Here is a 57,671-nt window from a genome sequence, read left to right as displayed (position 1 = left end):
ATGGAGAATACGGCGATTAAGCCAATCCCGCTGCCAGCCCATCTAAGCGCTGCCTTAATCCCTTGATTCTCCACCTTAAGATATTGAACCAGAGCATAAAGCACGGCGATGCCCATAAATACGCCGCTAAACAGGACTTCTCTGCTCAGCCAGGAACTTCCCACATTGAGAAGAGAATTCAAGGCAGCCAGTGGTTTCCCTAAGTGAGCCAGGGAAGCAATCACGCCGATGATGCTTAAACCGGCGGCCAGATAGGCCGCTTTCTTGAACTCTTGATCAGCGTGGAGGATCTTGCCAAGGGTCATAAAAAGCATAATGCCGATGGAGGCCTGCATGAAAAAGGAAAATACCAGTAAAGCGCTTTCACCCATACTTAAACCTCCTTATACCTGAAGTCTTTTTGTGCCGCAATTCTTTTCGCCTTGATCACCAGGGACGGCTTCGTCCGGGACGCTTCAGGCAGAATTGCCAATTCACTGGTGGTGTCACCATGTTTGGCCTTCAGTTCATCCGTATCTCCCCACTCCAGAGCCCGCATCGGGCAGGCATCCACACAGACGGGGTTTTTGCCTTCATCACGCAAGTCCTTGCAGCCGTCGCATTTTCCTACTTTCCCCAAATCTTTGATGAATTGGGGTACACCATAGGGGCAGGCCCAGGTACAGTACCTGCAGCCAATGCATTTGGCTCTGTCATGCTGAACTGTGCCGTCTTCTGCTACATGCATGGCCCCGGTAGGACATCCTTCCACACATTTAGGTTGGGCACAATGGTTGCAGCTTCCTGAATAGTGATAGGCCCCGGGTGCCGGATAGACCCCTACTTCGTAGGTTCTGGCCTGCCTAAAGATAGTGCCTACTTTCAAATCATTTTTATCTTTACAGGCAATCTGACATGTTCTGCAGCCAATACAGGCCGTCATATCAAAATAGAATCCCAAATAACCCATTTACTGCACACTCCCTTCTAAAAAATGATCCGTTGGGGTTTTTCTACATCTGGGATTAATGAAGCTCCAGCATATTTCTCAAGCTGAACGATACAGGTATTCCAGCCGGAAGCACCTTGTCCCGTAGATACCGGACCGCAGAGAATGTTGTCTGCTCCGCCCTTATCAATACCGGTTTTCTCGTCCATGTCCACCCAAGAACCATGAGGCAGGCCGATGACACCCGGCATAAAGCGCTCGGTAACCAAAGCAGTGCGCAGGACCTTGCCATGTTGGCTGGTTAACAAGACGGTATCTCCATCCATAATTCCTTTAGCTTTGGCATCCTGAGCATTGATGAAGACAGGATTAGGCCAGGTTTCTCTGAGCCACTGGACATTATCAAAGACGGAGTGGGAGCGGCGCAGATAGTGAGGATTAATCACTTGGAAAGGATAGTCTCCTTTGGCCTTGCTCTTCCAATCACTGAAAGTGGCCTGATAGCCTTCAACCGGTGGAATATAGGTGGGAATCGGCTCGATCTTGCTATATCCCATATTGTTGATTCTCTGGGCAAGAGCACGGGAATAAATCTCCATCTTGCCGCTTTCGGTGCCCAGCGGATTGGCTGCCGGATCATCTCTGAATTTCTTATAAGCAATGAAGCCGTAGTTATCTCCCGGTTTTCTTTCGACTTGATAGAGGCCTTGCTCTTTAAATTCTTTAAGAGTAATTTGACCTTCCTGGGGCTCACCTTCCACTCCCCATTCGGCAATATCGGCGGCCGTGATGGTGACCAGGGGGGCTTTTGTCTTGCCATCGGGTAAGGTCACTTTGCTTCCCGCAATCATATTAAAGAATTGCTGTTTTTCGTCAAAGGGGAAGGCTTTGCTGACATCTACCCCTAAACGTTTTCCCAACTCCTTGGCAATCCATTGGTCGCTTTCACATTCGTACATTTTCTCGGTAATTTGGGAATACATAATCAAAATTTCCCGGTTGCCGGTGACAAACCCGCCAAGTTTTTCCCATTCTGTAGTCAGAGGCAGCACGAAGTCTGAATATTTAGCGTTGGTGGTTAAGAATTGAGCATGGCTTACCACCAGCTCCACCTTACGGTGGGCTTCGATCCCTTTGGTCATACCGTCGGCAGTTTGCAGACGGGCACTGGTATCGTGGTAAATAGCGCGGATGTCAATGTCGCGCATTTCTCCCTTTTTCCACTTCATTTGACCTGTAAAATTATATTTGCCGTCGACGATGGCCCGCCACATTTCCGTATGATTGAGGCTGTCGTCCACAGGGTTCTCCACGGAAGGCAGTCCATCTTTACCTGCGGTCACCAAGCCCGGTCCGCCATTGCTGGAGCCTGTGTGGCAGCTTACTCCGCACATATGCCCGGATTTTCCCATATGCCCGGTCATGGCTCCGATGGTCATCACCAGTTGGGGAAGGCTATCGGCATTCTGAGTTCTTGCTGACGCCCAGCCAAAGATAATGGCTACTTTCTTGTTTTTACTCATGGCTCTGGCCAGGTAACGAATGCGTTGGGGTTCCACTCCACAGATTTCAGAGGCCCATTCAGCATTTTTAGGTATGCCATCATAGGTTCCCAGGACATAATCTTTGAAATTATCCTTAGGATCGGCGCCTTCCGGCATGCTGTCGGCATCAAAGCCGATGGTATTATTCTTCAGGTACTCCCAGTCAATCAGGGGATTGGTAGCAGGATCATCTTCCACAATCAGAGTATGGGCAACTCCCAGAAGCAGGGCGGTATCTTCCGAAGGGCGTGAGGGAATCCAATCCGCTTCCAGTAAAGCATAGGTATCATTGTAGTATGGGTCTACGGCAATGAACTCCGCACCGGCCTTTTTAACCTGCATGAAATTGTAGGCTGGGTTGCCCGCCGAGCTCCAAGCCGGATTCATGCTGAACATGATCACGGTTTCGCAGTTTCTCATATCAATCCGGTCATTGATCCCTTCAACAGCGGAAGGTCCAATACCCACAGGGCCATTGGTTCCATGCCAGGTTCCCCGGGATGTGGTGCCCCAATTGCTTACATAGCCGCCATACAAGGCCAGCACTTTGGAAGCATCTCCGCCATCGGCAAAGATAGCACGATTGCCATGCTCTTCTTTAATCCTTTTCAGCTCACCGGCAATCGCCTCAAAGGCTTCCTCCCAAGAAATTCTTACCCATTCATCTTGACCACGGAGTTCTTTTTGCCCGCCTCCTGGTGCCCAATTCTTCCTGCGCATTGGGTATTTCAAACGATCGGCGCCAAATACCTGTTGTCTTTGGGAACGCCCACGGAGGCAAGCTCTTTGCTGGGGAAAATCAGGACTGTCCGGATGAGTGTCGTCTGTTTTTTGGCGGACAACCACACCGTCAACGACCAAAGCCTTATTTAAACATCGGCTGCCACAGTTATGCCAACAGGCCGCTGTTCTCCACTCACCTTCCCCATTGGCCATCTGATCAGGGCTGGCCGTGGTCAAGGTGTTCGCGCAGCCTCCCAAAGAAAGGGCGGCAGCGGCGGCGGTGCTGGCTTTAAGAAAGCTTCTGCGGCTTAGATTCAATTCATTAATCTTATCTAATAAATTTACCATTCCTTTTCTTAACCTCCTTGACTTCGTACATCGATAGTATTAGTGCCTAGATTTCTGGGGAACCCATCACCCCCTTAAGCATAGCTTAAGCATAGCTTGACCATTAGATTACACCCATTATTTCCTGTATAACAACCTTATCCACTTGCAATATCTTCTCGGTCAGGGCAGCTAACTGGGGATAAAAGTAATGTGTCTTAGAATTTTGGATCTCCCGGGAAAAGTCCTTAATCCAGACCAATAAATGTTCCTCCAGGAACTTCTTTTGACTGGATAATATCTTTTGAGTATCTTCATGTCTTTCTTCCTCGAATCGCTCCAGGGCCAGCTTACTCAAATGAACCATAAAGTCCAGCTCCATCGCTAAATGATCATCCGCCTCATGAGGATAATTTGACGGTAGAAACCCATATTCCAGATAAGCTCGACGTACTCTTAGTGTACTTTCTTGAAAAATCATTCTTTCCTCACTGCGGTAAACAGATTCCCAGGGAGGAGCAGGCAGCCTATTAGGACCAATAAATAAAAAGGTGTATTCACTTTTTAAATGCTCCAGTGTCTTTTCCCTATCATTATTCAAGGCCATTTTCACTTCGTTCAACAAGGAAAGATAGGCACTTGGATCACTATCCTCATTAAGCCATAATTGCAGGGCATCCTGGGTGTGTTCACCGGTAACGGCTTCAAACAATTGGCTACTAGGCTCATTTCCAAAAGTGTGTTGTAGTAGTCCATAAAGGTAATGACGATTGGCAAGTAGTATCGCAATAGTATCATTTTGGGTAGTTTCCATCATGAGACACCTCATCCATTGCTTTTGTGTAGTTTATCACAAAAATATTAATTCTCAATGTGTAAATATTAACAAAAGATTAACGTAATATTATTTTTCACAAACTTTTCTAAACCAATATTTACAAAGGCGATTAAGCACTTAACAAAACACCAACTTGTATGATAAACTTTTGTAGACCGTAGTTTTTTATGGTCGTAATTATTTTTTCTTATAATCAAGATAGTTTTCACAAGAATATGAACTATAAAAGGGGGTTGAGTTATGAGCGGCATCAAGAAAAAAATCAGGACTCCCGATAACTTAACCTTCAGCTTTATGCTGGCTACTGTGATTGTAATTATTATGGTTATGGGTGCCAAATATTTTTGGGATTATCATCAAGAGATGAAGCAGGCTGAACGAGAGATGCTTGAAAAGGCCCAGATTATCACCCAACAGCAAAAAGCCCTTTGGGAATTCATGGCTATTAACCAACGTAAAATCAATTATGATCTCGAAGGTAATTTAGAATATAAATTTCTCAGTTGCTCGACAGTGGCTATGGGGGTAGGTGCCATGCTGGCTGCCGAAACAGATTATAAATTGAAACCTACAAATATTAGCTATCGAAATATACTGAATGCGCCGGATGAATTTGAGATTCTGGGAGTCATCCATCTTAAAAAACTTCCTACGACCACTGAATATTGGGCTATAGAAGATATGGATGGCAAGCCTGTTTTCCGTTATATGACTCCCCTGGTCATTGATAAGTTCTGTTTGGATTGTCATGGAGAGCCGAAAGGTGAAATCGATATCTCCGGCTATGCTAAAGAAGGTTTGAAAATCGGAGATTTTGCGGGAGCACTGAGTTTGACCATGCCCATGGATATTTATCTGGAGAATATGCATGGTAGTCAAAGGAGCAATGCTTTCTTTTCCTTGGTGCTTATTTTGGTGTGCATTACCTGTATTTATTTATTAGTGACTAAAATGGTTACAAGCTCCCTTGGGGAATTAGAGCAGGCTGTTTCCAAAGTGGGGGCAGGCCAATGGGATGTTAATCTAAAAGACCTAAAGGCCAGAGGTGAAATCCGCAGGCTGACCAATCATTTTCAGAATATGACGGAACAGCTGAAGGATCTCTACAGCAACCTGGAATTAAAAGTTGAGCAACGGACGGATGAATTAGAAAAGGCTAACTCCATCTTAAAGAAACACCAGTACGAACTGGAGCAAATGAACCTACGCCTTAACGAGACCAATATCTATAAATCTGAGTTTTTGGCCGTGATGAGTCACGAGTTGCGAACTCCCCTCACCTCTATTGTTGCCTTTACCGAACTTATGTTAGTGGATTTGCCGCCCCAAGATGAGAATAATCTTCATATCCTTGAGGAGATACAGACCAATAGTCAAATCCTGCTCCGACTGATCAATAATATCTTGGATCTGGCAAAAATCGAAGCCGGCAAGGCACAATTGAATCTTGAAATCGTCGATATGCAGGATATTATCGCTTTAGTAGAAAGTGTCATTACTCCCTTAGCTAAAAGCAAAGGCATTGATTTAAGTGTTCATGTGGATCCCCATGTTCCTTTAACCAAAGCGGATCCTGAAAAAATTCGCAGAATTATCGAGAATCTCGCCGGTAATGCGGTTAAATTCACTGACTCGGGAGGAAGAATTGAGATTCTTGTTGAATATAATTCTCTCACAAATGAAATCATTCTCAGGGTCAATGATAATGGCATTGGGATAAAAGAGGAGGATCAGAAATACATCTTTGAAAAGTTTACCCAAGCAGATAGCTCCGCTTCTCGAAAATATGGAGGCACCGGATTAGGACTCTCTCTTGCCAAAGAATTGGTTGAACTGCATCAGGGTTGGATTAAGGTAGATAGCCAATTCGGCGGTGGAAGCAGCTTTATCGTGGGTATTCCTATTCAAAATTTAGAATAAGAGAAGAGGGGAAACTATGGAAAAGCAGCTCAAAGTAATGTTAGTGGACGATGAGGATAGCATTCGCAAAGTCGTTGCCCATCTCGCTCAAAAGGAAGGCTATGACTTTTGCTACGCTTCCGACGGGGAAAAGGCTTTACAAATGTTTGCCCAAGAGAATCCTGATCTGATCATTCTGGATGTTATGCTACCGGAACTGGATGGGTTTGAAGTGTGCCGTAGAATTCGTCAAGAAAGTGCCGTCCCCATTATCCTCCTTTCCGCCAAAGGGGATATTGTTGATAAAAGTGTAGGATTCAATATGGGGGCCGACGATTATATGACTAAGCCCTTTAGCCCCATTGAGCTGGCCTTGCGTATGAAAGCCATGTTCCGCAGAGCCTTTAGACTTTCCACTGAGAGTTTGGCAGAGGATAAAGATCGTTTGATCTTTAAAGATTTAGAAATTAATAATAAAACCTTTGAAGTTATCGTCCGTGGCAAAAAGGTGGACCTCACTTCAAAAGAGTTCGAACTTCTATCCTTTATGGCCAATCACCCTGGTCAGGTTTTTACTCGTCAGCAGCTTTTCGATAATCTGTGGGGAGAAAAATATTTAGGGGATTCTGGTACCATCACTGTGTTTATCCGCAAAGTCAGGGAGAAAATCGAGCTGGACCCCGGCCGTCCGGAATATATCCTAACCGTCTGGGGTGTGGGGTATAAATTTGCGGGTTAAAAAGACCCGCCTTCCAAAGAAAGCAGGCCTAGAGGAGGTTGCGTATTCAGAGCTCTTCAAAATGAATCATACGTGTACAGACTTTTTCAGCGAGGGCGCGATTATGGGTGACGGTTAACAGACCCATGTTGCGCTCTTTTGTGATCTTTAACAACACATGCCAAATCTGGGCCTGAGTAATAACATCCAGCATAGTGCTTATCTCATCGGCAAGCAGAAAGCGCGTAGGTTGACCCAGCACCCGGGCAATACAGAAGCGCTGCAACTCCCCTCCCGAGAGTTCATTGGGATAGCGCTTTAACCATTCGCTCTCAATTCCCAATTCCTCGAGTGTCTTTTCATCAGGCTCCCAGCCTTCCGCTAAGGATGCTTCCAGCTTCCAGCGGGGATTGAGAGCTTTTTCAGGATGTTGATAAATTAATTGAACCGGACAATAGCCCCTTGACTGTAAAGGCTTACCATCAAGCAATACCTCCCCTCGGGTTGGCTTAAGGTAACCGGAGAGAATTTTGGAAAGGGTACTTTTGCCACATCCTGAAGGCCCAATCAGCCCTACCCTCTCCCCTTCTTCTATTTGAAGATTGACGTCCTGAATAATCCAAGGCTCTTTGCCATAGCGGAAGTAAATATTTCTCGCCTCAAGAAGCATGAACACACCTCACTTCGCAGTCTCCTACTCTACGCATAGGCACTTCCCCTGCACATTCCCCGCTGATCCACTCACAGCGTGGGGCGAACCGACATCCTGTGTGAATGCTTCCTGCATAGGGTTGGGAACCGGAAATAGGATTAAAACCATTTTGAGGGAGAGCATGCCACAAAGCCCGGCTATAGGGATGACGCAGTGCATCTCCACCCTGCAGAAAATTCTCTACCGGTGTGACTTCTACTGTGGTTCCCGCATAGAAGACAGCAATCCGATCAGCGTATTTTAAAGCCAAATCAATATCATGGGTGATGAGCATCACACCACAGCCTTGGTCTGCCAGTTCACGAAAAATCCGCATGGTCTCCTCGGCAATTTCCGGATTGAGTCCAGGAGTAGGCTCATCGGCTATGATGAGCTTGGCATCACTGAGCACTGCGGTGGCAACCAAGACTCGACGAGCCATACCACCGGAAAGCTGGAAGGGAAATTTTTGACCGGCCTCCTCTTTGAGGGCAAAGCGTTCAAAAACTTTGCGCTGCTGTTCCTGGGTTCCTTTCTCACCACGAACCTGTTTATCAACCCGCATGAGAGGATCAAGATAAGATACGGATTGAGGAACCAACGCGATCTCATGACCGCGCAATTTCTTCTGACGTTTTGGTGTCAAAGGCTCTTCATCATAGTTTAAGGTACCTGCCATCGTCGCATTGGCAGGGAGAATTCCTAATATAGCATGAGCCAGCAGGCTCTTGCCAGAACCGCTGGAGCCGACGACTGCCAAAATCTCTCCTTTATGGATGGTGACATCCAAATGGGAAATGACCTCCAGCTCCCGTTGCTTGAGGCCTTTTTCATACATTCGAAATCTAACGGATAGATTATTCACTACCAGAAGAGGGGATCCTTTTTTTTCTACAGTATCCGGCTTCCCCTGCGCTTTATTTACTGGGTTTGATTCTTTAACGGATAGTTTCTCCAGGATAAGGCTCATACCCATCCCCTCCTATTCTTGAGCACTATAGGGATCGATCAGTCGTCTTAGGCTTTCTCCGATAGCTTCAAACATCATGACAATGATCAAAAGCATCACGCCTGGGAAGAATGCTAACCACCACATCCCTGTGGCTAAGTGTTTCATAGCTTCCGAAAGAATGATCCCGACAGCGGGCATATCCAGAGGTAGGCCGTAACCTAAAAAGGTGATCGCCGCTTCATGAAGAATAGCATGGGGAAAAAGCAAAATCAGCCCGATCACAAATTGAGGAAAAACATGGGGAACAATGTGAGTTTTGGCAATAGTCCAGTTGCTTTTACCTAATTTTTTTGCCGCTTGCACATAGTGTGCATTGCGGATCTGGAGGACTTCAGCCCGCACCACCCGTGTTAAAGAAGGCCAGTGAGTTACAGCTACGGCGATGATGACTCCCTGGAGCCCCCTCCCCAGCATAAAGGATATCAACATCAGTAATACGATATGGGGAATTCCCATGCACAAATCCACGAGCCAGCTGACGAATTGATCCACCTTGCCACCCGCCGTTGCTGCCACAATACCCAGAATCAGGGCAATTACCGCACTGACCGTAGCCGCTAAAAGACCAACCAGAATACTGGTGGACAAACCTTTAATCGTCCGGGCAAACATATCCCGTCCCAGATAATCGGTACCAAACCAATGATCTACTGAGGGAGCCAGCTTCTTAGCCCCGTAGTCCGGCGCATAGGCTTCCGGACTCATAGTCAATCCCATGACCGTAATGGCAATCAAAATTGCTGCGCAAATCCCTAACATAAAAAAGGTCTTCGTCCTTCGATTCAATCCCCCATCCCGTATAAGTTCAGCCGTCATTGTGTAGTTATCCATGGGGATTCGCCTCCTTTATGTGGGGATCGACGATGCCATAAATCAGGTTGGCAATGAAATTCCCTGCGAAGACGAAGACTGCACTGAACAAAGCAATCCCCAAAAATAGAGGCACATCTCCACGAAGCCCTGCTTGAGTCACCGCATTGCCCAAGCCCGGATAGGTAAAGACTTGTTCAGCTAAGACAGAACCCCCAAACAATTCACTGAAAGAGGCAAATTGCAGGGTAATAGCCGGAAGCATAATATTGCGAATTCCATGTCGTTTAACAATACTATAGGTAGATTCTCCCCTTGCTTTGGCAAAGAGCACATACTCTGACTCGAGAACGTCGATCATTTTCTGACGGGTATGAAGAGCGATATTCGCCACTCCTATAATACTTAGTGTAAAAGCAGGTAAAATCAGATGATGTATGCGTTCCCAAAGGGTTACCTCTGAGGCAAGCCTGCCGATGGGAGCCGCCAGGCCAATAGGAAACCACTGCAGATTCACGGCGAAAACCATCAGTATCAACAGCCCAATCCAAAATGTCGGAGCTGAGGATAAGGCCAGACAAAAGGTTTTTATGAAGCGGTCCATCAGCTTCCCCCGGTTCACTCCGGCCAGGATACCAAGGACAAAGCCCAATATCCCGGAGAGAACCCAAGCTACTCCCATTAAGGCTAAGGATGCTTTCACCCGTTCCCCTATCACTTGGGTGACAGGCAATCGATAGGTGGTGGAAATTCCCATATCCCCCTTGAGTACATTGCCTGCCCAAGTTAAAAAGCGCTCCACCGGGGGCTTATCCAGCCCCCAGTAACGAGCCACATTGTCCCTTTGTTCCTGTGAGACATTGGACTCTGAGCCCACAAATGCATCAATGGGATCAACAGGTGAAGCCATAACCAAGGCAAAAGCAATGACACTCATAGCAATGAGCAAAGTGATCATGCGCAGGAAGGATGGCCATATTAGTTTCTGTAAGACCTTGTTTCTCTCTCTCATCTATGCTTCCTCAAGTCTCTTCATTTTTTCACTCATGGAGTTCCATCTTAAGCTGCATCATCGATAAATGAAGCTCGTTGCTCGGGTCGTGTAGCTTTACGTACAATCCGCTCACTCATTAGCTCCAGGGCTGGTCAACTTGCTTTCTTAACAGTCGAGCCAAACCCCAGGGTACTACCTGATGTGAACCGGTGGCTCGCCTTTGTTAAGAAAGCTTCGTTAACACAGCCGCCCTTCCGCTAAAATCGTTCTCTCCTGTACGCAAAGCTACGCTTATAGGGCATTAGAGCCATCATTTTTAATGTTACTCCTTAGGCGGGCTTTTTATCAATTGTGCTCAAAGGTCCACTCATTCATATTGGCGATAACCGGCACTCCATGTCCATGGGGATGAATCCGTTGTTCCCCAAGGCTTAACCCATCCCGTACAAAATAAGTATGGTCGATATTGACAATCCATAAGAAGGGATAATCGACGCTGGTTCCTGTCTCGCCATCCCATTGCGAGAGTTTCCAATACTCTATGGCTTCTTCCATGCTGGTAGCTGCCAAAGCTTTTTCAATATATTCATCCACTTTAGGATTGGAATAGGAAGCAGGATTGCTGGTCCCGACGCCAATCATTTTGGAATAATGAGCATTGTAAAGGTCGATAGGATTATAGTCACCGCTTCCCCAGCAGGTGGGTATATTGCGGGTCAAAGCTTTACAGTCGGCCCAGGCCACGGCTTCAGCCATAAGATTAATTCCCAGTTTCTTAGCATCTTCGCTTAAAGCCACGGCCAAATTATAGCGCTGCAAATCATCTGTTCTTCCCGTGATTTTAAACTCAGCCTTGATTCCATCCTTCTCCCGTATTCCATCTCCATCGGTGTCGATCCAGCCTGCTTCTTCCAACAGGGCCTTTGCTTCTTCCACCCGGCCATCCTCAAATTCTGGAGTGTTGTTCCAGGGTAAAGCATCCACTCGGCCATAGGCGGGAAACCCTATACCATTAAGAGCGTTCTGGATGATGGTCTTCCGATTAATACCAATGTTTAGAGCTTTGCGTATGGCATAATCGCTGGTTACGTTATTTCCGATCACATTGCCATTGGCATCCGACCTTTCCGGTATGGTGGGTAAATTAAATCCCCGATTATCCACAGTCTTAATGCTTTCCATAGTCATACCGGAAACCTCTTCGTAAGCATACTCAGGATTAACCATGACTACGTCTAAGTTTCCTGATTTTGCTGCCGCTAAGGCGGCTTCCTCATCCAAGTTCAGAATAGTGATCTTCTTAAAGCTAGGCTTGGTACCGTAATAATAATCATTGGGGACGACGATAAGCTGTTGTTCTTTATCCAATTGGGCTACTTTGAAGGGGCCCGTCCCTATCGGATTGTCCCCATACCCCTGTCCATAAGCATGCTTGGGGACAATTCCCAGCAGGGCGGTGGTAGAGACAAATGCTGACCATTTTTTATTCAAGGTAAAGACGACGGTCGTATTATCTTTGGCTTCCGCCTTTTCCAGCATGGTCAAATCCACACTGGATCCACTTGCTTTGGCGGTCATATAGGTAAAGGCTACATCGTCAGCGGTTAAAGACTGGCCATCAGAGAATTTCACATCGTCGCGAAGAGTGTATGTATAAGTCAAGCCATCGTCACTAATTGTATAATTGACAGCCAGATCCGGTTCCACTTCAATTTTGGCATTGAATTTCAATAAGGCACTATGGAAGATTCCGTCTCCATAGATTCCATAACCGGTGCAGGGATCATAACCGCCACTGGTCATCCCATACCCAATATAAATAACCAGTTCATCTTTGGCAGTCTTTCCCCCAGTAGTTACCGGATTGCTTCCTCCACAACCCGCCAGAAGGAGCGCTATACACATGATAAGTACACCTGAAATCATCCACTTCCCATTTTTGCTTTTCATCTTAATCATCCTCCACTTCTTTGCCATAGCCCTCGAAGAAAGACATTTAGATTTTTAACACTTACTTACAATTTCCTTAATTAAAAAGTTCTTATACTCTATGACTCAAAAATAAAAACACCATGAAGGTACGTTTTTAACGACCTCCATGGTGTTAAGGCAGGTTCATCCTGCTTATATTGTGTATTTGATTATTGAGATTAAATAATGGTTTAAGAACGTAAACATTGGTCAACAACAATCAATTCAGTACTTAATGAAAGGATATACTATAGACCCACTTATTGTCAAGATAATTCAATCGAGATTTCTAACAAGTCCGAATAATCAATATAGTTATTTTACTATTTTAAAATTTAAATATATTAGTACGCTCAATTAGTATATTATTATTCCATTCAGATTAAAAAAGGATCAAATCAGTAATTTACACCTCCTTTTAAAGTCCCAATTTTAATTATATCCATATTCTCCTTGTTCGGTACTTTCTGCCAAGGCCCTCGCATATTTCTCACTCATATGAAGAGTAGAATAGAAGTATCGGATGTTGTTTCCTGTAAGAAGTTCTTTTATGTCTTTGTATCTTTCATCCTCTCTCAACTTATTTAAAGCTATCTCTATTTCCTCATCGTTATAAGAATACGGCGTTTTACCAAAATAGTAGATAGGTGTGGGACAAGGATAAGTCTTACAATTCCACCTTACCATTTCAACTATCGTTTTTGATAAATCCTTCTCCTCAACTAACATAGCAATCATGGCATAGTTATCGCTCATATATTGATTTGAATAATAATATACATCCTCATTACCTTTTATAGACACTATGTCTTGAGTATCTTCCTCACCTCCCATTTTTTCTATGGTTTCTTCCACTGTTTCATCCTCTTCAACTAAGGATTTTTGGCTTGTGAGCATGGAACCAATACTTCTTTCTCTAATAAAGTCTGCCAAAAGTATATACTTTGATCCACCTACTTGCTCACCTTGTTCCTCCATATCCTGGGATTCCGCGTCAACTAAATCTTCTTCATCAAGCAGATCCATTAAATCTATCTTCATTCTTAATTCTTCTTCTGCTCTGTCCGCATTAATTTCATTGGATTCATTTCCAAATTCTTTTTTGTTAATCTCTACGGCAAATCCTGGTTTTCTTCTTCTAAACATCTTTATGTCTCCTTAATTCTAGGCTGGCAGCAGCCCTCTCTTTTCCAGATCATCTGCCATATAACCAAGGCTTAGTCTCTCCAGGGTTTTCCTAGTAGGTATTCCTGTTTCCTTATCCCAGCCCATCTCCTCATAGAACATATCTCGTGCAATTTCCATATCATCTCGATCTAATTTGTCTGTTCCTTCTTCAAAGGCTTTAAAGTCAGGATCCTTATCAAATACCCATTTAGTAATTTCATCATGATCTTTTCTTAAGTTCTTACTTCCTAAATGAATATTATAGGATAGAGCTGTTATTACCCTTAGCATGTTGCTAACTCTCTCACTGGCTAAATCCACATCTGCTCTTGTCCATTTTTCACCTGTAACAGCTGTCATATATTTGGCATCCAGTTCTAAATCCCCTTTATATCCTCTTGCTTTAACCGGAGACAAAGTCATGGGATACATCCAGTTGCAAAGGGTTGCCATATCATGCCATTGCTTACCAATAAAAGCCCATTTGGCAAATTTCGCTTTGCTTCTATTCATAGGTGTATAGTGTTTAGGCGGATCTATTACACCCTCACCAAACTCTTCTTCAAGTATTCCCTTATATAGTTCATAGGGTGATCCGGAGGATGTGATGCAGGTAACATGATGCACCATACAGTCCCTATTGTACATCAGATTATAAAGCATCGCTGCTTGCCCTGCTTCACTAGGTCCATGGTGGTTAGGATAGCCATTGTAACAAAGATTGCCTTGGCCTTGATCATCAAAATATTCTTTTCCTAATCCCCATTTTTCTACCATGAGATAGGTTCCCATACCTATTGTTGCTATTTCACCCTTATTCGATGCTACTCTCTTGACTATTTCCCATATCCATCTCGGATCACCAGATTCCAACAGTTCCCATGGTATGGAATCATATTCCTCTTTCGGGAGCTTTTCCTTTAGTATTCCTTTTTTATAGCAATATGCAAAGTCCTTTTGGATATTTCCATAGTTATCCCAAAGACCATATTCATCTACAGCTCTCGCACCCGTAACATTGTTTACAAAACTGCCATCATTTTCATCCACATGTTTCATTTTTCCGATATTTCCCGCATACCAATTCCCTACTGAAATAATAGGCATACAAGTATTAGAAACCTTTGTCGGTAAATCAAAATCAGCCAATGGATCGACATCATATTCGGCATAGCATCTGATTGGGCAAGATGAACATCCTCCGACTTTAACCATATATTTATCGGCAAGATCTCCGTGGTCAAAATGTCCTTTATGTGCTCTAAAGCCTATCTTATTTAGATCTCCCGGCGGCTGCTCACCCATGTCAACAAATCCGCCTGGTGCTTTATGCCATCCTAGTCCCGAAGCCCCTGACCATCTGTTTTTTCCGGAAGGCGCTGAGTACTCCGCCCAAGATTGTGGAGTTGCCGGTACATTATGGTTATTGTTCCCTCCAATCAACTCTTTTAACATATAATTACTTTGTTCTCTTAAGTCCTTCACATTGGCAATTTTTATATTTCCAGTACCTCTTACCGCAATACCCTTTACCTTCTTAGAGCCAAAAATAGCTCCACATCCTGCTCCACCTGAATTCCCAAACGAAGTAATCAGGTTTGACATATTTACTAAGTTTTCTCCTGCCGCACCTATAACTGCGGCGCAAAAATTCTCTCCATTTTCTTTTACTAACATTCTATTGGCTTCGAAGGTACCTTTTCCCCATAAATGGCTGGCATCTTCGATGGAGACCTTATCATCATCTATCTTTAAATACACGGGTTTAGCTGATTTTCCCTCAAATATTATCGCATCATAACCAGCATACTTTAAAGCATGTGCAAAATGTCCACCCATATGTCCATCTACTATTGAAAATCCTTTTGACCATGAGGATAAGCAAGTAATATTCATTCTTCCTGAACAAGGAACTCCTGTAGCAGTTAACGGGCCTGTGGCCATGACGATTTTGGAAGCTTCATCATGAGCATGGGTTTCCAGTGGAACTTCGTCATAAATAACTTTATAACCTATTCCCATTCCGCCGACATAGTCTTTATATTTACTAGTATCTTCAGTATTTATATTGCCTGTGGTAAAATTGACTCTTAAGATCTTTCCCGCCCATCCATATACGCTCATTATTTTATCCCCCTATTATTTTCTAGTTTTCTGCAAAGCTGCAGTTACACTATCCCAGTCTACAACGCTTAATGCACCTGTAGGGCATCCTGTTGCACAAGAACCACATAGAATGCACTTGGACGACTTTCTAGTTTCTGGATTAACCGTTGGCATTTCCCATGGACATTGCGCACTACATGTACCACAGCCTACACATTTAGACTGATCGACTTTTTTTACTCCCCTATCATCTGAGGATATTGCTTGTACTGGACATGCATTTCCACACGAAGGGTCTTCGCATTGACGACATGTATCCGGGAAATATACCCAGTTATCTGTTAATAACCCATTACCCAAATGGCTTAACATTAAGTTTCTGCTAACCTTAGCTCTGGAAACATAAGAAGATACATACCCATCATTCACTTGAGTACAGTTGATTTCACAGCGTTGACAACCAGTACATTTTGCCTCATTCACTACAAGCAGTCCTTGGGGCGTACTCCATAATGTTACTTTCCCACTGGTTACTTGTTCCTGTGTACATCCTATTAGAGACAGAAATGATGCTGAGATGGCTACACCCACGATACTTTTTCCTGAGACCTTCATGAATTTTCTTCTTGTCATTTCGCTGTTCAATGTTCGGTCTAAAAAATTCTCGCTTTTTGATACTGTCATCCTTGTTTTCCTCCTTTTTATTTTTGTTACTTATAAACTAAAAATAGTTTATAAAACAGAGATATTGTGCATCATTTAACAACCTTGGATATCAGTAACAATCAGTAACAATTGTCAAAAATTTGTGTCAAAAATTGATGACACGCAATTCAGATTATAAAGTATTTGTTGAATATTCGGAAAATTAATTATATAAATTAATTGTTGAAAATTGCGAAAATTCCTGTTATACTGTTAGTAGTAATTATAAATTAAATAGATCATGGTTATGTTTGTTTATTTATGCTCATATTTTCACTTGAGTGTATTTTGTGAATATTCTATCATCCCTTTTGAAATCGGTCAATAGCGCTTTTAATTTTTATAAGATTAACGGAAAGAGAAATACCTCCATTGAATCAGTCAGAATTCAATGGAGGTGTTTTTATGCAAGAGCCGTCAAAAAGGATAACTGCTCAACTGTCAGCTCAAGTAGAGAATGCAAAAACCCTCATGATCAAAAAAGGATATAACCCCAAATCTGTTAAGCCACGTCAGCTGGAAGCCCTCTTATTCAGCCGATTGGCTAAGGAAATACCAAGACCAATGATGCTTTCACTATGTAACATGGGCTCTATTGAAGGATCAAAGAGGATTGTGGCATTGGCCTTCACCTCTTCGTCCCCTTCCCAAATGACCACACACACAGGGATTTCTGGAAAGGCTTGAAACATCACCGATGAATCACCCATATTAGCGGGTTGCCCACCTAAAGAGGCTGCCAAGGTTCCCAAAAGCTTGGCCTGATGACCAAATGCCTTGATTAATGGTGAGATGGCTGTTTTAAGAAAAGCCGAATAAAAAATCATCCCTCCCGGTATTTCCTTAATACTCACCCACCTGGGCTCTGATTCCACTAGCGGCTGCGCATAGGCTAAATAGTTAAGAATAATGATTGCATCCATGATATCCAGACTATGCCCATCTGCTTTACGGTATACCGTTTCCTGATTGCTATCCACAATGTACTCTTGATTAAAAAACATAACTATAAATTGCTTGGTATCCACGTTATAAGATACCGCTCGTGTAGATGTAATCTCCACCGGCTCTCTCTTTTTTATGTCTTGCCAGAACTTATTATAGGCAACACGGTAATTCGTATCCATTCTTATCCCCTCCACTCTCATAATTCATCCCCACACCACTATGTACTAATTGCTCTTAATCCCCCCATGGTAACAAATATACTTGTCTGCTTCAAAGCTTTGTAACTCTGCCAGGGATTGTGTAGCGCTTTCCATATCCAAGGTAAACTGAGGGTTGGCAATAACCAATTCATTGTTCTCCAGCACTGCAGCATCACCGGTTATTATGGTTCTATGTTTCTTCAAATAGAGAGTTATATGCCCGGGTGTATGACCCGGTGTGCTTATAATTTCACACCCCCCGCACCAGTCCATGATTTGTCCATCATGAACGGTGATATCCACTGCAACCGGTTTAACACTTCTCAGGATATTGCAAAAGGCTTCACCAAAAGCCTTCTGCTCCTCAGTTAAGGCAGCATTTTGCAAGGCTTCAGCTTGCTCCAAGCGCATAGACTTCGTTTCTCCGGCTATAAAAGGAGCTTCTATGGAACTTGCTACAACTTGGATCTGAGGGTACTTCTGCTTGAAATCTGCTAAAGCCCCCATATGATCGTGGTCGTGATGGGTAATAAGGATTTTGGTGAGTTGACTGCAATCTAAGCCCTGAGCTTGGATAGCACCCTCAACCTTAGGCATAAAGCCTATATACCCACAGTCCACCAGAATCATTTCCTTGGCATCCATTAAAATCACTGGGTGGATCACTTCCTCTATGTCGCCAAACTTAACGGGAATATTCAAAACGATAATCTCTTCCATCATATCCTCCTTGACACACTGGGAATTTAATGAGACAGAGCTATTTCCAACACCTTTCTTGTGGTGTTGGCATTTCTAATGGTAACGGATTTATACGCCTTGGTCCCAACGATTTTGGTCCACCGAGTGCGGGAAAAGGTCTTTAACTGTGCTGACCAAAATATCACGGGACCATAAGCAAATACTTGTTCATACTCAGGCTTCGTGGACCCTACCTTAGCAACTATGTCTATGGCTGTGGCGGGATGTATAACAAATAGTGCATTATGCTTTGCATTGGGGTCCTCTCCCCACCAATCCGGCGCATGCTCTATAGCTTCTCTCATGCTTTCCCCATCGATAAGTGCTAAGTCTATAGGAAATTTAAATTCCTCCTCTAAAATTTCTTTGCATTTTTCAATAAGCACCGGAGGATCCTGTGCCTGATAATCAAAGATTACATTCCCACTATTAATGTAGGTCACCACATTTTGAAACCCGGCTTTCTCCAAGCATTGTTTCAATTGGTTCATGGGGACTCTATTTTTCCCTCCCACATTAATCCCCCGAAGTAGGGCGATATACTTCATACAAATTTCCCCCATCATATTAAGTAATACTTGCTTCGTATGGATAGTTTTACTCTTATGGCGATGTATAATAGCTCTGGACGGAAGGAAGCAAAGTAATCGCCTGAATAAGTAAAGCCCAAAAAATATAGCCTAAATGAATGACAGCAAAGCCCTGAATAAAGTAAGCTTCAACTGCAATCCAAATAATTAAAACAAAACCGATATAGAGTGAATAGGTCCAAGCCCAGTGTTTATCTGAAAACAAGTTGAGCCGATTAACTACTGCCAAAGGCTGATTTTTTACTAAACCATAAGCTACAGCCAATGGCAAAATTCCCAACAAGGTGAGAAGAATTATACCGGGTAGCAAAAAATCACTAAAGGGGGAATGTTCCAGCATCGTCGCCGGCATCTGAATCAATTCACCACTGGGATCGATAATAAGAACCGTCCCGCCAAAAATTGCTCCTAACCCTAAAAAAGCCTGCAAGAATATTAATAATTTGATCGAAAAAGACTTTCTTTTAATTTGGTCCCCCATGCTTATCCCTCTCTTCACGACTGGATCCTTATATCATTAATTTGTCATAGGCTAAATTATTCCTTAAGGTTAATTCGCCGGCGGTCAATTGTTTAGGTTTTTAGCCGGCACATCATGCTTAATGTTGGCATGTTAAACAATAATAAGCATTCCTACCCCCAACTATCTTTTGCCTTATTGTATCACCACATTGAAGACAAGGTTGTCCCGAACGATCATAAACCTTGAAATACGGGATCATTCCCCCACTTAAATTATCCCAGAAGGCAAAAGGTTCTTCGATATAGCCCCCTTTTTCAATAGCTTGCCGAAGCAAATCAGGGATAACTGAATACAACCGTTCCTTCTCCCCATCGGTTAATGTCGGAACTTTTCGTTCCGGCAGTATTCCCGCAGCAAATAAAATCTCATTGGAATATGCGTTTCCTATCCCTGATATATTTTTTTGATCCATGAGCAGGGGCTTAATCATTCCTCTTTTTGCGCTAAGGATTTTCAGAAAAGCGGTAAAGGAAAATCCCGAATCCAAAGGATCAGGGCCCAACCCATCCTTAATAGCTTGTACTTGGGATGGGTCGAGGAGCTTAAGATAACCTAATCTTAAATCACAAAAATGGAGAATAGAGTCATCTTCAAACCTCAGCTGAATATGTGAGCTACCCGGCAGCTCTACAGGCTCTCCAGCCACCTCATAATAGATTCTGCCATCAAGCATCATATGAGCGCAGAGGGCTTTCCCTGAGCTCAGGGAAAGGATGAGGTATTTTCCACATCTTAACACCTGCTCAATACTTGTATCCTGCACCCATCTTACAAACTCATCAGGAGGAACATTGGTGCTACGCTCCCGGACGATTTCAGTTCCTACAATTTTCTTACCGAGAACGGACAACTGCAAATAATCCTTGTACGTTTCCATTTCGGGAATTTCCGGCATGATGCTCACCTCAAGCATAGTGTTGCCAAACAAGCTCGGTCCGACTCAAATATAAGCCTATATATTATCAGAAACCGCTTTGTCGAACTGCCAATTTCTCCTTGACACTCGGGAATAAATCCATATTCGTGTGAGGTAAAAACCGACTTCCGCAGTATTTGTCCATAAACATATTGTTTGCATTCATTTCGAAATAAGTAATCTTATTGGCAATTTGCTCTATTTCTCTGCGCTTTTCATTAGAAAGCAGAACCTGACGCGCTCCTTCGCCTGAGCTATTCCCCAGGCGCATCATATGTTCTCGTGGAAGATCGGGATAGAGCCCAATGGTAATTGCGGATTCAATAGGCAGATACTGGCCAAATGCACCTGCCGCATAAAACTTAACAATCTCTTCCCACCGGCAGCCCACACTTTCAATTAATACTTCAAGTGCAGCGTTTACGGCCCCCTTTGTACGCATGAGACTGCTAATGTCCTTTTGACTTATAAATATCTCCCTGCCCTCTGCACTTTCGTGGGCAGGAACGATAATGAAACGCTCTCTCCCATCTGTAAATCGGGCAGCCCGATCAATGATCCCATTTAAGAAAAGTTCCGCTAATATATCAATTAATCCTGAACCACAAATTCCTCTTGCGGGGGCATTATCGATGGTTGTATATCTTACACTATGTTCAGAGTCTATCTCAACATGATCAACAGCCCCTTGTTCAGCTCTGATTCCACACTCCGTTACTCCCCCTTCCAAAGCCGGACCAGCCGCCCCTGCACATGCTACCAACCATTCATGATTTCCCAGAATGAATTCTCCGTTTGTCCCGATATCCACCAAGAGTGACGTTTCTTCCTGCTTATGCATACCACTTACCAGAATCCCCGCTAAGACATCACCGCCAATATAACTGCCGATGCTCGGCAAACAATAGGTCGGTGCGAGGGGATTGACATCTAAGCCAATGTCCTTAGCACAAAATACTTCCGCATTATTAACCACTGGTTTATAGGGTTCCCGGCAAATTGAACCAGGGTCCAAACCTAATAGCAAATGAACCATAGTCGTGTTTGCCCCAATACATACTCCATTTATATCATGCGGCTTCAGTGAGAATTGAGTACATAAATTTTGAATAAGCTCATTGAGTGTATTTACAATCAAGGCTTGCAGCTCTTTTAAGCCTTTTTCTTCTCTGGCAACCATAATGCGGCTAAGTATATCGTCCCCAAACTTAATTTGGCCATTATAATCCGAGGCTTTACCAATAATGTCTCCATTAATCATGTTTACAAGATAAACAACCACAGTGGTTGTTCCTATATCAATGGCTAACCCCACATTAAAATCGGTATGATCTCCAGGTTCTAGATTAATTAATTGATAACTTCCAGCTTTTCCTTCTTCATTGATATCATGACTTGCAGTCAGTGTAACCGTTATGGCCTCATTCCCATCACGGCCAAACTTTAGGACATCATTCATGAGGGGCACCGGAATGGATACAGGAACCCCTAGCCTTTGATGCAAAGTTTGACGGAGGCTGTCAACCATACCCTTATTACTTTGTTCACCGCGTCGGGATATATCTATGCTTATTTTTCTTGTAAGTGGATCGAGTTCAAAATCATTGAGGACTGTCTGTTCTGCCAAGATGACGGGTCTATAATTATTCATTTTCAATCCCCCTTTGTCTATTATAAATGGAAAGCCAAAAAATTGTTAGAATAATTAAAAAACAAAAAAGAGAGTTGCGGACTGCAGTTCTCCCTGATTATTTGTATTCTCAATTCTTCAGCAATCTCTATGAATGTGGATTCACCGGCAAAAGCCTCAGCTTATATATGTTATTCTCGGTGTGAATCTCTACATACTCCGTAGCTTTAATAACATTTGTGATTCGACTTAAATGAGTGCTTGAACATTGACCATCCTGGATGTACAAAAATCTTCCTTGAGAGCCAATCTCAATATCCTGCAGCCATACTACTCGTCCCCATCTATGAAGGGATGTGGGAACTTTAGGTAGAGCAATGTCATAAACGCCCTCAATAATTCCTACATCATGATTTATGCTCATACATATCTTCCCTCCTTGAGAATGGACACTCAACTAAAAAGTTGTTTAAAAAATCTGTCCGGATTATCGAGAAAGGCCTTGGTCAAGCGATAATGATCCGTCTCTTCATAATCAATGGGGATAATCCCATCCTCATTGCATTCGTAGATCTGTGCTCCCGGGTAGGCCATTAAAATCGGGGAATGGGTCGCAATAATAAATTGGGCGCGATCTGCCATCTCCAGATCATTTATGATGCCTAAAAAAGCCAATTGACGCTGGGGCGAAAGTGCTGCTTCAGGTTCATCCAGTATGTACAGGCTCCTACCGCCAAAACGATTGGCAAAGAGGGAGAGAAACGCCTCCCCATGAGATTGCTGGTTTAAAGATTTTCCTCCGTAAGCGTCATAAACCTTTCTGCCGCCGGCATATGGATCTTTTGAACGTTCATCCAGATGCTTGGCAAAATCAAAGAAGGTCTCAGCTCGTAAAAAAAATCCCTGATTGATTTTAGGCATCCAGGATAATGTTAGAATCGAGGCCAGGCGGACACTTTCATCAGACAATCCGATATCAACATTTCTATCCCCACCGCCAATTCCAAAGCCGCACTGATAGGCTATGGCTTCGAGCAACGTTGATTTTCCTGTCCCGTTCTCGCCCACAAAAAACACGACATTGTGATTAATATCCAGCGATGCACAATTTACCAGTGCAGGGATATTAAATGGGTAGATATTTCTGTTGTCTGCACGTTCCCAATTCAGTGTCACCTTTTTAAGATAGGCCAATGCTACTCTTTCCCCTTTACCATCTCATCAAATTACTTCCCTGGCGACCACCTTAAAACAGGCCAGGGCAAATCCAAGGGCTTAATTGACCTCTTATCACCAACATTTTTTATTTTAGCGTTACAATATCCTTTATCCTCTAACATCAAAAGCTGTTTGACATCAATATCCATGATGGTCCCCGTATAATCCGTTACCCGTATGGCGGTGATCCGATCCCCTTCTTTAAAAGTTCCTACGATGATGTACTTATCATTTTTTATACATTGTTTTGTATGTGAGTCAATAACAGGCAACATATCTATTGTCCCTTCATCTGCGACCAATGCTACCCCTGAGGCATGAGCATTGCGGCAGCTATGTTCTTTAATGTATTCCAAGGTGCTCGCTAAACCCATATCCTGTACTGTCGCCGTGACTTCATCAAGTATGCGGCAACCCATGGTTCTGTGTCGTTCTTTAATGATTGCTATTACTCTTACCAATATAAAACACCTCTTTTTATTACTTACCCTATCAACACAACCATATTATCCCATCATAATTACTAAAACTCAATGTCCATTACATACAAAAGCCCTGATTTTTCACTAAATACTCTATTTGATCACCTCTGACAAAGCATAATCCACTGCCCCTATGGCATGAATGAGTGTCGTATCAAATAAAGGCACGAATGAATCCTCTTGTTTAATTAATAAGCCGATTTCTGTACATCCAAGCACTATTCCTTCAGCACCCTGCTCGACTAAGGATTGGATCATTCTTTTGAATTGATTTCTCGATTCATTACTAATTTCTCCTAAGCATAGTTCATGATATATTACTTCATTGACGATTCCTCTATCTCCTTCTTCCGGTGTCAAAACTTTTAGCCCCTGAGTCTCTAAACGTGATGTGTAAAAATCCTGTTCCATGGTGTATCGGGTTCCTAAGAGTCCTATGGTTTTTATGTTATGTGCTAAAGCCTGTTTAGCCGTAATATCAGCGATGTGCAGCAAGGGTATCCGCATCCCCGCTTGGATCTCATCAGCAACTTTGTGCATGGTATTTGTGCAAAGAACAATACATTCTGCCCCTGCGGCCTCCAGGCTTTGGGCAGCATCTGCAAGAATTTCTGCAGCCTTATGCCATTCACCGCGGCTTTGACACATTTCTATTTCCTCAAAATCAACACTGTATAGAATACACCTGGCTGAGTGTAAACCTCCCCGCCGTTTCTTCACTTCTTCATTAATAATTCGATAATATTCGGCTGATGATTCCCAGCTCATTCCTCCAATTAAACCTATTGTCTTCATGGTTTTCTCTCCTATAACACAGATTCAATTTGCTTTAACGCTTTCTTGTCAAGCAGTCCACCCGTAAGGGCATTAAAAATATAGGTCTCAATCTCTTCAGAGTTCTGAGATTTTCGAATAAGCACAAGAATATTGAGCATGTCCATGAGTATCAGTTTTCTCATTGTCGGTTTTACTCCTAAGATATCAATGGCCATGAGCTCTCTGGACACTTTATCTTGCAGGTTTGGTTTATGGGTAACGATTTCACTTAACGCCTGGATACACTGCCTAACTGTAACCGGTTTTTTATCCCCAAGAATCTTTAAGTAATCATCTATTGTGGAATCCATTCTGTCATCCTTATCCCATTTCGCATTAGCCGCAATAAGCATTACCCCAATGCTTCTTTGGTATGAGTTGGGACTTTTTAGTTTTTCACAGAGAAGATCCCAATAAGGGTACACATCTCCGTATTCCTCCGAACGATGTCCTAGTAAAAGCAATGAATGGTATCTCAATTTGTCATCTTTTTCATTCAACCACTTAATGAGCTGAGAGATATCCTCTTCGTTTAAAGTTTTAGAGACTTCTAGCAGATCCTCTTTTCCAAATGCCAATAGCTGATCAGCGATAATCATTTTTACCCTTCCTTCTTAGTCAGCTGCACTATTGAGGCACATCCAACCGCTTTGGCCTTACCCTGATTGCTATTAAGCTCTTTACATCATTGAGTACAGGTTGCTCCCTTACCTCAATCATAAGCCAACGTCCGCCACAGGAGAAAGATGTTTTCCGGTATAAGCTTTGAACATACGAAGTAAATGTTCCTAGAGCCATTTCTACTGTTTCTTCCTCCTTTGCCCCTACCACAACGAGTGCAATAAAAAATCCCTCCATTGGATATAGAGTACATAATGATTTACCACTCTTTTGATACTTTACATTCCACCCGGGCTGTGCCGAACATTGACTAAAGGCCAATTTAGGCTTAACTTGATAAGCAGCATCGATATAAGAAAACAGTTCAGACCATAATAGCTTTCCCTGACCGATAAACGCTTTAATGTCATCATCAGACGGCTGTCGATTGGCGTTAAATGCCTCACTCCAATTCATATACTTACGCTCCTTTTAAAATCCTGTTACAACCATTCGTCAAAAACTGTGAAGAATCCGCTTTAAGTTATCACCACGGCCCTCTGAAGCATAGAAAAATTAAGAGTGCTGCCAAGCTTCTCTTAGTCTTTTCAATTTATATCACCGCCAAAGCGTTCTCCAAAGCTTCCTCCAAGTCTGCGTACATATATTCAAAGCCAGCGCTCTGTATTTTCTTGGGCACAGCCCGTTGTCCATGTAATAGCATTTCTGACATCTGACCCAAAGCTATTTTCAGGAGTATTTCTGGAACGGGTAGCCATGATGGTTTATTTAAAACCTTGCCCAGTGTTTTACTGAAATCTCTCATTCTTGCCGGATTTGGAGCGACAGCATTAATAGGACCGGATAACCCCGGATGTTCAATAACACATCTTATTATGCTGATTAAATCTTGGATATGTATCCAGGAAAGCCATTGCTCTCCCGTACCCAAGGGACCGCCTATGTAGAATTTAAATGGCATGGTCATTCTATTGAGAGCACCTTCATTTCCTAAGACGACTCCAATCCGCAGGGTGACTACTCTTGTCAAAGGAGCTTGGGCCTTGTAGGCTTCCTGTTCCCATTCCCGGCATACTTGTGCCAGAAAATCCTTTCCGGCTTCCTCAGACTCGGCGAGCTCTTCATCCCCACGGGGGCCATAATAGCCAACAGCCGATGCATTGATGAACACTTTAGGCTGAATCACACCATGATCAATGGCTGTAACAATTGCGCCAGTTGTTCTAAGCCTGCTTGCTATAATCTCTTCTTTTACCGAAGGGGTCCATCTGCGATTGCCGATGGATTCACCGGCTAGATTGATCACAACATCAATCTGCTCCAAATTTTTAAGCGAAGACAATGAGGACATATTATCCCATTCGATTGCCTCTACTCCACTTCCTAGGGTGCTGACCATTTTATGAGAGTTTCTGGTTACAACAAACACCTGATATCCATTCTCAAGCAATTCCTTGGTCAGATATTTTCCCACAAAACCTGTTCCGCCGAAGATTAAAACCTTCATAGCTTCGCCCCCTCTATATGGCCTCATTACATACATTCAGACATCCTTATGCGCGCAAACCAAATTAGCAGTCCACTATGTAAAATAAAAGGCTAACAGTACCTGTCAGCCTCGTATTGCTAAATCGTATTCTCTTCAGGCTTCTTCGGTAATCCGGCATTTACTCTCCATCCCTAAGATGATTATACCCCGGATGACCTGCTTTGGAAATACTTCCATTTCTCAAGTCCGGCATTTTCTCTATCAGCTTTTCGTTGGCTTGGAGCATTTTCATATAGTAAGCATCATAGGAAGGACTTAATTTGCGCATAGCTGGGATAAACACTTCATAGTATCCGCTTGTCTCACCAAATTGACGAAATAAATGCATAAGTTGTGCCATCCCTGAGTTTTGATAGCTCTCTGATTTTTTAAATTCTACATATTGAGCTATACTTTCTTTGTAGTTTTCCCAGTAGGTTTCAAAATCGTCAAAAGCGATCTGCACATTCAAAGATAGGGTTTCAAGCCTATCATCCGTGTACTGATCCACCTGATCCAGAAAGGGCTGGAGTTCATCAGGAATTTCCAGTGATTCCATGTTATCTAAAAACTCAACTATGACTGCATACATTCGTTTCTGTTCGTCCGTTTTTATTGGCTCGTTCAGAAATTGGCCAAAATGAAAACTAATATAATGTCCATAGTACCCGGGAAAGGACATTAGCAATTTTTCTTTAATGGAAGCCTGTTGCTCTAATATACTGATCTTATCCTGAATCATCTCCATATTTTCATTATGAACCAGTTCCTCAAGCAATTCTATCTGGGTAAGTCTGGCCTTTGCTTGAATTTGCTTTACTTGCTTAACCATCTTCAGCGCGGATTTCTTGTCATTACTCTCTAACACTTGCTTAATCTCATCTGTGGTTAGATCCAGCTTTCTAAATAATGCTATTACCCTCAGCTTCTCTACATCATCATGGCTGAACTCCCTATATCCATTCTCTTGTATTAGGGGAGATACTAATCCTTTGCCCTGATAATATTCGATGGCTTTCTTGGTTAACCCGGTTAGCTGACAGATTTCACTAATCTGCATAGTGGTCACCTCCAAATTAAGCTTAAGGCATCCCCTAAGGTGACGGTCAAGCATCCTCTCTAAAAACTAATTCTTTTTATAATCCAAAAGGTTATATCCCTTTATCTCTCCATCATTAAGTTAACTCCTCCCTTTGATTTTGATACTTCAAACCACTTTTCATTTCTTGCTTGAATAATAGTCTTCCGCAACAAGTCCATACATTGAGCAATCGCAGATTCCTTGATTGCACCAGTCCCCTTGCTTCACAGTCCCTTCGTACACCAACCCGCATTTTTTCATTACTCTTCCTGAGTTAGGATTGCGCGGATCATGCCTGGATTCAATCCTATTCACTTCAACCTCTTCAAAGAAAAAACGTATTAACTCTGCAAGTGCCTCAGAGGCAACACCCTTACCCCACCATCTTTTACCTAGGCAATAACCCACATGAACCATGCCAATACGCTCATCCATTTTTACAATGCTGATACTGCCAATAGGCTCAGGCCCATTTTCTTTGCACACAATTGCCCATTGATAGAACTTATGGTCTTTATATTGACTAATCCAGTCCTTCAATACTTCCAAGGAGACCGCGACATTGTCATGGGGAGGCCATATCAGATATTTCGTTACTTCCGCATCACTGGCCCAATTCCTAAACATCGCTTCTGCGTCATTTAGTTCAAACTTGCGTAAGATCAACCGCTCGGTTTCCAGTTTTTTGGTTCCAATATGTCTCATAGCATTACCTCCTATCTCAGCTGCCCAATGGCAGTGTCAATCATTACTTCTTAACAGCTTCTTATCAAGCTTACCCAAGGAAGTATAAGGCATTTCTTGAACAAAGGTTATTTCCTTGGGAACCTGAAATCGTGCAACTCTTGGGCGCAGCCATTCCAAAAGCTCCTCCTCGGTTAAACCGGCTCCCTCTTCAGGAAGTACAAACGCCTTCAGCCTTTGCCCAAATCCTTCATCTCGGATTCCGATTACCGCCACCTCTTCTATGTGAGGATGATCTCTTAGTACCTGCTCCAGGTCAGCAGGATAAACATTTTCCCCTGCCGAAACCACCATGTCATCGGCCCTGCCACATAAAAAGTAATATCCTTGATGATCACAATAGCCTAAATCACCTGTTTCAATCCATGGATTGCTTTTGTTTCCCATGGACCACCTGTTTTTAATGCAGAATTGGCCCACACTGCCAACAGGAACTTTATTTTTGTTTCCATCCATTATTTTTAGCCGAACACCTTTGATTTTTTTCCCAAGGGTATTTGCCGAGCACCTTAAATCCTGGGGTGTGGCTATGATATTTAAACCCGCCTCTGAGGTTCCATACAAATTATACAAGACATCTCCTAATTTCTCCGCCGTCTCCCTGACCACTCTGGGATTGAGTTCCGCCCCACCTGAAACAATGCAAGCAAGGGATTTCAAATCCTCAGGGTTTTGTTTTAACATTTTATAGATCATTAAGGGTACAACGGTCACCACTTCAACCTGGTGCTTGCGAATAAGGTGGCATGCTTTGACCACATTGAAACCTTTTTGGATGATCACCTTTTTCCCCAAAATGATGAACACCAGTAAAACTGCTATTCCATAGCCATGATAAATTGGGGTGGCTATATAAACAGTACGATAATTTACGAGCTTCAGTCTGTTTATTAAAGTTACGAATGGATTCAAATAGTTGCGAAGTGAAGGTTGATGGACTGCTGCCTTGGCATTCCCCGTTGTACCTCCCGTTAATATCACCAGCTTTCCGGTTAAGGAACGCTTTATTTTCGGATTTTCAGGGAGGCTTAGATTAAGCAAGTTATTGATCGCTGGTAAATCCTCGTGATAACTCAAAAGCTTATCCTTTTTATACGCTGAACCTTCAAGCAAAGGACTTGATTCAAAATCATAGATAAGCAAGTGGAAATCCGTTTGATCTAATAAATTATTAAACTGACTGCAGCTCATTTCAGCATTAAGCAAATAGATATCCGCTCCTGATTGAGAAACAGCGAATATAGCTTTCACTAAGGAAGCATGGTTTTTACATATAAACCCTACCTTATGGCCCCTTCTCAGTTGATATTTTTCTCTCAAAATAAAAGAAAGCTCTTTAGACTGTAAATACAATTCTTTGTAAGTCAATGTTTCGTTGTCATCGACCAGCCCTATCTTTTTCCCATATGCCTTTTCAGCAAAACTCAATAAAGCCATGATGTTTATTCCATATTTATGGAGAGCACTAGCAAAGCTATAGAGCCTTAAGGGTGAAAACAGTCCTATTTTAAATAAAACATCGATCAATCTAACCATGATGTCTACCTTGTTTTCGCTTTCTTAAAATAGCCGGTGCAGCAAATTCCCAGATTCCTCTAAACATAATTGATACGAATTGTCCGGGCAGCAACCACCAGGGCCTGTATTTTGGTTTTTGTGTATATATTAACTTAGAAACAATTTTCCCTACATGCTCCGGACTCATGGCAGGAAGCTTTTGATAGGCCTCTGTAGGCAAAATCATAGGAGTTCTAACCAGGGGCAGATACACTGATGACGTGGCAATCCCCATAGCATTCAGCTCCGAAGCTGCCGCTCGAAACCAGGTATCAAAGGCTGATTTTGATGCCTGATAGGCGGCCCAATGGGGCACAGGTAAGAGCAAAACATTGATCGTAGAGAGATTAATAATATGTCCCTTATTTTTCTCAAGGAGAGGAATAAGGGACAATAATAATTGAACCGGTGCAAAATAATTGATGGCCATGGTTCGGGTAAAGTCATGATAGCGGTCTAAAGAATCGTTAATCGATCGCTTTATTGATAAACCGGCATTGCTGACGAATAAGTCCAAACCATCGGGCAATTGATGAATGAACTTTAATAATTCCATCACCTTTTCAGGATCTCTAAGGTCAGCTCGAAAAATGCTTACTTTGGCTTCTTTTTGTTCAATTTCTTGTTTCACTCTGATGAGCTTTTCCTCAGTTCTTGCCACTAAAATCAAATGACAATCTATCTCTGCCAATTGGTAAGCTAATTCTTCCCCTATGCCGGAACTGGCACCTGTAATAAGAATTGTCTTGCCCTTAAGTTTTGCTTCAAGCCTTCTTCTGTCTATATGTATAGGAGGGAATAAGAAAGCTTCCCATAAACTCTTGTTATACATAATTGCCCCTTTTTTCCAAAGTAATTGTCAGCATTCTTTTAAGTCATCTTTATAGAAATCAACCTTTATTTTTAAAGCTAGGGTCTATTGGGGACTGGAAACCAGTTTAACAAGAACGATTTCTGGCCGACTGCAAAATCGTAATGGCAAGGCACTCTCTCCTAAGCCGCCATTAATGATCATATTGGTAGAACCCGTCGTGAAATGTCCATAATCGTATTTTGGAAAAAGTCCTTGACCTGGAGCCACTATCGCCCCTATTATAGGAAGCCTTACTTGACCACCATGTGTATGTCCCACTAATACCAACTCAATATCGGACTCAGCTGCAGACATAAAAATATTTGGTGCATGGGCCAATAATACTTTAGGCTGAGAATCTGCGATGCCATGAAGTGCCTGATCCAACTCATCTCTATGCAAATAGGGATCATCGACACCTGCTATCCAAAGATAGGAGTTCCCCTTTGCACATTTATAGTTCCTGTTGTCTAAAATCTTTACCCCATGACCCTCTAAAATAGGCTTAATTCTAAAATCATGCCTCCACTCGTGATTCCCCGGTACAAAGAAAATAGGCTTGGATTCTAATCCACGAATCAGATCCAAAGTAGGTTCAACATCAGGATTATCTTTATCTATAAAATCGCCGGTCATCGCTACCATATCGAATTTCTGGCGATTAATCATATTGATAAGCTTATCCTGCTTATCACCATACTTTTTGGCATGTAAATCCGTCAAATGAAGAATTGTAAAGCCCTCAAACTCTTTGGGCAGATCATTAATGACAATAGTATAGTGTTTTACGGCAACGGAATGGACATTAAAGTACAGGTAGGATAGCAATCCTATCCCACCGATGATAAATGTTCTGCGTGATATACGTTTATTTGCCAAAAACGCTCCTCCTGCATTTCATTTGGTTTGATAGCTACTCTCTTCCCTCTTCAAGCAACGGCTCAACCATCATAATAGCTTTAGTATCACCTCATTAAGCTTTCCACATGCCAGCTTCAAATTCGTTACTTTATTTTCCTGCAGCCACATATCAACATTGCGTAATCGTCTGTATAAGGGTGCTTTGTGGGCCGCCACAACATTAGAAAAATCACTCTCTCTTGAGGTTAAAGCATATCGGGTGGCTCGGTTTAATAGCCACTGTAAATACCGCCGCCAGGTGAAATATAGCTTACCTGAAAATATGCGTAATCTTGAACGGGGCACCGGCCTAGCTGATTGATATTGGCAGTTCAACGCAAATGCCCTCCTTCCTCACATCCCATAGAAACTGGCAATAATTTTTGCTGCCGGCAGAAATATCGCTTGTCCCAGCATTGTGCCAATTAACTTAGAGGCGATCAGCAAAATGACCAGGGCTTTCACATCACCATACGGCCTGTCTCCCCTTAACGCTTGATCCGTAATTACAGCGGATTTCGGGTCAATAAACAATGTCAGCAAAATTGTCGCAAGGCCATTAATCATCCCCGAGGAACCTACTGCCGCGATTCTGTACTGTTCTGCCACTAATAATGCCGAATAGTTAGCCGCAAGAACCCCGACTGTATAAATTCCTGTTACCAATGAATTTATGATAAGCAGCCTCTTCGGAATTTCCCGATATCTAAGCCTTTCTAACATCGTTTTGTTGGGCCGGGTAGCTCTTTTTAAGATGCGCTTCACATTATTAATATGCAAGGCCTCGATCACTAACAGTGGAACCGAACCGGTTGTCTCCAGCCGTTTTACAGCGACCTCAAATAGTCTCAAAAATGTTGGGATCAATAGAATTCCAAACAATGTTCCTATTGTCGAAGCGAAAATTACCTTCCGTATGTCGTTCATAGGGTCAATTCCTGTTGAAAGGCTTTCCCCAATGATCCATCCGATTAAAGGGGCTTGAAACATATTAGCCGTACGGGAAACAAGCACAAACAGGTTGAATAAGGAAAACGACAAGGCAAACTGTCCACTTTTGACCGAGTTAAGTCTGACCGAGTAGGAAAGGGTGTCAATAAGGTGGATAATAAACGTTAAAATCATCAATTCCCATAAAATAGTTTCCATTGTATTTTACGACACTCCCCTACACCCCTGAAACTTCACCCTTACCTTCGTCCCCTGGGGGCTGGATTGAAAGCCAATCGTGGCATTATGCCGGGCAGCTATGCTGTAGCATATGGCCATACCCAGACCGGTACCATTGAGTTTTGTGGTAAAAAAAGGGGTTCCGATCTTATCTTTTATGTCATTGGGTATTCCTGTCCCTTGATCTTCTACTTCAAGTATAACATTCCCTTGTTGAGAATAGGTAGCTATAGTAAGGGTGCCTTTGGCCGACATGGCTTCCAGACCATTGCGGGCCAGGTTCAGGATGAGCTGACGAAGCTCCTTCTCATCCAGATATAAATCGGGTATGGAACCTAAATTCAGTTTGATATTCATATCTTCTATCTTCGTATGAACGGATAACAAGGGATATAAATGATGGATAATGGTGTTTAGATTCAGGCGCTTGAAATCGACCACTCTGTCCTGGCTTAGAAATAAATATTCCGTGATGATTTCATTAGCCCGGTCAAGTTCTTCAATCATCAACTGGAAGGTCTCTACTTGGTCGGAGTATTTGTCCTTTTTAGAAAGATATTGCAAATAACCTCTTACAGTCGTCATGGGATTGCGGATCTCATGGCCGATGCCCGCTGCCATTTGACCGATTAGGTTAAGACGCTCTAGGCGTACCATTTCCTTTTCTAAACGCTTCTTTTCCGTAATATCCTGGCTGACCAGCAATAGACACATTTGATTCCCGATCATTATCTTTTCAGCTGAAAAAAGGCCCTTTCTTTTCGCCCCGGATTTGGTAATCATCTCAATCTCACGATTAAGTACACTACCATACTGACTTAAACATTCATAGATACGTTCATAGTCACTTGGTCGAACCAAGCTTGAAAGTTCATCAATGTTTATATTAAGCAATTCATTTCGGTCGTAGCCTAGAGCTTCAATAAAGGTTTTATTGACATCGATTACTCCTCTTCCTTCTATAGATAGTATCATCATCAGAGCAGGACTCCCTGCAAAAGCAGCTGATATCAACTGCTCAGAGTTCTGACGGGCGATCTCTGTTTGTTTCCTCTGGATAGCGCTGAATATTACTTCCCCCACTATTTTTATGAGGCGACTATCTTCATCCGAAAAGGGCTCCGCTAATTCCTGAGTTGAGGATGGAGTTATCCCCGACGGATGATCAATGAATATGCGGCCTGCCTTTAAGAACTGACCAATCTTTTCTAAAGCGCTGATTATTTCTTCATCGATTTTGTCTACCGGGCAATTGATAAACCTCGTCGACATCGTCGTAACAAATCTTTCAAACTCTACCCGATAGCTTAGATCGTCCTCCATGCGCTTTCTGGACGTTATATCCTGAATCTGTACTATTGCATAGAGAGGATCTCCTTTCCCATCACGAACAAGAGAGAAGCTGAATAATCCCCATTTTATCTCGCCCGATTTATGAAGAAATCGACTTTCCAAATGGAATGTAGGTATTTGCCCTGACAGAAGCTTTTTAATTTCTTCGATGACCATCGAGCTATCTTCGTGATGGACCAGCTCCGTAAATGTCATTTCAGCAAATTCATTGCCATTATAGCCAAAAAACTCATGAAAATTAGTATTAACCTTTAAAAATTCTTCATCCAAGGACAATAATGCCATACCAATTGCTGCAAAATCGAAGACAACCTCATAGTCTTCAGGCAATTTTGTGCGCATTAGTCGTCTCTCTCCCTCCCTCAGCTATGCTGAGCTTTTAGACTAGTTTCCGACATTTCATGGTGTGTAAGAACATTACTTCTAAAATACAACATTTACCATACTTTTGCACTATTTTCCTTGTCCCAATTGGTACTTTTTTACCAGTCAATTGGTCCTCTTAATACAATTCTGGTCTGAGAGCTGCCTAAGAGATAACACAGCAAAAAACCCATAAAGAGTATGTTTCTTCTTCTTTATGGGTTCATGGGTACTTTTAAGGATATTTTATTAGAGCTGTTTCATATTTAGGCAATCCTCTCATCTGCGCTGAGCAGGCCCTACCCTATTCTGCCAGTGATATAATCTTCCGTCCGCTTATCTTTCGGGTTAGAGAATATCTCCGTCGTTTTATCAAACTCAATAAGGTCTCCCATAAGGAAAAAAGCCGTATCATCGGATATCCGGGCAGCCTGTTGCATGGAGTGGGTTACGATGGCGATGGTATAGTGCTTTTTCAAGCTCTCCATCAGTTCCTCGATCTTATAGGTGGCTATGGGATCTAAGGCCGAAGTAGGCTCATCCATCAAAATGACATCAGGCTGCACTGCCAAACATCTTGCGATACATAAGCGCTGCTGCTGACCTCCTGAAAGACCGTAAGCATTATCGTGGAGCCTATCTTTTACTTCATCCCATAATGCCGCATTTCTCAAGCTGGTCTCTGCAATATCCATCAAAAGCTTTTTATCCCTGATCCCATGGATACGAGGTCCATAGACCACATTGGCAAAAATAGATTTCGGGAATGGATTGGGTTTTTGAAAAACCATGCCGACTTTTGTGCGCAACTCCTCCACCCGAACTGAATTATCAAAAATATTTTGTCCTTGATAAATAATTTCTCCGGTGGTTCTGACGATAGGTATATTTTCGATCATTCTGTTAAGGGTTTTGATAAAGGTTGACTTCCCGCACCCGGAAGGACCGATAATCGCTGTGACCTTATTCTTTTTAATCTGCATCGCGATGTTTTTCAGGGCTTGATCGTTGCCATACCATAGATTCAGCCCTTTAACATCAAAAACAACATTCTCATTCTTACTTATAACTTTCGTCATTAATTTCCTCCTGTTAGAAGCGTTGTTGGAACTTGTTCCGTATGATAATTGCCACAGAGTTCATTAAAAATAATATGATAAGCAAGACAATAATCGTTGCCGCAGCCAGATTAGCATACTCGGGTTTTAACACAGAATCCAAGGTCCAATAATAGATTTGGATCGGTAATACGGTGAAATCATCCAGCACTGAGGATGGAATCTTCATGATAAGTGTAGGAATTCCTAACACAACCAAAGGTGCCGTTTCCCCAATTGCTCTGGATATAGCTAAAATTGTACCGGTCAAAATACCTGGAATCGCCACTGGGAGAACAACCTTTCTCACTGTGGTCCATTTGTTGGCACCCATGGCATAAGATGCTTCTCTCAAAAAATCCGGTACAGCCCGGATGGCTTCCTGTGCGGCTACTACCACAATAGGGAGCACCAGCAGAGACATTGTAAGGCCCCCGGCTAAAATGCTTGATCCCAGATTCATCAGTCTTCCGAACACCGTCAAACCCAATAGTCCGAAGATAACAGAAGGTACACTGGCTAAATTCGATATATTGACATTAATCAAATAGTGAAGCCTGCCCTTTTTCGCGTATTCCTCCAGATAAATAGCCGTGGAGACACCGAGAATCGTGGTGACAGGTATGACAATCAGCATCATCAGTACCGTTCCAATGATAGCTCCGTAAATTCCAGCCTTGTGAGGAAATATGGAAAGATTGCTCGTCAGGAATTGAAGATCAAGCCAGCCAACACTATCCAACCCAACTTGATAAAGGAGAACGCCTAATACTAAAATGGAGAACACTGTAGAAAAGGAGAATACATGCTTCAAAATATTGTTCAGTCTTATTCTGTTTCCAATACGTTTACTGTCGATCATGAACTTAGGGCGATTGCTAAGTTCGTCGTTTTCCAACTCTGTGCTTTCTGCTTGTGACAACGGGCTTTCATGACTTATGCTCATGGTCAATACACCTCCCTGTACTTACGGGAAATATACTGGGCAAGAAGGTTGATCCCCAAAGTAAAGATAAAGAGCAGCAAACCTACCGCGTAGAGACTGTAATAGCCTAAGGTTCCGCTTCCGGCATCCCCACTGGTAAATTCCACGATATAAGCAGTCATGGTCTGCATGGACTGAGTTATATCAAGAGTGAAATTCTTAGAGCTGCCGCTGGCGATGGTTACAATCATGGTCTCGCCTATGGCTCTGGATATTGCTAAGACAATGGAAGCCATGATTCCGGAAATCGCCCCGGGAATAATGACCTTGAAGGTGGTTTCCAGCCTCGTAGCACCTAAGCCTAAAGAGCCCTCCCTAATGATTTCCGGCACTGAGTTCATAGCATCCTCCGATAAGGAAGCCACCATGGGTATAATCATAATTCCCATAACAATTCCAGGACTCAATGCGTTTTTAGCCTGTAGTGAAGGAATGATGTTCATGAGCAACGGAGTAACAAAAGAATAAGCAAAAAATCCGTACACGATGGTGGGGATACCCGCCAGGATTTCCATCAAAGGCTTAAGCAGTCTTCTCAATTTGTCTGAAGCAAATTGACTTAAAAAAATCGCCGCCGCCAGACCTATCGGCACTGCTACCAACATGGCAATGAGCGTGGTCATCAGGGTACCGCTGATCAACGGCAGCATCCCGAAAGAAGGGGTTTCTCTTAAAGGTGCTAATTGAGTACTGAATACTTCCTTTAAGGGAACCGCACTAAAAAATTTGCTGGCATCCGTTACTAAGATAATGACGATACCCAGGGTTGTAAGCACGGATATGGATGCCATGAGTAAGAAGAAGCCCGGCATAACCTTATCGGAGGTATGTTTCTTATTAGCAATATTGCCTCGAATCGTATCTCTTACTTGTGTATCCTCCATAATTCACCTCTAGCTCTGTTCATTATGAAACACAAAAATTCTAGGATGAGAAATTCGAGAAACTTCCCACCCTAAAATTATGTGACGGCTCGATTACTTAAGTGCTTTTAAGGCTGAAGCATACTCTGCATAAACTGAGTCAGGCAGGGGAGCAAAACCGTTATCTGCTGCTAATTTACCCGCACCTTCGGGAGATACCACATATTTGGCAAAATCCAATACCTGTGGCTTTTCTTTAGCATAGTTAAGGTTCAGATAGGTGTAGACAAGTCGGGTAAATCCGGCATAGTCAAGATCTTCACCAATCGTATTCAGGGCTGGCTCAACAGGTCCTTTGCCAAAATCTACTTTAACAGCGGCTAATTTATTGGTGTTCGATGCATAGTATCCATATCCGAAGAAGGCAATGGCATTTTTATCTTGGGAAACCAAGTCCACCAAAGTAGAATATTCTTGTTGCAGGTTTACGGTGGACACTAAGTCTTTTTTCTCCAGGATAGTTTCATAGAAGAACTCGTAGGTTCCATGGTTTTCATTGGGTCCATAGAATTTGATTTCTTCCTTAGGCCATTCGGAGCGAATATCAGACCAAAGGACTTTGTCGTCCGCTTTAACCGCTTTAGAAGTAAACATTTTGATGATTTCGTCATCGGTCATCTCTTTTGCCCAGTCGTTGTTTTTATTGATGACAATGGTCAATCCGTCGTAAGCGAGTTTAATCTCCATGACGTTCTTGTCCATTTCCATTCCTTTACCCTTCAGTTCTTCAACTTCAGCATTCTTGATTTTTCTTGAAGCATCGGCAAAATCCGTTTCTCCCGGAATGAACTTTTTAAAACCAGCACTGGATCCGGCACGTCCGACTTGTACACTGACATTGGATTGAACATTGGTCATGTATTCTTCAGCGATATGAGCCATTAAAGGATAAACCGTACCTGAACCATCAATGATGACGCCACCGCTTAATTTTTCAACTTGGGCTTGATTGTTATTGGCTCCCGAGGGTTGGTTGGTTTGTTCATTGGTTTGACCGCAGCCGGCTAAAGAGAAAACCATACCCATTCCTACTATTGCTGCCAGAACTTTCTTTTTAAACATCAATTAAAACCTCCTGTTTTCAAATCGTTCTTTTCCTTTGCGAAGGTGCTTTCGAAATTTTGCACTCTCATCTTCAGCAAATGGTATTTTCCTCATTTGCTAATCCAAGTATAGCAAGTCAATGTTTTCTTGAAGTTAACGCTTTGTTAAGTTTAAGTTAAGATTTAAATCGCTTATTTCAAGGGTTACAGCCCATTTTTGTATCTTTTATGTATATTACCCATAAAAACCAAGAGAATTCAGAAGCTATTTTTGACAAAGTTTTTTCCATATAAAAGCAGAAACCTGGCTTCGGCAGGCCAGGTTTCTATTTATGATGAGGCAATGGCTATGGTTTCGGCACCCACTATAATTATATGCCATGTCCGGGAGAGTGTTACAAGCACTGGCATAATTACCATATTGTGGCAAACCCTATAGACAAAGCATATTATACACTATCTAACGGCAAAGGAGGTTATTTTGATGGCATTTGGTTTTGACGGAGCAGGTCACCATGGTGAGAAATTTGCAGGAATTGCAATCGTAGTTGTAATCATTCTTTTGCTCATTGCTATGGGTATCGTATTCTAAGCTTAAATTAAAGATTGAAAGGAGGTCATGTCATGTACGGAATGGGTTCTTTCGGAATGGGCGGAGCATGTTGTCCTGGCGGCGGATTTGGCAGTTTTGTCGGCGTTGGGATCATTGCTATTGCGATTCTTATCCTGATTGCTCTTGGTGTAATCTTCTAAATCAATAAAAGAAAGGAGAAGGTCCTTATGGTCGGATTTAGACGTTCCAGATTTTCCCCGTTTTTCTTCCCATTTTTCTTCCCGTTTTTTCCATTCTTTCCATTCTTCCCATTTTTCGTGTGATAAACGTGCACGGCCAGGGCAATTCGCCTGGCCTTTTCTTTGTCAAAAGCGACTAGTCTATAGTTCACCTAGCCGCTTGAGAAGAGGAAAGGAAATGTACTCTACAGTTTAAATTGGCTCACCAAAACCTGAAGATGTTGCGCACACTCATCCAATATTTCCGAAGCACTTGTAATCATCTGTATCGATGCCGCTTGTTCTTCCATTGATTCCGATACTTTACCTATGCCTGCGGAATTCTCTTCTGTCATATGAACGGATTGCTTAAGTTTCTCTTCAACTTCTAAACGCATACTATCCATATCCAGACTGGATTCATTCAAGATCCGCACTCTCTCCTCAACTTTTTTGATAGCTTTGGCGATTTCTAAGTACTTCTCTTTAGTGACTCTCACACTCTCCACTTGTTCATGATTAATGTTCACTAATTTCGCCATCGTTTGCACAGCTTGAGCATTATCCCTTTTCAATTCCCTCACGATTCTATCAATAATGTTTGTGGATTCCTTCGATTGCTCAGCCAGCTTTCTGATCTCATCAGCAACCACCCCAAATCCTCTGCCATGTTGACCGGCCCTTACTGCCTCAATGGCCGCATTTAAAGCCAGTAAATGGGTCTGCTCAGCAATACTCGTGATCAGCTGACTAGCTTTTTCGATCTTTTTAGAACTTTCATTGGATTGGGTAATACTTGTATAGACTTCATTGTTTGCTTCACTGGATTCATTTGTAATAGTTGATAAAACTTCAATTATTAAAAGTCCGGAGTTTATTTGTTGATTTACATCATTCGTGGCTTTAGTCATTTCCTCCAAATTCCCAATATCCTCCATGATGACATTGCTTAATTCCCTGGATTTCTCGGAGCTTTCGCGAACAACTTGAGCCTGTTCCAGAGTTCTTTCGCTTATTGTTGTAGTATTCTTAACGACCTGCTCTATTGCCTGAGAAGATTGCTGGGCATTCAGCTTAAGCTCCTGAGATGAAGAGGCGACTTCGCCGGCTGATTTCTCAACCTCTTCAATAATACTTTTTAAGTTATCTCTGATTTTTGTAATTGCTCTCTCCAAGTCCCCTATCTCATCTTTGCGGGCTATCTCCACCTCATCTATATTGGCGCTTTTCAATTGATAGTTGGCAATTTCATTGGTGACTCCAATAACCCGACCGATGGGCTTACTTATGGATCGTGCCAAATAAATGGCTAAACTAATGGCCACTAATATAATGAATGCAACCATTATCCCCAGGCTTCTTCTCAGGTCGGCTATACTGCTATAGGCCTCCCCCTCTTCGACCTCAATAACTAAACCTGCGGGATAATCGCCAATCCTAGCTACGGATAGAGTGCCGATAACCGATTTTCCCGAATAACTTTTATAAGTAGTGGTTTTGTTGAAATCCGCCGTTTCATTGAGGAGTGGTTCAGTGAGACTATTTACTGCTTCAGTTGCAATTGAATCTTTTAGAGGAATATGTACGGAAGCTTGCTCTTTCATCGTATTGGTGAGAAGTAATCCTTTAGCATCAATTAAATAGGATTCTCCTGATATCCCCAGCTTATCGATGCCATTTTGAACTATTTCGTTGATTTTGGCTTGATTTAAAACAATATTAAGAACACCGCTGGGGGTTGTCTCATTCGGATTTAAATAGATAGGAGTAGCCAAAACAATGAGATTATCATCAATGAAGGTGTTCCTGAATATTGGCGACCAATTTTGCTCTCCCTTCATTGCTTTCTGATTAAAATCCCCGGAGAAGATGACGGGGGCTATGTCATTTTTTTCATAGTTATTGCTAAAAACTATCTCTCCGTACTTATTTGTAATAACGATATCTGTATAATCATGACTTTCTAAAGCGACATTGAGGAACTCCTTAAAATTCTGGTTTAACTCTTCCAATTCAAGTTTGGTATAATTGAAACCATTAAGTTTGGCAATTCCTTCACCGATAACCTTTGAGCCGGCTAAAATCCGGGCATCGGCTTCCCGGTTGTAAAAATAATCATTCATTCTTTCCTTGGTTAAGGTGGCATACAACTCATTGGCATTGATGATCTGTTCCTTGATTTTATTACTGGCATTATTCATAAATATCAGGCTTAAGACCAATAGGGGGATAAGTACAGTAAGCAGTACCATAAGTATTAATTTGTTATGAATTTTTAAATTATCTAAATGAATACCCTCAGCTTTTGAACCTATTTTTTTCATTTTGAACCCCCACCCCTAAACTATCCTCAGGGTCAGTGTAGCATTGGATTGTATGGGCTTCGTTTCTTTCATGTAAAGTTTGTGTAAACTATATGGCGATAATCTGGGCATTGACTTTGCAGGATTTTATATTTACATAATTTTTATATTTTTAACATTTAGATTTAACAATTGGCTGATATAGTAATGACAACAACATCCTTCTTACTTTTCATATAGATGAGGAATCTTCCTCGCACCGCTACCGCTTTATTTATAGCGGTATTTTTTTATCCATATTTTTTCCGAGAAATAAAAAGAGAGCTTATACTCCTTTTCAGGAATCGCAGCTCTCTTTTTCCGCTTATTTACGATTACGTAATCTGCTAGACTCTTTATCTAGAGATTAAGATCGGATCTTTTTCCAGTTTCCACATAGACGACTTCTTCAGCAATGTTCGTGCAATAATCCCCCATACGCTCCAGAAATCTTCCCACAAAAATAAGGTAGGTGGCTTGATTAATCGTTTTGGGCTCTTCCATCATGAACACGAGCAGTTCACGAAAGACTTGTGCATAGAGATGATCCACTTCATCATCCATTAGGGCCATCGCTTGGGCCGCTTCAGCATCTTCCGCCTTATACGCTTCGATTCCCTTGAGAACCATTTGCTGAACTATGTCGGACATTCTCGGTAAATCCACCAGGGGTTTCAGCAATTTCTGTCCACCTGTGCGAAGGGTATGTTTCGCCACATCAACTGATAAATCTCCTATTCTTTCAAGGTTGATAGAAATTTTGAAGGCCGCCACAATTTTGCGCAAATCCTTAGCGAAAGGCTGCTGTTGGGCAATTAAAAGCATGCATGTCTCTTCAATGTCTGCTTGAAGCTCATTGATCTCCAAATCCCCTGTCACTACTTTATTGGCCAGCTCGAAATCTTGATTAGCCAGAGATTTTACGGCAGCATCTACCCGGGAATTTACTTTTCTCCCCAATTCAAAAACTTTCTCATTAAGTTCTTCTAATGATTTGTCAAACATTTGCCGGTTAGCCAAATTATAAAGCCTCCTTTTTCAACTCATTGTCTCAAACCTATGCTCAATCTACCTATAGTAGATGCTGAACGCATCTCAAATACCATAATTATTTCTTAGTTAAGAAATATATTTATTATACCATATATCTTAACTTCATAAACACAACACTAGTGTTGCTCTTTAATTCCTATAGACTCTTAAAAATCTTTGGACTTGCTATAGTTTATAGCCAAACGGTAACCGACACCCCGCACTGATTCAATAATTGGGGAAATAGATTTAAGTTTACTCCTCAGGTTACTTATATGGACATCGACAGTTCTTGTATCCCCGCTTATGGTATATCCCCAAACTTTTTGTAAGAGGTACTCTCTGCTGAAGACCTGGTTGGGACGTTTCATAAAAATATGCAATAGATCAAATTCCTTGCCTGTAAGGGTGACATACTCTCCTTTTACCGTGACCATATAGCTCTCCGGCCAGATCTCTAAATCCCCCCAAGTAATAGAAGTGGGCTGGGGAGTTGAATTACGTTTTTCTTCTCTCAATCGAGCCTTAATCCGCGCTAATAACTCCCGAGGGCTGAAAGGTTTTGTGACATAATCATCAGCACCGAGTTCCAAACCAATGACCCGATCAGCCACCTCATCCCGGGCACTGAGCATAATGATAGGCAGGCTTGCTGTCTCCTGGTTCCCTCGGATTTTTTTGCACACTTCCAGACCATCTAATTCTGGAATCATAACATCCAAAAGTACAAGATCCGGTTTCTCCTTGCTTAATAACTGTAATGCACAATTCCCTTCTTCGGCAATAATTACAGTATAGCCCTCACGTTGCAGATTGTAGGTTACAAGCTCTTGAATGATTACATCATCTTCAACGAGCAAAATCTTAACCATAATATCCTCCAAGACAATCCATTACCTATCAAAATAAACTTAGTTTATTCTTCTTATTTATCATAATGATTTCTTGTTAAGCCAAAATTAAGAATGCGTTAGCTTTATGTAAAAGTTTTGTGTTTTTTTACTACTATCATGGAAAATTGTCACCTTGTCCTTGTGACAGGCATAGATTATATCAGGTCCGGTTTGTCTGCCTTCATCCTAAACGTATTACTGTTCCCTCTTTTCCATTTAAGGCGGCTAGGCGAACTATAGACTAGCCGCTTATGACAATAACAAAAAGGCCAGGCAATTCGCCTGGCCTTCCTTTTATTGTTTTAGAAAATTACACCAAGAGCAATCAAGATAAGAATCGCAATAGCAATGATCCCAACTCCTACAAAACTACCAAATCCGCCGCCAGGACAACATGCTCCGCCCATTCCGCCGTAACCCATTCCGTACATAAAGTGACCTCCTTCCAACTTTTTAATTTAAGCTTAGAATACGATACCCATAGCAATGAGCAGAAGAATGATTACAACTACGATTGCAATTCCTGCGCCTAAGCGTCCTGTTCCTGTTCCGCAAGCAGCTCCGTCAAAACCACCGAGTGTCATTTGAATTCCTCCTTTACCCGAAGATACTATAGCTTATGATGTCTCTATCGGAATTGCCACAATATGGTAAATATTAAGGCGTGATACAGTTGTGAAGATGTAGGTTATATGAACCCCACGATTACCAACACACTTTCGCTACTATAAATTTATCGTTCCTTTACACACTATTAACTCTAATTTGAGGTTCTACCGATAGAATCTATGTTAATATGGACTATTCAACGAATCGATCAGAAAGGATTCTTACCTATGATCAGAACCTCAAGTGCTCATAAGGAAGAACTATCTCATCTTCTTCAGGGTGGTTATTCTCTGTGGATACTCTATTTAGATATCGCCAAGTTTCACGAAGTCGAATTTCGGCAAGGCTATCAAGTCTGCGCTCAGATTTTGGATGAAGTGGTCAAAGAGATGAACCATACCCTTCATAATCATTTCCATCTATTTCATACCATCCTCCTGGATTATCAAGGGGGAGATGACTTTATCTTTTATTTTTCTCCCACTGAAGACACTCCCTGGTCCATATCCGAGCTGGTTTCGGAATTTGTCCCCCCTTTAGAATCACGAATCAATAAAAGAATCCAACGATTTGTTCAGGAAGCCTTGACTCTTCATGCAGGGTTAGTGGAATGCAACTCTCAACCAGGACGCAGTGTGGATTACTTACTCTATGGAGCTTTAAAAGAAGCCTTTCTCTTGAATAAATCTGAGCCCGATCCTTTATACTTTCCTCAGCGCAAGGAAGTCGATCGGATTCTGGAAGATCCCGATCACTATGTGCACTCTGCCTTTCAGCCTATCTTAGATGTCATCAGCGGTGAATTCTTCGGCTTTGAAGCTTTAGCCCGTCTGAAACAGCCCAGCTCTTTCACAAGCATCGCTGACCTTTTTCCTTTTGCCGATAAGATTGGCAAACTCTATCCTATGGAAACGATTTGCCGTCGAACGGCTATTGCTAATTCCTCGCAAATTCTTCGCTCCAATGAGTTTCTTTTTCTTAATGTAGAACCACAAGTGATTACCGACCCTGAGTTTTCTTCAGGGCAAACACGAAAACTTCTTGATGCCCAGGGTTTAACCCCCTCTGATGTTGTCCTGGAAATTACGGAACGCAGAGCCATAGAAAATTACGAGACCTTTCGTGAAGCTTTAGAGCATTACCGAAAACAAGGGTATCTTATTGCCTTGGATGATGTAGGGGCAGGATACTCTTCTCTCCAATCCATTGCAGAACTGCATCCCGATTTTCTTAAAATAGACCGCTCCTTAATTCAGGGAATTCATCTGGATCCTACGAAGTGGGCACTCTTAGAAACTTTCGTAACCTTTTCCCGGCGGATTGGCTGCCGGATTCTCGCTGAAGGAGTGGAGACCCCGGAGGAAATGCAGACCGTGGTCCAGCTGGGGGTAGACTACGTACAAGGTTATTTTATTGCTAAACCCTCCTTTACCCGTCCTGAACTTAAGGAACAAGTCTCTCGAATTGTGAATTCACACCAAAGGCTTAGCTTTAATTCTGAGAAGACCGTTTTGAATATTCTTGAACCCCTGCCCCTGGTCGCCCCTCAGACCACTGTCAATGTTGTCAAAAATTATTTTGAAGCACATTCCAAGGTTTGGTTAGTCGGTGTTGCGGATCAGGGAGTGCTGCTGGGAGTGGTCCAGCGTGACAAATTATATACAGCCCTAGCCACACCTTATGGGGTCAGTCTTTATAGTCAACGGCCCATTACAAGTCTTATGAACAACAAGCACCTGCTCATTGAAGAAACCACCCCCATCGAGGTTGCCTCCAGTTTAGCCATGGCCCGCTCCGACGCCCATCTCTATGATGGTATCGTCGTCGTTCAGCAGCAAAAACCCATCGGCATGATTCGGGTAGCTTCCCTGATCAAAGCCATGTCCGATACTCAGATTCAAATCGCCCGGGGAGCAAGTCCACTAACCGGGCTTCCCGGAAATATCGCTATTGAACAGCAATTGAAATTACGTCTGGCCGGCAATAAAACCTTTAGCATTATTTACGCTGATCTGAATCAATTTAAGCTGTTCAATGATACCTACGGCTTTCAGCATGGAGATTCTATTATTAAAATTCTTGGAGAACTTCTGGTCCAAGAATCTCAGAAAATCGACCCTCATGCTTTCACCGGTCATGTGGGCGGGGACGATTTTGTGATACTTTCCAATGACTCGAATATCAGATTTTTAGGAGAGCATCTCTTAAGCCATTTTCAGCAACGGATTGAATCGATTCATGGAGCTAAGGATTTAAGCCTGGCCTTAGCCGGACTGGTCGTGGATGCAAATTCCAGTGCTCCTTTGACGGCAACTATGATCTCAGAAGAATTAGCGGTATTAAAAAAGGAAGCTAAGTACCATAAAGGGAACTATCTTATTCTTAAAGACTATAAGAAAGCATAAAGGACTTAACCCCTTCATTGCTCTGAGAGGGTTAAGTCCTTCTTAAATTCAGACACTAATGTCTAGTCTTTGGTCAAGCTTTACACTTTTCAAATCGCTCTGCTACATCAGACCAATTGACGAGGTTCCACCAAGTCTCTACCCAGGCTGCCCGCTTATTTTGGTATTTCAGGTAATAGGCATGCTCCCAGACATCTACCGTAAGCAGTGGTACAGCACCCCATTGAGTGAGATTCTGATGTTTTTCGGCTTGAAGTATTTCCAGTTTTCCAAACTCAGGATTCCAGACCAATACTGCCCAGCCGGACCCTTCAACAGCCACGGCGGCAGCAGAGAATTGTTTCTTAAACCCTTCAAAAGAGCCAAAGTCCTGGCTGATTCTTTCTCCTAAAGAGCCGGATGGAGTCCCGCCTCCATTGGGGGTCATGTTCATCCAGAATAAGGTGTGCAATAAATGTCCGGAGCCATGGAAAGCTAATTCCCTTTCCCAGTGCTTGACCAGACCAAAATCTCCCTTTTCGCGGGCTTCAGCAAGCTTAGCCTCTGCATTGTTCAGTCCATCCACATAGCCTTTGTGGTGGATATCGTGGTGAAGTCGCACTGTAGCTTCGTCATAATGGGGCTCCAAAGCGTCGTAAGCATAGGGTAGTTCCGGCAATTGATATGGCATATCCTTTCCTCCTTATATATTATTTTCCAGTTAACTCTGATGCTATTATCTTCAATTTCACTGGAAATATTAAATAATAATGCTATACTAGGGGAAAAACTTGTATTATAGTATCCTTATATACAAAGAGTCCCTTACCAACATACTTTAGTATTCTTTACCAGGAGCTTTTCTCCTCCTTCATTCTTCATTAAAGGATGGATTATCCACAATTTTTTATATCGACAGCAAGAGATTGACCTAAATTATACTGCTGGGAGGAAAACAGAATTGGAAGTAAAACCGCTAAAAAAACTAAAACTCTATGGGTTTAACAATCTTACCAAAACCCTGAGTTTCAATATGTATGATATATGCTATGCCAAAACTCCGGAACACCGGGATGCGTACATACAATACATTGACGAAGAGTACAACGCCCAAAGACTGACCAGTATCGTGACAGAGGTGGCTCGTATCGTTGGAGCCAACATTTTAAATATTGCCAAACAAGATTATGATCCCCAAGGGGCCAGTGTAACCATGCTCATTGCCGAAGAACATTTGGACCCGGAGAGCCCGAACGATAATCCCTTTGATCCCATGTATACCGATAAAGAGGGGCCTCTGCCCGATGCAGTGGTCGCTCATTTGGATAAGAGCCATATTACCGTGCACACCTATCCGGAAAGTCATCCCCACGGTGGGATCTCCACCTTCCGGGCGGATATTGATGTCTCCACCTGTGGGCAGATTTCTCCATTGAAAGCCCTCAACTTCCTTATCGAAAGCTTCGCTCCGGATATTGTAGTGGCAGATTATCGTGTACGTGGCTTCACGCGGGATGTGGATGGCAAAAAAGTCTTCATTGACCATAAGATCAATTCTATTCAAAACTATGTCGATCGAAAATACCGAGATCTATACCAGATGATCGATGTGACGGTCTTCCAGGAAAATATTTTCCACACGAAAATGATACTCAAAGACTTCGACCTGGACAATTATCTCTTTGGTACGGCTAAAAAAGAGCTTTCCATCAGTGATAAACGAAAAATCAAGCAGCGGCTTAAGAAAGAAATGGCTGAAATATTCTACGGAAAAAATATGCCAAGAATCTAGAATGCTTCATCGTCAGAGGTCCGATCGAAAACAATACCCTGCTCCAGTTCAGGAGCAGGGTATTGTTTTCGATAACTTTTATCATAGTTTAGCTTGTAAAGATTCTGCCTTTTCATCAGAGTTCAGGGGAGTGGCAATGCGCTCCAGGTTAATCTTCCCTGCAGCCATGGAGATATCCATTTCTATCTTGGTCCTGGCCTCTTCATAGTTCGGACTTACCCAATCTTCTGAACTCAAGATCAGGCCCTTTCCGGCAAAATTTGTTTCACTGGCAAACCCACTGATCTTGATCTTTAATCCTACACTCTCCGGCACGACAAGATTAAGCTTGGCAGCGCCTGTACTTAGATCCAGCTTAGTCCGTCCCCCGGTATCACCGAATCTCAACTCTATATCGCTGGCACCGGTGCTGACTTCCAAGTTTTCGATCTGCAACCGGCTAAAGTCCATAGCTCCTTTGACAGCGCCTGCATTGAGCTCCACTTTAGTATAGTATACTTGATCGGAAAGATTGAGCAGAAGCTTATCCTCACCTGAACCGGCTCTTTTTTCCGAATTGAATTGTATTTTCGTGGTATCCCCATTGGTTTTATAGTTAAACTCAGGCGCACCGAAATTTGCGCGTCCACTCCATTCATAAGTTCCTTCAACCAATCGATTCGTATCGTATCTTCCGTCCACTCCCCGGACACTCATATTCACTCCCCCCAAATTCAGGGCGACAGTGGCCTTTTCAACATGAGGATCTAAGGGAGCGTATAGTCCCAGAACATTCCCTGTTCCGTGAGGACCCGGGATCGGTTTATCCAGTGAGGGATTTCCCCAAATAACCGAGTACCCTACAAGCCCGATAAGAAAGGCCACGAGAACAGCACTGAAAGGAATACGCTTATTAAAGAACAAGGCAAGTCCCGCGAAAATCAAGAGTAAAGGCCAAAGGTCAAAAACATTAATCCAGAAGTTCCAAGGCAAAAAGCCATACATATTGGCAAAAAAGACAATCCCCAGCAGAATCAAAAAGATCCCTCTAAACACAGAATCCACTGTTTGGCGCATCTTAGTCCCTCCTCAAAATAATCCCAATACCGATGACGATCAAAATGAGGGGCCACATTTTTCCCCAATTGAAGACATAGGGGAACCACTGATCCAATAAAAATATGACTCCAAGAATCATCAGCCCAATTCCTATATACCGTTTTCTCTGGGATGGGTTGGCTGCCCTTAAATCCTGGGCAAAACTTTGCGCAGAATTGCCGATATCCTGAACACTTTCTTTCATCTCATCCACTACATTTCCACTAGAGTGATAGGATACTCCTGATCTGTACCCCGGATTCACAGGAATCACAACCCAGGCAATGATATAAAGGAAAAAGCCCACTCCCCCCATGAAGAAGGTAAGCAGCACCACCAGTCGGATTAAGGTGGAATCGATATCAAAGTAATCTGCAAGCCCCCCACAGACCCCACCCAATTTCTTGTCTGTTTCTGAGCGGTATAATTTATCTGTCATGATCATCCCTCCGAAGCTTATTTATCATTTACATCCTTATTACGTAAGATGATTCGCAATTGTTTCAGTCCATTCTTAAAAACTTTTTATTTAAGAAGAATGTCCACTGTTCTGCTACAGCTATTGCGTTCCTATAAAAATATGATTAAAATTTAAATGTAAACCATTTCGATCCGTGCCGCTCTTAGAGAAGGAGGCCCCCTATGAAAATTAAAGAACCCATGAATACCTTGACTCATTTTATCCCCTTTATTGCCGCTTGGTTTGGACTTGTTTCCTTAATACTCCTATCCTACGGAAGCCTCTCCAAAACTATTACCATGACCATCTACGGAGCAAGTATTATCGCTTTGTATGGGACCAGTTCGCTGTATCATGCCCTGAGAACCACCCCTAAAAAAGAGCTTACTTTACGTAAAATCGACCATATGATGATCTATGTACTTATTGGCGGCTCCTATACACCCGTGTTTTACTATGGTTTGAACGGAGCCTGGCGTTGGGTCATGCTCATCGCCGTCTGGATCCTTGCTTTGATCGGTATCGTTCTGAAGATATGGCTTATTAACGCCCCGCGCTATGTGTCCACAGCCTTTTATGTAACCTTGGGCTGGATCGCCCTGGTCCCCATTGTGCAATTGGTCCATAACCTCCCTTTGGGTGCCCTCATCATGATGGTGGCTGGTGGGGTAATGTATACTTTAGGGGCTATTATCTACGCTGCCAAAATCCTTCGGATACCCCGTCTGCACCTTGGCTTTCACGAAATCTTTCATATCTTTATTGCCACCGGGACTCTGATTCACTTTCTCATGATCCTGATTTATTTTGTCCCCATGGCAAGCTGATATTAACTCTATAGGCCTAAAAATCCCCCTGGGCATACTTAAACCCAGGGGGATTACTCTTTCCGAAAAACTTATTGAGACTTGCCTATTCGAGATTGTCAGCCAGACGCTTACCTAACTCCACACATTCAAGAAGATTCTCTTCGCTGGGGGTCCAAAGAATACGGATACCATCGTCGATAACCTCAAACCCAGCTTTCTTGAGCTCTTCATTCAGTTGCTTGATCACTTCGCCGCTCCAACCATAGCTGCCGAAGGGAACCGCTTTCTTATTCTTAAATTTCATCCCTTTCATCTCTTCCAAAATCGCCGCTATCGAAGAGAGGTAACCATTGTTGACCGTCGGAGAACCTACTGCAATAGCCTTGGAGCGGAATATCTGAGCGATGACATCAGTGTGATCGGAACGAGCTACATTATAAAGCTTGACTGTAGTATTGGGGTTAGCCGCACGAATTCCCTGAGCAATGGACTCCGCCATTTTGCGTGTGGAATTCCACATGGTATCGTAAAGAATCGTAATTTGATCCTCTTGATATTCGTCAGCCCACTCTAAGTATTTATGCACAATCTGGAGAGGATTGTCCCGCCAAATGACCCCATGACTGGGGCATATCATGTTTATTGGCAGTTCCATCTTTACGATCTCTTGAATTTTGGCGGTGACCATTTTGCTGAAGGGGTTCAGGATGTTGGCATAATATTTGAGGGCTTCAGCGTAGAGCTCGCCGGTGTCCACTAAGTCGTTATACATATGTTCGGAAGCAAAGTGCTGGCCAAAACCATCATTACTAAAGAGAATATTATCCCCGGTTAAATAGCAAAACATAGTATCAGGCCAGTGAAGCATTCTGGCTTCAATGAAGACGAGCTCCCGGCTTCCGATATTCAGGCGGTCCCCGGTCTTGACCTCAACGAAATTCCAATCCTTGTGATAGCTCCCTTGAAGAATCTTTTTTCCGTTGGCAGTACAATAAATCGGAGTATTGGGAATCTCCTCCATAAGAAAGGGAAGGGCTCCGCTGTGATCCACTTCATTATGGTTCATGATAATATAATCAATTTCTTTTAAATCGATTTCCTGCTTTAATTTGTCTACAAACTCACGCCCGAAGGGTTCCCAAACAGTATCAATCAATACGGTTTTTTCATCACGAATGAGATAAGAGTTATAAGATGAGCCCCGTTGAGTAGAATACTCTTCTCCATGGAAATGGCGCAGCTCCCAGTCGATTTTACCTACGTATGTAATGGTCTCATTGATTTTAAAGGACATATACATTCTCCTTTGTCTTTTTGAAACTAATGTAATATAGATTGTCCAAAAATGCAAGGATTTCAGGCATATTCGAAATGAGTTATTGATCCTTTTTAATAAGTAAGCTCCAGCTAGAGTAAAACTCCACCTGAAGCATTTCTCATTGATAAGGTTTAAATCTATCACTGACAAGTCGTATGATTTAGGGACTTGTAAAGAAAACCAGCCCCATAGAAAATGAAAAGACCAGAAACAGAACCTGGATAGCGACTAATATCCTTGCTGTGATGGATTCCGGGAAAACAGAGCTGCCTGTAGTAGCAAATGTCGTAATACTAAAATAGAGAAACGTAATAAACTCCTCAATAGGGTCATCTTCCACTTTCACATCAAAGCTGCTCTCATCCAAACGGTAAAGCCAAGTATACACTGCTGCAAAATATAACATTTGGACAGCAATCGTACCGGTAATAGACCAGTATACATCCATAAGATGTCCATCGGCTAAGACAAGAACTGAATAAATATAAGAAGCGAGTCCAAGTGTCACAATACTGGTAAATACAACGCTGCCAATCTTACCCGATGCAGATTTACCCTCTTTCTCTTCTCTTCTTACCCCCCTGAATATCGAAGTAAACAAATAATATGCCACCGTCCCTGCCATGGCCGGAACCAGTAGCCAGATATTTAATCTTGCAGCTAAGCTTGCAGCTATTTTCTCATTAGGTTGCTCTGCTTCCGGGGAAAGAATCGGAGTAACCCGCTTAGTATGACCGAGGAAACTAGGTCTTGGATAACTTGAGAAATAAGAATCTGAGCGAGATGAATAATCTCCTAAAGGTCCACCATACACTAATCATCCGCCCTTCCCGTCCGTACTTTATATGGTATTATATTCCTCAGAAAGGGCTAAGTTACTGCTTTTGGCAGAAATTACACATTTTATAGTGGACAATTCGGTCATTATCCAGCGACTCTCTATTCGTTTTTTTCACTTTTGTACTTGTTTCACGCTTTCAAAATTCCTAAGTTCGGAAACGGGGACAAAGCGATATCCCTGCTCCCTTAGCCGATCAATGATCGGCCCTAAAGCCCGGATGGTTTGCTCCCGTTTCTCGCCTCCATCATGAAGCAGGATGATTCCCCCAGGAAAGCTGGCATTTACCACGTTCTGAATAATCCGTGCCGGTCCCGGATTCGTCCAATCTTTACTGTCTATACTCCAAAGAGTTAAAACATGCCCTTGTGACTTTACTCCTGCCACCACCGCGCTTGAGACAACTCCCCCCGGAGGCCGGTAAAAGGTCGTGCGTTCCTGAAGCAGCTCATACAAAACCTCGTCAGTGCGTACGAGCTCCTGAACAAATTTACTCGTCGTATAACTGTGGGAATAGCCATGATTGGCAATCTCGTGTCCCTCTTCACGAATCCGTTTTAATAAATCCGGATTATTTTTTGCATTCTCCCCTAAGACAAAGAAAGTGGCTTTCACATCCTTCTCCTTGAGTACATCGAGAATATATCCCGTATAGAGAGGATCCGGTCCATCATCAAAGGTTATGGCCATCACTTTTTCTTCCGTATGAACTAAATAATAGGTTTCCGGATTTTTCGTAATGGTCGGAAAAGTCAAGTCCATAGTGCGGACGCCAATCCCCAGCAGCACGAGCCCCAGAACCATAGCGCTCAACCGTATACCCTTGCGGGTAAAGATTATGACACGCAAATCCACTCCCCCTCTTAGCCCATGTTTAAACATATGCACTAAACCCTTTTCCAAATACAATTCTCTAAAATAAAAAATCTACAAGGGGGAACCTCCTTGTAGATATCTTAAATCAACATTATACTATTACTATGGTTTTGAAAGGCTAATATCCGTTATTGAAATACCCTAAATTGCAAGGAGTATCGAAATGACCTCAATCCTCATTGCCATAGGCGGTGCTCTCGGAGCACTCTCCCGCTATGAACTAGGTCTTTGGATTGCCAACCGCTGGAATCATCCTTTTCCCCTGCCGACTTTTATCATCAATATAAGCGGAGCTTTCCTGCTTGGTTTTCTTAACATCCTTTTTATCGATAAATTAAACCTATCCCCCCATTGGCGTTTGGGTATCGGTGTAGGCTATCTCGGTGCGTTTACCACCTTTTCCACCTTTGGCTTTGAGGTCTTTACTCTATTAGAAAAAGGGCAGTATACTACTGCCCTCTCCTATGTTCTGTTAAGTATTCTGGTTGGATTATGCGGGGTTTCTTTAGGGGTCGTCCTGGCACGCTGGTTATTCTAAAGCTATTGACGGGGTGCCCACAGCATCACTGACACTCCGACCAGACAAATCGCTGCCCCGACCCAATCATAGGTATCCGGCATCTTCTTGTCCACAGCCCATCCCCATAACACGGCGAGAATAACGAAAACACCCCCGTAGGCGGCATAGACTCTGCCAAAGCTGGGGAATTTCTGCAGGGTAGGGATAATCCCGTAAAATACCAAAATGATGGCTCCAATCACACCGTACCAATAAGGTCTTGCTTCTCTCAGCCAAAGCCAGACCAGGTAACCTCCGCCTATTTCGGCCAATCCGGCGAGAATAAATAAGCTGGCAGCCTGAATCATAGGCATTAACCCTTATAGGTATGCCAATGGATTTTTTCCCTTAGGAGTTCATCCTCGGTGTGCTCTCCCCGGGTTTCAGCGGGATAGCCCAAGGATACGATAGATTCCACCTGAAGATTGTCCGGAATATCCAGAAGCTTTTTTACATACTCCCCGGCAGGAGTGCCGTCCTGATAGTTCCGTTCTCTAATCTGGATCCAGCAGGATCCCAGCCCTAAATCCTGAGCTTGCAACTGGAGAATGATGGTGGCAATCGAAGCGTCTTCAACCCATACATCGCTTTTTTGAGGGTCTGCACAGACGACAATCCCCATCGTGGCACCTTTAATGGGTTGAGCTCCAACTTTAGCCATTGACAGCTTTTCCAAGACTTCCCGATCCTCCACCAAGATAAATTCCCAGGCTCTTGTATTGCGCGATGTGGGGGAGAGTAAAGCTGCACGAATCAATTGCTCCACTTTTTCCTTCTCAATGGGGGCATCCGTGTATTTGCGAATACTCCGGCGCTTTTGTAAAAGCTCTTTCATATCCATAGCTATCATTCCTCTCTTGCTTTTATCTTGTCTAGCACTACAGGTGGAGATTCACTCCACCTGTAGTTTAATTATATCATAATTAGCATAGGCTTACTAAAATTCACAGAATTTTGTACTGAGGTAGTTTTATCATACTTACCCCAGATTTGAAGCATCCATAAGATGAAGCATCTTCAAGCCCATCTCCAGTTCAAGACGATTTTTACTGTCTTCTAAATCCAATTGGCCAACTTCCTTTATCCTCTCCAAGCGATAAAGGATGGTTTTATAATGGATGAAGAGTTCTTTGGCAGCCTTACTGGCATTTCCGTTGCACTCCAGAAACACTTCCAAGGTTTTTAGGAGCTCAGCTTCATTTTCCTTATCATATCTGAGAATTTTCAGAAGTGCTTTGGGAATAAATTCCTCCAAGGAGTTTCTCTCGGCAAATTTACAGAGAATACGGAAGACCCCTAACTCCGAAAAAGCCACAATGGAGCTTTCATTATTGATCATACCTCCATAGCTCAAAGCATCTAAGGCTTCTTTATAACTGCGGGGTATTTCCTCTGCTCCGTGAGCCAAATCTCCGATTCCTACTTCAACAACCAGCTTCTTCATCCGTTTCTTGACCTGCTCTTGTGCTTGCTTAGCAATTTTCTTGATCTTTTCCAAAGAATTTTCCTGAGGATTTGTCCCAACTGGCCAAAGCAAAACAATAATATCCACTTTATTGCCGATAATGAAGTCCCGAGTACGAGTTTTTATGACTCCCGAAATAGTTGACGTGATTTCAGATTTAATGCTCTGCAAAGCCATCTTTTGTTGGGCGCGATGCTCCACATGATAAGCATCAAGATTCTTTAAATCAAAAAGAACCACATAGTAAGGACGATTGAGGTCCCATTCCATGAGATTGATGCGTTCTTGCGCATTGGTTGAACTCAATTCTCCTGAAAGAATATGCTCAATTAAATCATTCTTAAACTTATACTCCACTTCTTTAACAGCAAAGCGCTTCACCATATCCAAGGTCGTTACGGTGGCGGCCTGTTCAATACTAATGAAATCCATCTCCACAATAGGTTTATTAAGCTCCACAATGGTCAAATATCCTTTGAGCTGATTGAAAGCCTGAATAGGAACGACTACCTGGGGAATACACCGTCCGTCAAGATCAGGGTAGCATACTGCTTGCCGGTAATAGGAAAATTTGTCATTCAGATTCTCCCTTAAGGCAAATTCTTCAGGTTCCTCAAACCGCTCTATTTGGGAATTGGTGCTGTGAAGACATTTAAAATTTTTATCGTAGACGACGACCGGATTGCCAACCAATTCTTCAAGGGTTTGGCAGATCGCTGCCAATCCCTCACACTGCAAGGCTAAGGTTGTAAAACGTTCCTGAACATCTTTATAATACTTAAGCTTTACTACCTGGGAGTTAAAGAGCTGCTCCATAACCGGATACATGATATCCACAAAACGAACACTGCCATCCAGCTCAATGACAGGCAATCCATACTCGTTGGCCGCCTCAATAATCTCAGCCGGAATATCATTGACAAACCGTCGTACTTTTATAGCTAAGGCCGAAACCTCTTTCGTGGCCATTTTATGAATAAATTCCCGGTAGTCCAGCCCTTCACCGGGGCCGGAGTATAAGCTGGTGAGCAGAAGTTCTCCTCCCGATAGCCAGTTGACAATATCCGGCGCTTCGATGATAGTAACACCCTTGACTATATTATCAAGTTTTTGATAGCCTGCAACCACTTGGGAGGTCTTCAGGGGGCCCACCTTCAGCAGATCCTTGACTGTAATCTCCAATGTTACCACCTCTTGCACTGTATTATTTCTTGTCAGACTCTAAGGCTCTTCTATGAGGCATCCAGTATTCGCGCCTGCTCATGCTGGGGGGCGGCGCAGTAGAAGAAAAAGCTCTTCGGGTCGGGTAGCTTTACGCACAACGAACCTTCGGGCGTGAGCTCCTGAAACCCACCTGCGCCGCTTAGTTCATCTTTGTGGCCAGGGCGGCTTGGGCGAAACCATTCACTGGATGGTTTCGTCACCGGAGGCTTTCTTCATCGGAGCTCACGTACTCCATAGCTCCGGGGCTGGTCAACTCGCTTTCTTAACAGCATCTGCAGCGGATAAGTACCCTTTGGGGTGTGCCGCTTTGAGCGAAACTGTCCACCGGACACTTTCGTCGCCAAACCCCGCTGCTTTCTACATGTGAACCGGTGGCTTCGCTACGTCAAGAAAGCTTTGTTGACCCGACCGCTCCTCCGCTTAAAGAAAGCTTGGCTTATGGTGAGTGAAGCGAAGCAGAAGCCTTAGCTGCCTTATACACAGTGAAATCCGTTCGCTTTTGTGCGT

56 protein-coding genes (1 of these 56 running past the window's edge) are annotated in these 57,671 nt (G+C 42.9%); 7 read left to right on the top strand and 49 right to left on the bottom strand.

Features of this window, described 5'->3' with window-relative positions; genetic code table 11:
• From DESPCE1_RS0105535 to DESPCE1_RS0105520, 4 genes are all read right to left on the bottom strand, one after another.
• Window positions 1-371, bottom strand: partial view of a DmsC/YnfH family molybdoenzyme membrane anchor subunit gene (locus DESPCE1_RS0105535; RefSeq protein ID WP_019849752.1) — the beginning only. 460 nt of this gene lie to the left of the window's left edge; 371 of the gene's 831 nt are visible here — the first part of the coding sequence; it begins with the start codon at window positions 369-371; its stop codon lies beyond the left edge, outside the window.
• A gap of 2 nt (window positions 372-373) precedes the next feature.
• The gene (locus DESPCE1_RS0105530; RefSeq protein ID WP_005808093.1) at window positions 374-949 is read right to left on the bottom strand and encodes a 4Fe-4S dicluster domain-containing protein; all 576 of its coding nucleotides are present in this window, start codon (window positions 947-949) and stop codon (window positions 374-376) included.
• 17 nt (window positions 950-966) lie between these two features.
• A complete protein-coding gene (locus DESPCE1_RS0105525; RefSeq protein ID WP_019849751.1) occupies window positions 967-3,543 on the bottom strand; it encodes a molybdopterin-dependent oxidoreductase in 2,577 nt (858 codons plus the stop codon).
• Between the two features lie 103 nt (window positions 3,544-3,646).
• Window positions 3,647-4,339, bottom strand: coding sequence for a molecular chaperone (locus DESPCE1_RS0105520; protein WP_019849750.1), 693 nt, complete (start codon window positions 4,337-4,339; stop codon window positions 3,647-3,649).
• A gap of 261 nt (window positions 4,340-4,600) precedes the next feature.
• On the opposite strand from DESPCE1_RS0105520, the gene DESPCE1_RS0105515 reads away from it, so the two are divergent.
• Window positions 4,601-6,280: an ATP-binding protein gene (locus tag DESPCE1_RS0105515; protein ID WP_019849749.1), complete on the top strand. Its 1,680-nt coding sequence runs from the start codon at window positions 4,601-4,603 to the stop codon at window positions 6,278-6,280.
• Between the two features lie 16 nt (window positions 6,281-6,296).
• The gene (locus DESPCE1_RS0105510; RefSeq protein WP_014793124.1) at window positions 6,297-6,998 is read left to right on the top strand and encodes a response regulator transcription factor; all 702 of its coding nucleotides are present in this window, start codon (window positions 6,297-6,299) and stop codon (window positions 6,996-6,998) included.
• 46 nt (window positions 6,999-7,044) lie between these two features.
• Here the strand turns inward: DESPCE1_RS0105510 and DESPCE1_RS0105505 are convergent, their stop codons facing one another.
• The 32 genes from DESPCE1_RS0105505 to DESPCE1_RS0105355 form a co-directional block, all read right to left on the bottom strand.
• Window positions 7,045-7,647 carry an ABC transporter ATP-binding protein gene (locus tag DESPCE1_RS0105505; protein WP_014793123.1) on the bottom strand — a complete coding sequence of 201 codons (603 nt, stop codon included), beginning with the start codon at window positions 7,645-7,647 and terminating at the stop codon, window positions 7,045-7,047.
• Window positions 7,637-8,506, bottom strand: a complete 870-nt coding sequence (locus DESPCE1_RS0105500; protein ID WP_172637645.1) for an ABC transporter ATP-binding protein — start codon at window positions 8,504-8,506, stop codon at window positions 7,637-7,639. The genes DESPCE1_RS0105505 and DESPCE1_RS0105500 overlap by 11 nt, the downstream gene beginning before the upstream one ends.
• A 144-nt stretch (window positions 8,507-8,650) precedes the next feature.
• Window positions 8,651-9,511 (bottom strand): ABC transporter permease, encoded by an 861-nt coding sequence (locus DESPCE1_RS0105495; protein WP_019849748.1) that lies wholly within the window; start codon window positions 9,509-9,511, stop codon window positions 8,651-8,653.
• A complete protein-coding gene (locus DESPCE1_RS0105490; protein ID WP_019849747.1) occupies window positions 9,504-10,502 on the bottom strand; it encodes an ABC transporter permease in 999 nt (332 codons plus the stop codon). The genes DESPCE1_RS0105495 and DESPCE1_RS0105490 overlap by 8 nt, the downstream gene beginning before the upstream one ends.
• Before the next feature lie 327 nt (window positions 10,503-10,829).
• Window positions 10,830-12,434, bottom strand: a complete 1,605-nt coding sequence (locus DESPCE1_RS0105485) for an ABC transporter substrate-binding protein (protein ID WP_019849746.1) — start codon at window positions 12,432-12,434, stop codon at window positions 10,830-10,832.
• A gap of 453 nt (window positions 12,435-12,887) precedes the next feature.
• Window positions 12,888-13,601 (bottom strand): hypothetical protein, encoded by a 714-nt coding sequence (locus tag DESPCE1_RS0105480; RefSeq protein ID WP_019849745.1) that lies wholly within the window; start codon window positions 13,599-13,601, stop codon window positions 12,888-12,890.
• 18 nt (window positions 13,602-13,619) lie between these two features.
• A complete protein-coding gene (locus DESPCE1_RS0105475; RefSeq protein WP_014793117.1) occupies window positions 13,620-15,746 on the bottom strand; it encodes an aldehyde ferredoxin oxidoreductase in 2,127 nt (708 codons plus the stop codon).
• Window positions 15,747-15,761: 15 nt separating this feature from the next.
• On the bottom strand, window positions 15,762-16,412 hold the full coding sequence (locus DESPCE1_RS22345) for a ferredoxin-like protein (protein WP_084813854.1): 651 nt from the start codon (window positions 16,410-16,412) through the stop codon (window positions 15,762-15,764).
• 533 nt (window positions 16,413-16,945) lie between these two features.
• Window positions 16,946-17,560 carry a DUF3786 domain-containing protein gene (locus tag DESPCE1_RS0105470; protein WP_014793115.1) on the bottom strand — a complete coding sequence of 205 codons (615 nt, stop codon included), beginning with the start codon at window positions 17,558-17,560 and terminating at the stop codon, window positions 16,946-16,948.
• A gap of 45 nt (window positions 17,561-17,605) precedes the next feature.
• A complete protein-coding gene (locus DESPCE1_RS0105465) occupies window positions 17,606-18,304 on the bottom strand; it encodes an MBL fold metallo-hydrolase (protein ID WP_371200404.1) in 699 nt (232 codons plus the stop codon).
• A gap of 23 nt (window positions 18,305-18,327) precedes the next feature.
• On the bottom strand, window positions 18,328-18,870 hold the full coding sequence (locus tag DESPCE1_RS0105460) for a DUF1697 domain-containing protein (protein WP_019849744.1): 543 nt from the start codon (window positions 18,868-18,870) through the stop codon (window positions 18,328-18,330).
• 55 nt (window positions 18,871-18,925) lie between these two features.
• Entirely contained in the window at window positions 18,926-19,393 is a 468-nt protein-coding gene (locus tag DESPCE1_RS0105455) for a hypothetical protein (RefSeq protein ID WP_014793112.1), read from the bottom strand.
• Between the two features lie 118 nt (window positions 19,394-19,511).
• The gene (gene mutM, locus DESPCE1_RS0105450) at window positions 19,512-20,330 is read right to left on the bottom strand and encodes a DNA-formamidopyrimidine glycosylase (protein WP_014793111.1); all 819 of its coding nucleotides are present in this window, start codon (window positions 20,328-20,330) and stop codon (window positions 19,512-19,514) included.
• 67 nt (window positions 20,331-20,397) lie between these two features.
• Window positions 20,398-22,002, bottom strand: coding sequence for an ASKHA domain-containing protein (locus DESPCE1_RS0105445; RefSeq protein ID WP_019849743.1), 1,605 nt, complete (start codon window positions 22,000-22,002; stop codon window positions 20,398-20,400).
• A gap of 127 nt (window positions 22,003-22,129) precedes the next feature.
• Window positions 22,130-22,405: a hypothetical protein gene (locus DESPCE1_RS0105440; RefSeq protein ID WP_014793109.1), complete on the bottom strand. Its 276-nt coding sequence runs from the start codon at window positions 22,403-22,405 to the stop codon at window positions 22,130-22,132.
• Between the two features lie 29 nt (window positions 22,406-22,434).
• Window positions 22,435-23,175 (bottom strand): AAA family ATPase, encoded by a 741-nt coding sequence (locus DESPCE1_RS0105435; RefSeq protein ID WP_014793108.1) that lies wholly within the window; start codon window positions 23,173-23,175, stop codon window positions 22,435-22,437.
• Between the two features lie 32 nt (window positions 23,176-23,207).
• Window positions 23,208-23,660, bottom strand: coding sequence for a hypothetical protein (locus tag DESPCE1_RS0105430; RefSeq protein ID WP_014793107.1), 453 nt, complete (start codon window positions 23,658-23,660; stop codon window positions 23,208-23,210).
• 114 nt (window positions 23,661-23,774) lie between these two features.
• On the bottom strand, window positions 23,775-24,476 hold the full coding sequence (locus DESPCE1_RS0105425; RefSeq protein WP_019849742.1) for an aspartate/glutamate racemase family protein: 702 nt from the start codon (window positions 24,474-24,476) through the stop codon (window positions 23,775-23,777).
• A gap of 11 nt (window positions 24,477-24,487) precedes the next feature.
• Window positions 24,488-25,096 (bottom strand): hypothetical protein, encoded by a 609-nt coding sequence (locus DESPCE1_RS0105420; protein WP_014793105.1) that lies wholly within the window; start codon window positions 25,094-25,096, stop codon window positions 24,488-24,490.
• A 28-nt stretch (window positions 25,097-25,124) separates the two neighbouring features.
• Window positions 25,125-25,574, bottom strand: coding sequence for a DUF3788 domain-containing protein (locus tag DESPCE1_RS0105415; RefSeq protein ID WP_014793104.1), 450 nt, complete (start codon window positions 25,572-25,574; stop codon window positions 25,125-25,127).
• A gap of 136 nt (window positions 25,575-25,710) precedes the next feature.
• On the bottom strand, window positions 25,711-26,625 hold the full coding sequence (locus tag DESPCE1_RS0105410; protein WP_019849741.1) for a TIGR01777 family oxidoreductase: 915 nt from the start codon (window positions 26,623-26,625) through the stop codon (window positions 25,711-25,713).
• 160 nt (window positions 26,626-26,785) lie between these two features.
• Window positions 26,786-27,706: a MerR family transcriptional regulator gene (locus DESPCE1_RS0105405; RefSeq protein WP_014793102.1), complete on the bottom strand. Its 921-nt coding sequence runs from the start codon at window positions 27,704-27,706 to the stop codon at window positions 26,786-26,788.
• A gap of 159 nt (window positions 27,707-27,865) precedes the next feature.
• On the bottom strand, window positions 27,866-28,432 hold the full coding sequence (locus DESPCE1_RS0105400) for a GNAT family N-acetyltransferase (RefSeq protein ID WP_014793101.1): 567 nt from the start codon (window positions 28,430-28,432) through the stop codon (window positions 27,866-27,868).
• Window positions 28,433-28,468: 36 nt separating this feature from the next.
• Window positions 28,469-30,007: an AMP-binding protein gene (locus DESPCE1_RS0105395; protein WP_014793100.1), complete on the bottom strand. Its 1,539-nt coding sequence runs from the start codon at window positions 30,005-30,007 to the stop codon at window positions 28,469-28,471.
• A complete protein-coding gene (locus tag DESPCE1_RS0105390) occupies window positions 30,000-30,860 on the bottom strand; it encodes an SDR family NAD(P)-dependent oxidoreductase (protein ID WP_014793099.1) in 861 nt (286 codons plus the stop codon). Before DESPCE1_RS0105390 ends, DESPCE1_RS0105395 begins: the two co-directional genes overlap by 8 nt.
• Window positions 30,861-30,944: 84 nt before the next feature.
• Window positions 30,945-31,760 carry a metallophosphoesterase gene (locus tag DESPCE1_RS0105385; RefSeq protein WP_019849740.1) on the bottom strand — a complete coding sequence of 272 codons (816 nt, stop codon included), beginning with the start codon at window positions 31,758-31,760 and terminating at the stop codon, window positions 30,945-30,947.
• Window positions 31,761-32,135: 375 nt separating this feature from the next.
• The gene (locus tag DESPCE1_RS0105380; RefSeq protein WP_019849739.1) at window positions 32,136-32,930 is read right to left on the bottom strand and encodes a lipid II flippase Amj family protein; all 795 of its coding nucleotides are present in this window, start codon (window positions 32,928-32,930) and stop codon (window positions 32,136-32,138) included.
• A 6-nt stretch (window positions 32,931-32,936) separates the two neighbouring features.
• Entirely contained in the window at window positions 32,937-34,646 is a 1,710-nt protein-coding gene (locus DESPCE1_RS0105375) for a nitrogen regulation protein NR(II) (RefSeq protein WP_019849738.1), read from the bottom strand.
• A gap of 320 nt (window positions 34,647-34,966) precedes the next feature.
• Window positions 34,967-35,746, bottom strand: coding sequence for a phosphate ABC transporter ATP-binding protein PstB (gene pstB / locus DESPCE1_RS0105370; RefSeq protein WP_019849737.1), 780 nt, complete (start codon window positions 35,744-35,746; stop codon window positions 34,967-34,969).
• A 13-nt stretch (window positions 35,747-35,759) separates the two neighbouring features.
• Window positions 35,760-36,710, bottom strand: a complete 951-nt coding sequence (gene pstA, locus DESPCE1_RS0105365; protein ID WP_014793093.1) for a phosphate ABC transporter permease PstA — start codon at window positions 36,708-36,710, stop codon at window positions 35,760-35,762.
• Between the two features lie 2 nt (window positions 36,711-36,712).
• On the bottom strand, window positions 36,713-37,633 hold the full coding sequence (pstC, locus tag DESPCE1_RS0105360) for a phosphate ABC transporter permease subunit PstC (RefSeq protein WP_014793092.1): 921 nt from the start codon (window positions 37,631-37,633) through the stop codon (window positions 36,713-36,715).
• A gap of 93 nt (window positions 37,634-37,726) precedes the next feature.
• Window positions 37,727-38,734: a PstS family phosphate ABC transporter substrate-binding protein gene (locus DESPCE1_RS0105355; protein ID WP_014793091.1), complete on the bottom strand. Its 1,008-nt coding sequence runs from the start codon at window positions 38,732-38,734 to the stop codon at window positions 37,727-37,729.
• A gap of 605 nt (window positions 38,735-39,339) precedes the next feature.
• Between DESPCE1_RS0105355 and DESPCE1_RS23970 the strand changes: the two genes are divergently transcribed.
• On the top strand, window positions 39,340-39,468 hold the full coding sequence (locus tag DESPCE1_RS23970) for a hypothetical protein (RefSeq protein WP_014793089.1): 129 nt from the start codon (window positions 39,340-39,342) through the stop codon (window positions 39,466-39,468).
• A gap of 224 nt (window positions 39,469-39,692) precedes the next feature.
• On the opposite strand, the gene DESPCE1_RS0105330 is transcribed toward DESPCE1_RS23970, so the two are convergent.
• The 4 genes from DESPCE1_RS0105330 to DESPCE1_RS23965 form a co-directional block, all read right to left on the bottom strand.
• Window positions 39,693-41,810 (bottom strand): methyl-accepting chemotaxis protein, encoded by a 2,118-nt coding sequence (locus DESPCE1_RS0105330; RefSeq protein ID WP_019849735.1) that lies wholly within the window; start codon window positions 41,808-41,810, stop codon window positions 39,693-39,695.
• A gap of 378 nt (window positions 41,811-42,188) precedes the next feature.
• Window positions 42,189-42,848, bottom strand: coding sequence for a phosphate signaling complex protein PhoU (phoU, locus tag DESPCE1_RS0105325; protein WP_014793087.1), 660 nt, complete (start codon window positions 42,846-42,848; stop codon window positions 42,189-42,191).
• 179 nt (window positions 42,849-43,027) lie between these two features.
• Window positions 43,028-43,732, bottom strand: coding sequence for a response regulator transcription factor (locus DESPCE1_RS0105320; RefSeq protein ID WP_019849734.1), 705 nt, complete (start codon window positions 43,730-43,732; stop codon window positions 43,028-43,030).
• Between the two features lie 323 nt (window positions 43,733-44,055).
• Window positions 44,056-44,184: a hypothetical protein gene (locus DESPCE1_RS23965; RefSeq protein WP_014793085.1), complete on the bottom strand. Its 129-nt coding sequence runs from the start codon at window positions 44,182-44,184 to the stop codon at window positions 44,056-44,058.
• Window positions 44,185-44,589: 405 nt separating this feature from the next.
• Here DESPCE1_RS23965 and DESPCE1_RS0105305 point away from each other — a divergent pair, with 405 nt between their 5' ends.
• Window positions 44,590-46,767 (top strand): bifunctional diguanylate cyclase/phosphodiesterase, encoded by a 2,178-nt coding sequence (locus tag DESPCE1_RS0105305; protein WP_019849733.1) that lies wholly within the window; start codon window positions 44,590-44,592, stop codon window positions 46,765-46,767.
• A 73-nt stretch (window positions 46,768-46,840) separates the two neighbouring features.
• On the opposite strand, the gene DESPCE1_RS0105300 is transcribed toward DESPCE1_RS0105305, so the two are convergent.
• The gene (locus DESPCE1_RS0105300) at window positions 46,841-47,437 is read right to left on the bottom strand and encodes a superoxide dismutase (protein ID WP_014793082.1); all 597 of its coding nucleotides are present in this window, start codon (window positions 47,435-47,437) and stop codon (window positions 46,841-46,843) included.
• Between the two features lie 270 nt (window positions 47,438-47,707).
• Here DESPCE1_RS0105300 and speD point away from each other — a divergent pair, with 270 nt between their 5' ends.
• Entirely contained in the window at window positions 47,708-48,538 is an 831-nt protein-coding gene (gene speD, locus DESPCE1_RS0105295) for an adenosylmethionine decarboxylase (RefSeq protein ID WP_014793081.1), read from the top strand.
• An 81-nt stretch (window positions 48,539-48,619) separates the two neighbouring features.
• Here speD and DESPCE1_RS0105290 read toward each other — a convergent pair whose 3' ends face one another.
• Window positions 48,620-49,594: a LiaI-LiaF-like domain-containing protein gene (locus DESPCE1_RS0105290; RefSeq protein WP_019849732.1), complete on the bottom strand. Its 975-nt coding sequence runs from the start codon at window positions 49,592-49,594 to the stop codon at window positions 48,620-48,622.
• A 1-nt stretch (window position 49,595) separates the two neighbouring features.
• The gene (locus DESPCE1_RS0105285; protein ID WP_019849731.1) at window positions 49,596-50,054 is read right to left on the bottom strand and encodes a PspC domain-containing protein; all 459 of its coding nucleotides are present in this window, start codon (window positions 50,052-50,054) and stop codon (window positions 49,596-49,598) included.
• Between the two features lie 203 nt (window positions 50,055-50,257).
• Here DESPCE1_RS0105285 and DESPCE1_RS0105280 point away from each other — a divergent pair, with 203 nt between their 5' ends.
• Entirely contained in the window at window positions 50,258-50,902 is a 645-nt protein-coding gene (locus DESPCE1_RS0105280; RefSeq protein WP_014793078.1) for a hemolysin III family protein, read from the top strand.
• 85 nt (window positions 50,903-50,987) lie between these two features.
• Here DESPCE1_RS0105280 and DESPCE1_RS0105275 read toward each other — a convergent pair whose 3' ends face one another.
• From DESPCE1_RS0105275 to DESPCE1_RS0105265, 3 genes are all read right to left on the bottom strand, one after another.
• A complete protein-coding gene (locus DESPCE1_RS0105275; RefSeq protein WP_019849730.1) occupies window positions 50,988-52,178 on the bottom strand; it encodes an anaerobic nitric oxide reductase flavorubredoxin in 1,191 nt (396 codons plus the stop codon).
• A gap of 184 nt (window positions 52,179-52,362) precedes the next feature.
• Window positions 52,363-53,016: a hypothetical protein gene (locus DESPCE1_RS0105270; RefSeq protein ID WP_019849729.1), complete on the bottom strand. Its 654-nt coding sequence runs from the start codon at window positions 53,014-53,016 to the stop codon at window positions 52,363-52,365.
• Window positions 53,017-53,154: 138 nt separating this feature from the next.
• The gene (locus tag DESPCE1_RS0105265) at window positions 53,155-53,895 is read right to left on the bottom strand and encodes a polysaccharide deacetylase family protein (protein ID WP_028305464.1); all 741 of its coding nucleotides are present in this window, start codon (window positions 53,893-53,895) and stop codon (window positions 53,155-53,157) included.
• 184 nt (window positions 53,896-54,079) lie between these two features.
• Here DESPCE1_RS0105265 and crcB point away from each other — a divergent pair, with 184 nt between their 5' ends.
• Entirely contained in the window at window positions 54,080-54,454 is a 375-nt protein-coding gene (crcB, locus tag DESPCE1_RS0105260; protein ID WP_019849727.1) for a fluoride efflux transporter CrcB, read from the top strand.
• Window positions 54,455-54,456: 2 nt separating this feature from the next.
• Here the strand turns inward: crcB and DESPCE1_RS0105255 are convergent, their stop codons facing one another.
• From DESPCE1_RS0105255 to DESPCE1_RS0105245, 3 genes are all read right to left on the bottom strand, one after another.
• Window positions 54,457-54,783, bottom strand: coding sequence for a YnfA family protein (locus DESPCE1_RS0105255; protein WP_019849726.1), 327 nt, complete (start codon window positions 54,781-54,783; stop codon window positions 54,457-54,459).
• A gap of 5 nt (window positions 54,784-54,788) precedes the next feature.
• On the bottom strand, window positions 54,789-55,316 hold the full coding sequence (locus tag DESPCE1_RS0105250; protein ID WP_014793072.1) for a nitroreductase family protein: 528 nt from the start codon (window positions 55,314-55,316) through the stop codon (window positions 54,789-54,791).
• A 138-nt stretch (window positions 55,317-55,454) separates the two neighbouring features.
• Window positions 55,455-57,122, bottom strand: coding sequence for a PucR family transcriptional regulator (locus tag DESPCE1_RS0105245; protein WP_019849725.1), 1,668 nt, complete (start codon window positions 57,120-57,122; stop codon window positions 55,455-55,457).
• Window positions 57,123-57,671: the final 549 nt, after the last annotated feature.

The sequence above is a fragment of the Desulfitobacterium sp. PCE1 genome, assembly GCF_000384015.1.
GTDB lineage: Bacteria > Bacillota > Desulfitobacteriia > Desulfitobacteriales > Desulfitobacteriaceae > Desulfitobacterium > Desulfitobacterium dehalogenans.
This window is presented reverse-complemented; position numbering and strand designations above follow the sequence as displayed.

Bases quoted from the DNA above. Each gene is read 5' to 3' on its own strand.
- DESPCE1_RS0105465 (WP_371200404.1), bottom strand. From the start codon at position 18,304: ATGATGGAAGAGATTATCGTTTTGAATATTCCCGTTAAGTTTGGCGAC.
- DESPCE1_RS0105530 (WP_005808093.1), bottom strand. From the start codon at position 949: ATGGGTTATTTGGGATTCTATTTTGATATGACGGCCTGTATTGGCTGC.
- DESPCE1_RS0105410 (WP_019849741.1), bottom strand. From the start codon at position 26,625: ATGAAGGTTTTAATCTTCGGCGGAACAGGTTTTGTGGGAAAATATCTG.
- DESPCE1_RS0105470 (WP_014793115.1), bottom strand. From the start codon at position 17,560: ATGGATACGAATTACCGTGTTGCCTATAATAAGTTCTGGCAAGACATA.
- DESPCE1_RS0105280 (WP_014793078.1), top strand. From the start codon at position 50,258: ATGAAAATTAAAGAACCCATGAATACCTTGACTCATTTTATCCCCTTT.
- DESPCE1_RS0105490 (WP_019849747.1), bottom strand. From the start codon at position 10,502: ATGAGAGAGAGAAACAAGGTCTTACAGAAACTAATATGGCCATCCTTC.
- DESPCE1_RS0105475 (WP_014793117.1), bottom strand. From the start codon at position 15,746: ATGAGCGTATATGGATGGGCGGGAAAGATCTTAAGAGTCAATTTTACC.
- DESPCE1_RS0105420 (WP_014793105.1), bottom strand. From the start codon at position 25,096: ATGATTATCGCTGATCAGCTATTGGCATTTGGAAAAGAGGATCTGCTA.
- mutM (WP_014793111.1), bottom strand. From the start codon at position 20,330: ATGCCGGAAATTCCCGAAATGGAAACGTACAAGGATTATTTGCAGTTG.
- DESPCE1_RS0105390 (WP_014793099.1), bottom strand. From the start codon at position 30,860: ATGTATAACAAGAGTTTATGGGAAGCTTTCTTATTCCCTCCTATACAT.
- DESPCE1_RS0105405 (WP_014793102.1), bottom strand. From the start codon at position 27,706: ATGCAGATTAGTGAAATCTGTCAGCTAACCGGGTTAACCAAGAAAGCC.
- DESPCE1_RS0105305 (WP_019849733.1), top strand. From the start codon at position 44,590: ATGATCAGAACCTCAAGTGCTCATAAGGAAGAACTATCTCATCTTCTT.
- DESPCE1_RS0105480 (WP_019849745.1), bottom strand. From the start codon at position 13,601: ATGTTTAGAAGAAGAAAACCAGGATTTGCCGTAGAGATTAACAAAAAA.
- DESPCE1_RS0105275 (WP_019849730.1), bottom strand. From the start codon at position 52,178: ATGTCCTTTAAAATCAATGAGACCATTACATACGTAGGTAAAATCGAC.
- DESPCE1_RS0105460 (WP_019849744.1), bottom strand. From the start codon at position 18,870: ATGAAGTATATCGCCCTACTTCGGGGGATTAATGTGGGAGGGAAAAAT.
- DESPCE1_RS0105300 (WP_014793082.1), bottom strand. From the start codon at position 47,437: ATGCCATATCAATTGCCGGAACTACCCTATGCTTACGACGCTTTGGAG.
- pstA (WP_014793093.1), bottom strand. From the start codon at position 36,710: ATGAGCATAAGTCATGAAAGCCCGTTGTCACAAGCAGAAAGCACAGAG.
- DESPCE1_RS0105500 (WP_172637645.1), bottom strand. From the start codon at position 8,506: ATGTATGAAAAAGGCCTCAAGCAACGGGAGCTGGAGGTCATTTCCCAT.
- DESPCE1_RS23970 (WP_014793089.1), top strand. From the start codon at position 39,340: ATGTACGGAATGGGTTCTTTCGGAATGGGCGGAGCATGTTGTCCTGGC.
- DESPCE1_RS0105415 (WP_014793104.1), bottom strand. From the start codon at position 25,574: ATGAATTGGAGTGAGGCATTTAACGCCAATCGACAGCCGTCTGATGAT.
- DESPCE1_RS22345 (WP_084813854.1), bottom strand. From the start codon at position 16,412: ATGACAGTATCAAAAAGCGAGAATTTTTTAGACCGAACATTGAACAGC.
- DESPCE1_RS0105395 (WP_014793100.1), bottom strand. From the start codon at position 30,007: ATGGTTAGATTGATCGATGTTTTATTTAAAATAGGACTGTTTTCACCC.
- DESPCE1_RS0105445 (WP_019849743.1), bottom strand. From the start codon at position 22,002: ATGAATAATTATAGACCCGTCATCTTGGCAGAACAGACAGTCCTCAAT.
- DESPCE1_RS0105440 (WP_014793109.1), bottom strand. From the start codon at position 22,405: ATGAGCATAAATCATGATGTAGGAATTATTGAGGGCGTTTATGACATT.
- DESPCE1_RS0105455 (WP_014793112.1), bottom strand. From the start codon at position 19,393: ATGGGGGACCAAATTAAAAGAAAGTCTTTTTCGATCAAATTATTAATA.
- DESPCE1_RS0105515 (WP_019849749.1), top strand. From the start codon at position 4,601: ATGAGCGGCATCAAGAAAAAAATCAGGACTCCCGATAACTTAACCTTC.
- DESPCE1_RS0105525 (WP_019849751.1), bottom strand. From the start codon at position 3,543: ATGGTAAATTTATTAGATAAGATTAATGAATTGAATCTAAGCCGCAGA.
- DESPCE1_RS0105285 (WP_019849731.1), bottom strand. From the start codon at position 50,054: ATGACAGATAAATTATACCGCTCAGAAACAGACAAGAAATTGGGTGGG.
- crcB (WP_019849727.1), top strand. From the start codon at position 54,080: ATGACCTCAATCCTCATTGCCATAGGCGGTGCTCTCGGAGCACTCTCC.
- DESPCE1_RS0105510 (WP_014793124.1), top strand. From the start codon at position 6,297: ATGGAAAAGCAGCTCAAAGTAATGTTAGTGGACGATGAGGATAGCATT.
- DESPCE1_RS0105330 (WP_019849735.1), bottom strand. From the start codon at position 41,810: ATGAAAAAAATAGGTTCAAAAGCTGAGGGTATTCATTTAGATAATTTA.
- DESPCE1_RS0105380 (WP_019849739.1), bottom strand. From the start codon at position 32,930: ATGGAAACTATTTTATGGGAATTGATGATTTTAACGTTTATTATCCAC.
- DESPCE1_RS0105520 (WP_019849750.1), bottom strand. From the start codon at position 4,339: ATGATGGAAACTACCCAAAATGATACTATTGCGATACTACTTGCCAAT.
- DESPCE1_RS0105495 (WP_019849748.1), bottom strand. From the start codon at position 9,511: ATGGATAACTACACAATGACGGCTGAACTTATACGGGATGGGGGATTG.
- DESPCE1_RS23965 (WP_014793085.1), bottom strand. From the start codon at position 44,184: ATGTACGGAATGGGTTACGGCGGAATGGGCGGAGCATGTTGTCCTGGC.
- DESPCE1_RS0105505 (WP_014793123.1), bottom strand. From the start codon at position 7,647: ATGCTTCTTGAGGCGAGAAATATTTACTTCCGCTATGGCAAAGAGCCT.
- DESPCE1_RS0105255 (WP_019849726.1), bottom strand. From the start codon at position 54,783: ATGATTCAGGCTGCCAGCTTATTTATTCTCGCCGGATTGGCCGAAATA.
- pstC (WP_014793092.1), bottom strand. From the start codon at position 37,633: ATGGAGGATACACAAGTAAGAGATACGATTCGAGGCAATATTGCTAAT.
- DESPCE1_RS0105400 (WP_014793101.1), bottom strand. From the start codon at position 28,432: ATGAGACATATTGGAACCAAAAAACTGGAAACCGAGCGGTTGATCTTA.
- DESPCE1_RS0105355 (WP_014793091.1), bottom strand. From the start codon at position 38,734: ATGTTTAAAAAGAAAGTTCTGGCAGCAATAGTAGGAATGGGTATGGTT.
- DESPCE1_RS0105375 (WP_019849738.1), bottom strand. From the start codon at position 34,646: ATGCGCACAAAATTGCCTGAAGACTATGAGGTTGTCTTCGATTTTGCA.
- DESPCE1_RS0105320 (WP_019849734.1), bottom strand. From the start codon at position 43,732: ATGGTTAAGATTTTGCTCGTTGAAGATGATGTAATCATTCAAGAGCTT.
- DESPCE1_RS0105485 (WP_019849746.1), bottom strand. From the start codon at position 12,434: ATGAAAAGCAAAAATGGGAAGTGGATGATTTCAGGTGTACTTATCATG.
- DESPCE1_RS0105290 (WP_019849732.1), bottom strand. From the start codon at position 49,594: ATGCGCCAAACAGTGGATTCTGTGTTTAGAGGGATCTTTTTGATTCTG.
- pstB (WP_019849737.1), bottom strand. From the start codon at position 35,746: ATGACGAAAGTTATAAGTAAGAATGAGAATGTTGTTTTTGATGTTAAA.
- DESPCE1_RS0105250 (WP_014793072.1), bottom strand. From the start codon at position 55,316: ATGGATATGAAAGAGCTTTTACAAAAGCGCCGGAGTATTCGCAAATAC.
- DESPCE1_RS0105425 (WP_019849742.1), bottom strand. From the start codon at position 24,476: ATGAAGACAATAGGTTTAATTGGAGGAATGAGCTGGGAATCATCAGCC.